Origin of the sequence: Sphingopyxis terrae subsp. terrae NBRC 15098, assembly GCF_001598815.1 — a bacterium.
Lineage (GTDB): Bacteria > Pseudomonadota > Alphaproteobacteria > Sphingomonadales > Sphingomonadaceae > Sphingopyxis > Sphingopyxis terrae.
Genome location: NZ_BCZQ01000003.1, coordinates 504,812 through 560,100 on the forward strand (window position 1 = coordinate 504,812; position 55,289 = coordinate 560,100).

57 protein-coding genes and 3 pseudogenes (2 of these 60 running past the window's edge) are annotated in these 55,289 nt (G+C 64.2%); 28 read left to right on the forward strand and 32 right to left on the reverse strand.

All coding sequences use genetic code 11. The features are described 5' to 3' along the window. Positions 1-897: the 5' portion of an aromatic ring-hydroxylating oxygenase subunit alpha gene (locus tag STE01S_RS02470; RefSeq protein ID WP_062764442.1), read on the reverse strand. It extends 270 nt beyond the left edge of the window; the window shows 897 of its 1,167 coding nt (coding positions 1-897); its start codon is at positions 895-897; the stop codon falls past the left edge of the window. A gap of 21 nt (positions 898-918) precedes the next feature. Between STE01S_RS02470 and STE01S_RS02475 the strand changes: the two genes are divergently transcribed. Continuing rightward, the gene (locus STE01S_RS02475) at positions 919-1,545 is read left to right on the forward strand and encodes a TetR/AcrR family transcriptional regulator (protein WP_062764444.1); all 627 of its coding nucleotides are present in this window, start codon (positions 919-921) and stop codon (positions 1,543-1,545) included. A 4-nt stretch (positions 1,546-1,549) separates the two neighbouring features. Here the strand turns inward: STE01S_RS02475 and STE01S_RS02480 are convergent, their stop codons facing one another. The 4 genes from STE01S_RS02480 to STE01S_RS02495 form a co-directional block, all read right to left on the reverse strand. Then, a complete protein-coding gene (locus STE01S_RS02480; RefSeq protein WP_062764446.1) occupies positions 1,550-2,923 on the reverse strand; it encodes a M20/M25/M40 family metallo-hydrolase in 1,374 nt (457 codons plus the stop codon). A gap of 74 nt (positions 2,924-2,997) precedes the next feature. Beyond that, a complete protein-coding gene (locus tag STE01S_RS02485) occupies positions 2,998-3,189 on the reverse strand; it encodes a hypervirulence associated TUDOR domain-containing protein (protein ID WP_062764448.1) in 192 nt (63 codons plus the stop codon). Between the two features lie 26 nt (positions 3,190-3,215). Then, positions 3,216-3,680, reverse strand: coding sequence for a bactofilin family protein (locus STE01S_RS02490; RefSeq protein WP_062764450.1), 465 nt, complete (start codon positions 3,678-3,680; stop codon positions 3,216-3,218). Continuing rightward, positions 3,613-4,818, reverse strand: a complete 1,206-nt coding sequence (locus tag STE01S_RS02495) for a M23 family metallopeptidase (RefSeq protein WP_062764452.1) — start codon at positions 4,816-4,818, stop codon at positions 3,613-3,615. The genes STE01S_RS02490 and STE01S_RS02495 overlap by 68 nt, the downstream gene beginning before the upstream one ends. 242 nt (positions 4,819-5,060) lie before the next feature. Here STE01S_RS02495 and STE01S_RS02500 point away from each other — a divergent pair, with 242 nt between their 5' ends. Then, on the forward strand, positions 5,061-6,473 hold the full coding sequence (locus STE01S_RS02500; protein ID WP_255265857.1) for a methyltransferase family protein: 1,413 nt from the start codon (positions 5,061-5,063) through the stop codon (positions 6,471-6,473). 19 nt (positions 6,474-6,492) lie between these two features. Here the strand turns inward: STE01S_RS02500 and nth are convergent, their stop codons facing one another. The 3 genes from nth to dapB form a co-directional block, all read right to left on the reverse strand. Next, positions 6,493-7,149, reverse strand: coding sequence for an endonuclease III (gene nth / locus STE01S_RS02505; RefSeq protein WP_062764454.1), 657 nt, complete (start codon positions 7,147-7,149; stop codon positions 6,493-6,495). After that, a complete protein-coding gene (locus STE01S_RS02510) occupies positions 7,146-8,306 on the reverse strand; it encodes a M48 family metalloprotease (RefSeq protein ID WP_062764456.1) in 1,161 nt (386 codons plus the stop codon). The genes nth and STE01S_RS02510 overlap by 4 nt, the downstream gene beginning before the upstream one ends. Before the next feature lie 79 nt (positions 8,307-8,385). Beyond that, positions 8,386-9,111: a 4-hydroxy-tetrahydrodipicolinate reductase gene (gene dapB / locus STE01S_RS02515; RefSeq protein ID WP_062764458.1), complete on the reverse strand. Its 726-nt coding sequence runs from the start codon at positions 9,109-9,111 to the stop codon at positions 8,386-8,388. Positions 9,112-9,238: 127 nt separating this feature from the next. Here dapB and STE01S_RS02520 point away from each other — a divergent pair, with 127 nt between their 5' ends. Next, positions 9,239-9,943, forward strand: a complete 705-nt coding sequence (locus STE01S_RS02520; protein WP_062764460.1) for an NAD-dependent deacylase — start codon at positions 9,239-9,241, stop codon at positions 9,941-9,943. A gap of 3 nt (positions 9,944-9,946) precedes the next feature. On the opposite strand, the gene tadA is transcribed toward STE01S_RS02520, so the two are convergent. Beyond that, positions 9,947-10,405 carry a tRNA adenosine(34) deaminase TadA gene (gene tadA, locus STE01S_RS02525; protein ID WP_040590678.1) on the reverse strand — a complete coding sequence of 153 codons (459 nt, stop codon included), beginning with the start codon at positions 10,403-10,405 and terminating at the stop codon, positions 9,947-9,949. Between the two features lie 252 nt (positions 10,406-10,657). Here tadA and rpmB point away from each other — a divergent pair, with 252 nt between their 5' ends. Continuing rightward, positions 10,658-10,951: a 50S ribosomal protein L28 gene (rpmB, locus tag STE01S_RS02530; protein ID WP_003050690.1), complete on the forward strand. Its 294-nt coding sequence runs from the start codon at positions 10,658-10,660 to the stop codon at positions 10,949-10,951. Between the two features lie 39 nt (positions 10,952-10,990). Here rpmB and STE01S_RS02535 read toward each other — a convergent pair whose 3' ends face one another. Beyond that, the gene (locus tag STE01S_RS02535) at positions 10,991-11,977 is read right to left on the reverse strand and encodes an esterase-like activity of phytase family protein (RefSeq protein WP_058811053.1); all 987 of its coding nucleotides are present in this window, start codon (positions 11,975-11,977) and stop codon (positions 10,991-10,993) included. 174 nt (positions 11,978-12,151) lie between these two features. Between STE01S_RS02535 and STE01S_RS02540 the strand changes: the two genes are divergently transcribed. From STE01S_RS02540 to STE01S_RS02565, 6 genes are all read left to right on the forward strand, one after another. Further along, positions 12,152-12,553 (forward strand): glycine zipper 2TM domain-containing protein, encoded by a 402-nt coding sequence (locus tag STE01S_RS02540; protein ID WP_003050684.1) that lies wholly within the window; start codon positions 12,152-12,154, stop codon positions 12,551-12,553. A gap of 175 nt (positions 12,554-12,728) precedes the next feature. Then, positions 12,729-13,820, forward strand: coding sequence for a Ppx/GppA phosphatase family protein (locus tag STE01S_RS02545; RefSeq protein ID WP_081611226.1), 1,092 nt, complete (start codon positions 12,729-12,731; stop codon positions 13,818-13,820). Beyond that, a complete protein-coding gene (locus tag STE01S_RS02550; RefSeq protein ID WP_062764462.1) occupies positions 13,817-14,539 on the forward strand; it encodes an RlmE family RNA methyltransferase in 723 nt (240 codons plus the stop codon). The genes STE01S_RS02545 and STE01S_RS02550 overlap by 4 nt, the downstream gene beginning before the upstream one ends. Before the next feature lie 4 nt (positions 14,540-14,543). Continuing rightward, complete coding sequence (locus STE01S_RS02555) at positions 14,544-16,004, forward strand: S41 family peptidase (protein ID WP_062764464.1); 1,461 nt, start codon at positions 14,544-14,546, stop codon at positions 16,002-16,004. Between the two features lie 25 nt (positions 16,005-16,029). Continuing rightward, the gene (locus STE01S_RS02560; RefSeq protein WP_062764466.1) at positions 16,030-17,187 is read left to right on the forward strand and encodes an iron-containing alcohol dehydrogenase; all 1,158 of its coding nucleotides are present in this window, start codon (positions 16,030-16,032) and stop codon (positions 17,185-17,187) included. 261 nt (positions 17,188-17,448) lie between these two features. Continuing rightward, positions 17,449-18,714: a tyrosine-type recombinase/integrase gene (locus tag STE01S_RS02565; RefSeq protein ID WP_062764468.1), complete on the forward strand. Its 1,266-nt coding sequence runs from the start codon at positions 17,449-17,451 to the stop codon at positions 18,712-18,714. A 31-nt stretch (positions 18,715-18,745) separates the two neighbouring features. Here STE01S_RS02565 and STE01S_RS02570 read toward each other — a convergent pair. Beyond that, positions 18,746-19,189, reverse strand: a pseudogene (locus STE01S_RS02570) (aquaporin family protein); the annotation flags it as partial. Positions 19,190-19,634: 445 nt separating this feature from the next. Here STE01S_RS02570 and STE01S_RS19495 point away from each other — a divergent pair. Beyond that, positions 19,635-19,847 (forward strand): annotated as a pseudogene (locus tag STE01S_RS19495) (tryptophan synthase subunit beta); the annotation flags it as partial. Positions 19,848-19,927: 80 nt separating this feature from the next. Next, positions 19,928-20,275: a response regulator gene (locus STE01S_RS02580; RefSeq protein WP_062764472.1), complete on the forward strand. Its 348-nt coding sequence runs from the start codon at positions 19,928-19,930 to the stop codon at positions 20,273-20,275. Positions 20,276-20,288: 13 nt separating this feature from the next. Here STE01S_RS02580 and STE01S_RS02585 read toward each other — a convergent pair whose 3' ends face one another. Continuing rightward, positions 20,289-20,678 carry a DUF1993 family protein gene (locus STE01S_RS02585; protein WP_082813197.1) on the reverse strand — a complete coding sequence of 130 codons (390 nt, stop codon included), beginning with the start codon at positions 20,676-20,678 and terminating at the stop codon, positions 20,289-20,291. Here STE01S_RS02585 and STE01S_RS02590 point away from each other — a divergent pair. Next, positions 20,571-20,897 (forward strand): annotated as a pseudogene (locus STE01S_RS02590) (ATP-binding protein); the annotation flags it as partial. The gene STE01S_RS02585 and the pseudogene STE01S_RS02590 sit on opposite strands and share 108 nt — an antisense overlap. Positions 20,898-21,104: 207 nt before the next feature. Beyond that, positions 21,105-21,320 carry a hypothetical protein gene (locus STE01S_RS20955; RefSeq protein WP_062764474.1) on the forward strand — a complete coding sequence of 72 codons (216 nt, stop codon included), beginning with the start codon at positions 21,105-21,107 and terminating at the stop codon, positions 21,318-21,320. Between the two features lie 107 nt (positions 21,321-21,427). Here the strand turns inward: STE01S_RS20955 and STE01S_RS02600 are convergent, their stop codons facing one another. Then, the gene (locus tag STE01S_RS02600) at positions 21,428-22,294 is read right to left on the reverse strand and encodes a LysR substrate-binding domain-containing protein (RefSeq protein ID WP_062764476.1); all 867 of its coding nucleotides are present in this window, start codon (positions 22,292-22,294) and stop codon (positions 21,428-21,430) included. 105 nt (positions 22,295-22,399) lie between these two features. On the opposite strand from STE01S_RS02600, the gene STE01S_RS02605 reads away from it, so the two are divergent. From STE01S_RS02605 to STE01S_RS02615, 3 genes are read left to right on the forward strand one after another with little or no spacing between them, the layout of a single operon-like run. Further along, positions 22,400-23,785, forward strand: a complete 1,386-nt coding sequence (locus STE01S_RS02605; protein WP_082813186.1) for a proton-conducting transporter transmembrane domain-containing protein — start codon at positions 22,400-22,402, stop codon at positions 23,783-23,785. Beyond that, a complete protein-coding gene (locus STE01S_RS02610; RefSeq protein ID WP_162928178.1) occupies positions 23,782-26,307 on the forward strand; it encodes a DUF2309 domain-containing protein in 2,526 nt (841 codons plus the stop codon). Before STE01S_RS02605 ends, STE01S_RS02610 begins: the two co-directional genes overlap by 4 nt. Before the next feature lie 16 nt (positions 26,308-26,323). Continuing rightward, the gene (locus STE01S_RS02615; RefSeq protein WP_162928179.1) at positions 26,324-26,692 is read left to right on the forward strand and encodes a P-II family nitrogen regulator; all 369 of its coding nucleotides are present in this window, start codon (positions 26,324-26,326) and stop codon (positions 26,690-26,692) included. A 539-nt stretch (positions 26,693-27,231) separates the two neighbouring features. On the opposite strand, the gene STE01S_RS02620 is transcribed toward STE01S_RS02615, so the two are convergent. The 7 genes from STE01S_RS02620 to STE01S_RS20735 form a co-directional block, all read right to left on the reverse strand. Continuing rightward, positions 27,232-28,830, reverse strand: coding sequence for an FMN-binding glutamate synthase family protein (locus STE01S_RS02620; protein ID WP_062764637.1), 1,599 nt, complete (start codon positions 28,828-28,830; stop codon positions 27,232-27,234). Positions 28,831-28,894: 64 nt separating this feature from the next. Further along, complete coding sequence (locus STE01S_RS02625; protein ID WP_162928180.1) at positions 28,895-29,272, reverse strand: hypothetical protein; 378 nt, start codon at positions 29,270-29,272, stop codon at positions 28,895-28,897. Beyond that, positions 29,269-29,514, reverse strand: a complete 246-nt coding sequence (locus STE01S_RS02630) for a hypothetical protein (protein ID WP_062764486.1) — start codon at positions 29,512-29,514, stop codon at positions 29,269-29,271. The genes STE01S_RS02625 and STE01S_RS02630 overlap by 4 nt, the downstream gene beginning before the upstream one ends. Further along, positions 29,511-29,651: a hypothetical protein gene (locus STE01S_RS20235; protein ID WP_162928181.1), complete on the reverse strand. Its 141-nt coding sequence runs from the start codon at positions 29,649-29,651 to the stop codon at positions 29,511-29,513. Before STE01S_RS20235 ends, STE01S_RS02630 begins: the two co-directional genes overlap by 4 nt. Continuing rightward, a complete protein-coding gene (locus tag STE01S_RS02635) occupies positions 29,648-30,250 on the reverse strand; it encodes a hypothetical protein (RefSeq protein ID WP_162928182.1) in 603 nt (200 codons plus the stop codon). The genes STE01S_RS20235 and STE01S_RS02635 overlap by 4 nt, the downstream gene beginning before the upstream one ends. A 375-nt stretch (positions 30,251-30,625) precedes the next feature. Continuing rightward, a complete protein-coding gene (locus STE01S_RS02640) occupies positions 30,626-31,054 on the reverse strand; it encodes an Lrp/AsnC family transcriptional regulator (RefSeq protein WP_218016965.1) in 429 nt (142 codons plus the stop codon). Between the two features lie 48 nt (positions 31,055-31,102). Then, complete coding sequence (locus tag STE01S_RS20735; protein WP_255265865.1) at positions 31,103-31,309, reverse strand: hypothetical protein; 207 nt, start codon at positions 31,307-31,309, stop codon at positions 31,103-31,105. Here STE01S_RS20735 and alr point away from each other — a divergent pair. From alr to STE01S_RS02655, 3 genes are read left to right on the forward strand one after another with little or no spacing between them, the layout of a single operon-like run. After that, on the forward strand, positions 31,248-32,333 hold the full coding sequence (gene alr / locus STE01S_RS02645; RefSeq protein ID WP_255265864.1) for an alanine racemase: 1,086 nt from the start codon (positions 31,248-31,250) through the stop codon (positions 32,331-32,333). The two genes, STE01S_RS20735 and alr, sit on opposite strands and share 62 nt — an antisense overlap. Next, a complete protein-coding gene (locus STE01S_RS02650; protein WP_062764494.1) occupies positions 32,330-33,586 on the forward strand; it encodes a D-amino acid dehydrogenase in 1,257 nt (418 codons plus the stop codon). Before alr ends, STE01S_RS02650 begins: the two co-directional genes overlap by 4 nt. A gap of 21 nt (positions 33,587-33,607) precedes the next feature. After that, complete coding sequence (locus tag STE01S_RS02655) at positions 33,608-33,955, forward strand: RidA family protein (RefSeq protein ID WP_062764496.1); 348 nt, start codon at positions 33,608-33,610, stop codon at positions 33,953-33,955. A gap of 418 nt (positions 33,956-34,373) precedes the next feature. Here STE01S_RS02655 and STE01S_RS02660 read toward each other — a convergent pair whose 3' ends face one another. From STE01S_RS02660 to STE01S_RS02670, 4 genes are all read right to left on the reverse strand, one after another. Then, positions 34,374-34,949 carry a DUF488 domain-containing protein gene (locus tag STE01S_RS02660; protein ID WP_062764498.1) on the reverse strand — a complete coding sequence of 192 codons (576 nt, stop codon included), beginning with the start codon at positions 34,947-34,949 and terminating at the stop codon, positions 34,374-34,376. Beyond that, complete coding sequence (locus tag STE01S_RS19500) at positions 34,942-35,532, reverse strand: uracil-DNA glycosylase family protein (protein WP_082813189.1); 591 nt, start codon at positions 35,530-35,532, stop codon at positions 34,942-34,944. The genes STE01S_RS02660 and STE01S_RS19500 overlap by 8 nt, the downstream gene beginning before the upstream one ends. A gap of 138 nt (positions 35,533-35,670) precedes the next feature. Continuing rightward, entirely contained in the window at positions 35,671-36,300 is a 630-nt protein-coding gene (fixJ, locus tag STE01S_RS02665; RefSeq protein WP_062764500.1) for a response regulator FixJ, read from the reverse strand. Beyond that, positions 36,290-37,771, reverse strand: coding sequence for a sensor histidine kinase (locus STE01S_RS02670; protein ID WP_255265858.1), 1,482 nt, complete (start codon positions 37,769-37,771; stop codon positions 36,290-36,292). The genes fixJ and STE01S_RS02670 overlap by 11 nt, the downstream gene beginning before the upstream one ends. A 143-nt stretch (positions 37,772-37,914) precedes the next feature. Here STE01S_RS02670 and STE01S_RS02675 point away from each other — a divergent pair, with 143 nt between their 5' ends. Genes STE01S_RS02675 through STE01S_RS02695 form a run of 5 tightly spaced genes read left to right on the forward strand, consistent with a single transcriptional unit; the run spans position 37,915 to position 40,144 of the window. After that, positions 37,915-38,604 carry an alternative oxidase gene (locus STE01S_RS02675; protein ID WP_062764503.1) on the forward strand — a complete coding sequence of 230 codons (690 nt, stop codon included), beginning with the start codon at positions 37,915-37,917 and terminating at the stop codon, positions 38,602-38,604. Continuing rightward, positions 38,586-38,978, forward strand: a complete 393-nt coding sequence (locus STE01S_RS02680; protein ID WP_255265859.1) for a response regulator transcription factor — start codon at positions 38,586-38,588, stop codon at positions 38,976-38,978. The genes STE01S_RS02675 and STE01S_RS02680 overlap by 19 nt, the downstream gene beginning before the upstream one ends. Before the next feature lie 35 nt (positions 38,979-39,013). Further along, positions 39,014-39,463, forward strand: coding sequence for a globin domain-containing protein (locus tag STE01S_RS02685; protein WP_003046961.1), 450 nt, complete (start codon positions 39,014-39,016; stop codon positions 39,461-39,463). 13 nt (positions 39,464-39,476) lie between these two features. Further along, positions 39,477-39,860, forward strand: a complete 384-nt coding sequence (locus tag STE01S_RS02690) for a group III truncated hemoglobin (RefSeq protein WP_003046958.1) — start codon at positions 39,477-39,479, stop codon at positions 39,858-39,860. Then, positions 39,857-40,144: a DUF1971 domain-containing protein gene (locus STE01S_RS02695; RefSeq protein WP_003046956.1), complete on the forward strand. Its 288-nt coding sequence runs from the start codon at positions 39,857-39,859 to the stop codon at positions 40,142-40,144. The genes STE01S_RS02690 and STE01S_RS02695 overlap by 4 nt, the downstream gene beginning before the upstream one ends. An 83-nt stretch (positions 40,145-40,227) precedes the next feature. On the opposite strand, the gene STE01S_RS02700 is transcribed toward STE01S_RS02695, so the two are convergent. After that, positions 40,228-40,632 carry a MarR family winged helix-turn-helix transcriptional regulator gene (locus tag STE01S_RS02700; RefSeq protein ID WP_003046953.1) on the reverse strand — a complete coding sequence of 135 codons (405 nt, stop codon included), beginning with the start codon at positions 40,630-40,632 and terminating at the stop codon, positions 40,228-40,230. Positions 40,633-40,704: 72 nt separating this feature from the next. On the opposite strand from STE01S_RS02700, the gene STE01S_RS02705 reads away from it, so the two are divergent. The 3 genes from STE01S_RS02705 to STE01S_RS02715 all read left to right on the forward strand — a co-directional run bounded on the left by STE01S_RS02705 (position 40,705) and on the right by STE01S_RS02715 (position 43,132). Next, positions 40,705-42,492 carry a chloride channel protein gene (locus STE01S_RS02705; RefSeq protein WP_409371967.1) on the forward strand — a complete coding sequence of 596 codons (1,788 nt, stop codon included), beginning with the start codon at positions 40,705-40,707 and terminating at the stop codon, positions 42,490-42,492. An 89-nt stretch (positions 42,493-42,581) separates the two neighbouring features. Continuing rightward, a complete protein-coding gene (locus STE01S_RS02710; RefSeq protein ID WP_062764507.1) occupies positions 42,582-42,893 on the forward strand; it encodes a hypothetical protein in 312 nt (103 codons plus the stop codon). Positions 42,894-42,895: 2 nt separating this feature from the next. Then, positions 42,896-43,132, forward strand: a complete 237-nt coding sequence (locus STE01S_RS02715) for a hypothetical protein (protein WP_062764509.1) — start codon at positions 42,896-42,898, stop codon at positions 43,130-43,132. 183 nt (positions 43,133-43,315) lie between these two features. Here the strand turns inward: STE01S_RS02715 and STE01S_RS02720 are convergent, their stop codons facing one another. The 7 genes from STE01S_RS02720 to STE01S_RS02750 all read right to left on the reverse strand — a co-directional run. Continuing rightward, positions 43,316-44,260 carry a DMT family transporter gene (locus STE01S_RS02720; protein WP_082813190.1) on the reverse strand — a complete coding sequence of 315 codons (945 nt, stop codon included), beginning with the start codon at positions 44,258-44,260 and terminating at the stop codon, positions 43,316-43,318. Between the two features lie 120 nt (positions 44,261-44,380). Then, positions 44,381-45,661, reverse strand: a complete 1,281-nt coding sequence (locus tag STE01S_RS02725) for a sugar MFS transporter (protein WP_062764513.1) — start codon at positions 45,659-45,661, stop codon at positions 44,381-44,383. Between the two features lie 82 nt (positions 45,662-45,743). Further along, entirely contained in the window at positions 45,744-47,786 is a 2,043-nt protein-coding gene (locus tag STE01S_RS02730; protein WP_062764515.1) for a glycoside hydrolase family 97 protein, read from the reverse strand. Further along, complete coding sequence (locus tag STE01S_RS02735) at positions 47,786-49,426, reverse strand: alpha-amylase family glycosyl hydrolase (RefSeq protein ID WP_003047089.1); 1,641 nt, start codon at positions 49,424-49,426, stop codon at positions 47,786-47,788. Before STE01S_RS02735 ends, STE01S_RS02730 begins: the two co-directional genes overlap by 1 nt. Positions 49,427-49,441: 15 nt before the next feature. Then, positions 49,442-51,250, reverse strand: coding sequence for an alpha-amylase family glycosyl hydrolase (locus STE01S_RS02740; protein WP_174531818.1), 1,809 nt, complete (start codon positions 51,248-51,250; stop codon positions 49,442-49,444). Further along, on the reverse strand, positions 51,247-52,752 hold the full coding sequence (locus tag STE01S_RS02745) for a tryptophan halogenase family protein (RefSeq protein WP_062764518.1): 1,506 nt from the start codon (positions 52,750-52,752) through the stop codon (positions 51,247-51,249). Before STE01S_RS02745 ends, STE01S_RS02740 begins: the two co-directional genes overlap by 4 nt. Before the next feature lie 74 nt (positions 52,753-52,826). Continuing rightward, positions 52,827-55,289, reverse strand: partial view of a TonB-dependent receptor gene (locus STE01S_RS02750; RefSeq protein ID WP_003047082.1) — the 3' portion only. The gene runs 363 nt beyond the window's last position; 2,463 of the gene's 2,826 nt are visible here — the last part of the coding sequence; its start codon lies beyond the right edge, outside the window; the stop codon is at positions 52,827-52,829.

A 55,289-nucleotide genomic window follows, 5' to 3' on the forward strand; every position in this document is an offset into this window, starting at 1 on the left:
GCAGCTCGTCGGGCCGGTCGGCAGCCACTGCATGAAATCGACCTGATCGGGGTAGATGTCGAAGGCGACATTGGGCCACAGCTTGAAATAGAGCCAATGGCGCTGGTTCGCTTGCGGCAGATGCGGCACCGGCGGCAGCAGCCGCTGATAGAGCCGCTCGGACCAGTTCGCCGACGGTCGGTCGACGAGATCACCCCACATGCGATCGACGCGATCTTCGGCTTCGACGCCATAGCTTTTGCCGAACAGCCGCGTCAGACCGGGGTGGGCAACGGGGATGTGCAGGCCGTCCGAATAATTGTCGCCGACATTCTTCCAGTTCACATCGCGCGGGCGCAACGTGACGCGCCCCAATGCACCGAGTTCTTCGAAACGATAGGGTTCGACCATCGCTTCATAGGGCGCCATCATCGCGGCGACCGACGGGCCGCCGTCGTCCTCCAGCCGCACGAACCAGAAGCCGCGCCATTGTTCGAGGCCGACGGGAACAAGCCCCGCCTTCCCCTTGTCGAGCGTGGGATAGCTCGCCGAATCGGGAACGCCCGAGAGTCGCCCGTCGAGTTCGTAGGTCCAGGCGTGATAGGGGCAAACGAGCTTCTTCGCGCAGCCCGCCGCGCCGTCGACCAGCCGCGACCCGCGGTGGCGGCAGACATTGGTGAAGGCGCGCACGACCCGGTCGGCGCCGCGCACGACGATCACGCTTTCGCCGCAATAATCGATGCTGTGCCAGTCGCCCGCTGCCGGAATGTCGCTGTCATGACAGACGACCTGCCAGCTCGGTCGGAAGATGCGCGCCATTTCGGCGGCGTAGAAATCGGGGTCGCTATAGGTCCAGGCCGGGAGCGACCAGCCGTCGAGCGGATCGGGATGCGAATCGCGAAGGGGTGCAGTTGCCATGGCTCGTTCCTTGTTATACACATGTATAACAACATGACCGCCGCTCGCCAAGCCTTTACGCGCGAAAGCGCCGACGCCCGCCGGGCCGACCTGATCGACGCGACCGCGGCATGCCTTGCCGAGCTTGGGCTGGCGGGAACGAGTGTCCGCGCGATCTGCGCAAAGGCGGGGGTATCGCCGGGGTTGCTGCGTCATTATTTCGGCGGCATCGACGATCTGATCGCCGCGGCCTATCAGGCGACGAGCGACCGGATGGATGCGGTCTTCGCCGCCGCCGCCGATGCGGCGGGCCCCGATCCGCACACGCGGCTGACCGCCTATCTGACCGCCAGTTTCCGCCCGCCGGTGACTGACCCGCAATTGCTCGGCGCGTGGACCGCCTTCTGGGCGCTCGCGCGCAGCGACGCGCGCATGGCGGCGATCCACGCTGATAGCTATGCCGGCTATCGCGCCCGGCTGCGCGACCTGCTCGCGCCGTGCGGCGCGCGCGACCCCGACCAGCTCGCGATCCTGCTTACCGCCATGGTCGACGGGCTGTGGCTCGAACTGTCGCTCGACGCGAGCAGCTTCGGCGCCGATTCAGCGGCGGCGATGGTCGAGCGCGCGGTGACGGCGCTGCTTTCGCCCTCCCCCGCTCCCCCTGAATAATTGCCTATTTCGCCAGGTCGCGCAGCAGGCTGTCCCAATGTGCCAGCGCGCCGGGAATGGCATCGACCGGTACCCGCTCGTTGAGCCCGTGCGCGTAGCTGTCGCTCGCCTTCGAAAAAAGGCCCGCTACGCCATAGCTCGGGACGCCCAGCATGCGGAAATGATAGCTGTCGGTCGCCCCTGCGCTCATCGACGGGATGATCGGCAGGCCCGGGAAGCGCGCATGGACCGCCTTCGTCACCGCCGCCATCACATCGGGACGCAGCGGCGAAGCGTCGCTGGCGCTGGCGTCGGGATCGGTTTTCACTGCGACCGCGGGGTCGGCGATCACCCGTTCGAGTTCGGCGCGCACCGCCTCGACTGGCACGCCGGGAAAGATGCGGCAGTTGATATTGGCGGTCGCGCGCTGCGGCAGGGCGTTTTCGGCGTGACCGCCGTTGACCAGCGTCGGGACGCAGGTGGTGCCGATCTGGCCGACATATTCGGGATCAGCGGTAATCGTCGCGATCGCCGCCGTGTCGGCGGGGTTTGCGGCAAAGGTCTTGAGCGCTGCGCCGATCGCACCGCCGACCTGATCGGCGACAATCGGCATACCGACCTTGGTCAACTCGTTCTGCTGCGGCTTGAAATGATAGGCGCCCACCTTGGCGAGCGCGTTCGACAATTGGACGATGGCGTTGGTCGGCGACGGGCGCGAGCTGTGACCGCCGGGGTTCGTGACCTCCAGCGTGAAGTCGGCATAGGTTTTTTCGCCCGCCTGCAGCCCGTAATATTGCGCCTTGCCGTCCTCGCCGATCAGGCCGCCGCCGCCATCGCCGTTGAGCGCGAGTTCGGCGTCCTTATATTTGGCGGCGAGCGCACGCGTCGTCATCATCGACGTTTCCTCATCCCCTGACAGCAGCAGGATGATCGAGCGCTTGGGCTTGAAGCCGTCCTTCTTGAGCTGCGCCATGGTGGCGACCATCATCGCGACGTCGAATTTATTGTCCTCTGACCCGCGCCCGAAAATATAGCCATTCTCCTCGACCGGCACGAACGGATCGCGCGTCCAGTCCTTCGCGTCGGCCTCGACGACATCCATATGGCCGAGCAGCAGGATCGGCTTGTCCTTCGTCGTTCCCTGCAGCGTCGCCGCGAAGGTCGCGGTTTCGCCCATCGGGGTGATGACGATATCGCCGTCGGCATAGCCCGCCGCCTTCAGCACCTCGGCATAATAGGCCGCAAGTTCGGGCACCTTGCCGCGTCCCGCAACGGTCGGGATCGCGACGCTGTCGATCAGGATCTTCTTCGCGGCACCCGCGTCGGCGGGCTTGGCGTGGACGGGCGCGGCGGCCAGCAAGGCGGCGGCGAGGGCGAGCGGAGCGGTAAGGGTGCGCATGGCTCGCGACTATGGCGCCTGCGCGCCGGCGCGCAAGACCCGAAGTTGAGCCGATACCCCGCGGGCGATACCGGTCAAGCCGGTGCGAGTTCGCTCGCAAGCTTGAGCACGCAGCGCCCGTCGAGCATTTCGATCAGATAGGCGGGATTGGCCGCGCTCCCGTTGCGCACGATCCGGCTGCCCTTGATCGTGCGTTCGACGCGGCGGTCGAAGCGCTTGGCAATCAAGCCGCGACCTTCGCCGCGGCCCCATTGCCAGCAGACCATCGTGCCGACCGGAAAATCGCGGTCGGTCAGGCGCCGAACGAGGCCGGCTTTTCGCCGACGACTTCGAGCGCCGGGGGCGCCTTGGCCGCACCCGCACGGCGATGCGACAGCTTGCCGTCGACCTTGCCGCCATTTTCGATCGTGATCGTTTCGTAGGTCACGTCGCCGGTGATCCGCGCGCTGGCGTGGATGATCAGCGTCTTCGCTTCGATCGACCCGTCGACCAGCCCCGCAAGCTTGGCGGTTTCGGCGACGACACCGCCCTTGATCTCGCTCGCCTCACCCTGGACGAGGTTGGCGCATTTCAGGTCGCCCTCGATCTTGCCGTCGACGTGCAGGTCGACGGTGGCCGACACATTGCCGGTGATGACCACATCCGACCCGATGATCGAGAAAGTGGTATGACGCGCGCCGGTCGCCATCTTAGCGGGCACCGGCGGAAGCGAGGGCGCCGACCCGCTGTCGGGCGTCGTCTTTGACTTCGAGAACATCGGCTTTGGCCTCCAGAAAACGCCGCGGATTGACCGCGACCCCGTTCAAACGGACTTCGAAATGCAAATGGCTGCCGGTCGAGCGGCCGGTGCTGCCCATGCGGGCGATCTGCTGCCCCGCGGTGACGCGGTCGCCCACTTTGGCGTTGAAACCCGACAAATGGGCGTAGCGGGTCAGGATGCCCTGGCCATGATCGACCTCGACGACATTGCCATAGCCCGACTTCTGGCCGACGAAGCTGACGCGCCCGGGTGCGGCAGCGAGGATCGGCGTGCCGATCGGCCCCGGGAAATCGAGCCCCGCGTGCATCGCACCGGCGCCGGTGAAGGGATCGCTGCGATAGCCATAGCTCGAGGAGAGCATCAGCACATGCGCGGGCTGACCCGAAGGGATTGCGACGAGCGTGCGTTCGAACACTTCCATACGGAACAGCGCGCCTTCGAGCGCGGCGAAGCTGGTGCCGAGCGCGCCCGCATTGCCGCCGCGGCGCTGGAAGGGGATGAGCGGACCACCGCGGCCCGACGAGGCGTCGCGAACGAGCGCGCGCGGATCGAGGCCGAGCTTTGCGACTGCGCTTTCGGCCTTGGCGGCGCGGGCGTTGACCGCGGCTAGCAGGCGCGACGAAAAAGCCTCCTGCCGCGCCTCTATGCGGGCGAGCGCCTGCGCTTCGGGGGGCAGGCGCGGATCGATGGCGCTGGTCTTGAGCGGCGTTGCGGCGGTGTCGTCGGCTTTGGCACCCTCGGCCGCTTTCGCCGGCGCGGGCAGCGCTTCGTTGCCAAAATAATCCTGCTGCCACTGTTCGAGCTGCTTTTGCCGTTCGTCGAGATCGGCGGCGATTTCGCCGACGCGGTCGCGATAGCGCGCGATGCGCTGCTCGGCAGCCGCGGCAGCCGCCTGCTTCTGCGCGACTTCGGCGCGCTCGTCGGCGGTGAGCAGCTGGTTGACGAACACGGCGAGCGTAATCGCAGCCCAAGCGAGCAGCACCGCGCCGGCGATCAGCGCAACGCGCTTTTGCCAAACGGCGCTGATACGCAGAAACCGGACATGGCCGTGCGTGCGAATGAAGATTTCATGGTCCTGGAACAGCGCATTGAAACGCTGGCGCCAATGGCGCAGACCCGTCGATTGCGAAGACAAGCTACGACCCCGTCTTGTTGTTCTGATGGAGCCCTCCGCCCCGACTTGGTGGGGCCTTTACCAGCGCCGGCGGAGCATCGCGACTCTTCAGCGGCCGAGTCGGGTTGAATCGAACCTGACTCGCGGTGAACGGTGTCAAACCGTCGCAACTGTGATCGATCGGGCGGCATTTTCGCCGCGAATCGGGGATTATCGTTGACGGCTTGCTTACCATTTCGGCCTAGGACGAGGGGGTGACCCATATGCCCGATCTTGCCGTTCCGGCGGCCGCCGAGACGGCGGCTGACGCCATCGAAGCGCCCGCTTCGCGCCCCCGATCAGCGGTCAGCGCCGGGGTCGGGATCGTGGGTATCCTGGGCCTGTTTTCCTATCTGCTGATCGCGCGCTATGCGCCCGAAATTGCCGCCTATCTGGGCGTCGACTGGGGACAGCGCGGGCCGATGAACGGCCCCAATTCGGCGATCGCCAGCGTTCTTGCCTGCGGCGTGCCGATGGTGCTGTGGTCGCTGTTCGTCGACAAGGTGCATCGTAATCCGTCGACCGGCATCGACTGGTCGCTGCGCCGCCCGTGGCGCGAGACGGTCGACATCAGCCTGACCAAGATCGCCGGTCTGTGGACGACCTGGGCGCTGATCGCCGGATTCTATGCCGTGATGCGCTATTATTGGGAGGGCAATTACGCTTTCTCGATGGACCTGCTCGAACGGGTGGTGCCGTGGCTGCTGCTCGTATCGGTGCCCTATATGCTGTGGCTCGACCGCCGCATGGTCGAACCGCGCGACGGCTGTTACCAGTTCGGACGCTGGCTGATCGCGCCGCGGCAGGCGGGACGCGTCCAGCCGGTCGATGGACGCGCGATCGCGCATCATCTGCGCGCCTGGGCGGTGAAGGGGTTTTTCACCGCCTTCATGCTGTCGATCGTGCCGGGCAATTTCTCGTCACTGGCCAGCGTGCCGATGCGCGACGTCCTCGCCAATCCCTATATGACCGGCATCTGGACGATCAACCTGCTCTATCTGGTCGATGTCCATGTCGCGACCGTCGGCTATATCCTGACCCTCAAGCCGCTCGATGCGCATATCCGCACCGCCAATCCCTATGGCATGGCGTGGGTTGCGGCGCTCGTCTGCTATCCGCCCTTCATCCTGATGAACGGCGGACCGCTCGACTATACGGTGAACGGGTCCGACTGGGGTTATTGGCTTCAAGGGCACGACACGCTGATGACATTGTGGGGTGTGGCGCTGGTCGTTCTGGTCGGCATCTACGCCTGGGCGACGATGGCGTTCGGCATCCGCTTTTCGAACCTGACCCACCGCGGCGTCATCACCCACGGTCCCTATGCCTTCACACGGCACCCCGCCTATGTGTCGAAGAATCTGAGCTGGTGGATCGGCTCGCTGCCCTTCCTCGTCACGTCGGGCAGCGCCGCCGACGCGGTGCGCAACACCATCCTGCTCGCGGCGGTCAGCGGCGTCTATTACTGGCGCGCCAAGACCGAGGAAAAGCATCTGCTCGGCGATCCCGTCTATCAGGCCTATTGGGCCTGGGCGCAGCGCCACGCGTTTGTCCCGCGCCTGTTCGCGAAGCTGAGCGGCCGCACTTTACCGCGGATACGGCTCGATCCCGATCCGCGCGTCGGGCCGGTCGCCTGACCGCCCGGCGGACGCGCTGTCAGGGAGCCTGCCAGCCCTTCGGCGCGGGCGTCTTGGGCTTGTAACGGCACAGATCGGCAACCGGGCAGCGCCAGCATTCGGGGGTGCGCGCCTTACAGATATAGCGGCCGTGCAGGATCAGCCAGTGGTGCGCGCCGACGCGAAAGGGCTGCGGCGTTTCCTTGTCGAGCTTTTTTTCGACCGCGAGAGGCGTCTTGCCGGGCGCAAGGCCGGTGCGGTTACCGACGCGAAAAATATGCGTGTCGACCGCAAAGGTTTCCGCCCCGAAGGCGCAGTTCATCACGACATTGGCGGTCTTGCGTCCCACGCCGGGCAATTCGACCAGCGTATCGCGGTCGGCAGGCACTTCGCCGCCATGGTCGCGGACGAGAATTTCGCTGAGCGCGATGACATTCTTCGCCTTCGCGTTGAACAGCCCGATCGTCTTGATGTGCTGCTTGAGGCCGTCTTCGCCAAGGTCGACCATCTGCTGCGGGGTCTTCACGTCCTGAAACAGCTTCCGCGTCGCCTTGTTCACCCCGACATCGGTCGCCTGCGCCGACAGCACCACCGCGACGAGCAGCTGGTACGTGTTGCCAAATTCCAGTTCGGTTTCCGGACTCGGGTTGAGTTCGGCAAGGCGGCGATAGAATTCGAAGATGTCGGCCTTCTTCATTCGGCCGCGGGCGGGTGCGCCGCCTTCCAGTCCATCGCGACGCGCACGCGCCGTTCGACCGAGGGGTGATCGTAAAAGATCGTCTCCTCGACAGCACCGGGGCGCGGGTTGCGATATTCGGCGGTCTTGACGAGCGCGGTCGCGAGCGCGTCCGGGCGGTTTTCGGTCCTGAGCGAATAGAGGTCGGCCTCGCTCTCGTCGATGCGGATCAGCGTGTTGGTGATCGGCAGGGTGACGAGGCTGAACAGCGACAGGAAGAAAAGCAGGACGGGGAAGCCGCGCGGATCGCCGATCTCGGCATCGCTGCCGAACAGCCGCGCGAGGCGCGGGAAGAACCGGTCGGCCACGAAGAAGAGCAGCGCCGCGAGCGCCGCGAAGACGAAGACCATGCGCCAGATATGGCCGAGCACATAATGGCCGATCTCATGCCCCGTCACCGCGCGCACCTCGTCAAGCGAAGCCTTGCCGATCGCGACGTCCGAGATCGCGATGCGCGCCGAATGACCGATGCCCGAGACATTGGCGGTGAAATTGTTCGATTGGCGCGATCCGTCGAACATATAGATGCGGTCCGCCGGTATGTCGGCCTTTGCCGCCATCTCGACGAGCGCATCGCGCACCGGCCCTTCGGGAACCGGCGTATATTTGTTGAACAGGGGCTCGATCGCGATCGGCGCGACGAGCAGAAACGCCGAAATGGCGATCGCCGCCAGCCCGCCCGACCAGATCCACCAGCGCTTGCCCGTGCGCCGGATCAGCGCATAGACGCCGAGGAAGAAGAGCCCGCCGAGCAGCGCGGTGATGACGGTCGAAATCGCCGCCTGACCGAGCCAGTCGCCGAGCGGCTGGCTGGTGCGATCATAAGCGGTCTCGCGAATCCAGCCGGTGTAAATGTCCCACGGCAGCGTGACGAGCGCCGACAGCAGGAAGAAAGCCGCGCACAGCACCCAGGTCCGCAGCGCCCAGCCGCGCCGCGCCAGACGCGTATCGATGCGATCGAGAACCCGCAGCCGCACGAAAAGCAGGGTCACGGCCGCCGCGACGAGCAAGCCCCACAAGAGCAGCCAGTGATTACCGTGCGTATAGGCGGCGGCCTTCGCCAGCGCCTGCGGCCCCAGGCTGTCGATGTAGCGCGCGGTTTCGGCGGCTGGGTTCATCGCGATATCTCCCCTCAACGTTGGCAGCGATGCCGTATTAGGAGAGCAATACGCCGAAATCGGCGCGCCGCAAGCCCGTTCAGAGGCCGAGCACCTGCGGCATCGTGTAGCGACCCGCCGGCTGGTGGATCAGCCACAGCGCCGCCCGCACCGCGCCGCGCGCGAAGATCATGCGGTTTTCGGCGCGATGCGACAGGGTGATCATTTCCTCCGGCCCGGCGAAGATGACATCATGGTCGCCCGCGATGGTCCCGCCGCGCAGCGATGCGAAGCCGATCTTGCCATGGCCACGCGCCCCGGTGACGCCATCGCGGCCCCGTTCGGAGCAGCGGTCGAGGCTGATGCCGCGCCCCTCGGCGGCTGCCTGACCAAGCAGCAGAGCGGTGCCGCTCGGCGCATCGACCTTCATCCGGTGATGCATTTCCAGCACCTCGATATCCCAATCGGCGTCGAGCCGCGCCGCCGCCTCGCGCACCAGATGCGCAAGCAGCGTGACGCCAAGCGAAGTATTGCCCGTCTGGAGTACCGCGATATCCTTCGCGGCATCGTCGATCAGATAATGGTGGCGCTCCTCAAGCCCCGTCGTGCCGATGACGATGGGCTTCCTTGCGGCAAGGCAGGCGTCGAGCGTCGCCTCCAGCGCGCCGGGCGACGAGAAATCGACGAGCACGTCGGCGGCGGCAACGAGCCGCGCGACATCGCCACCCTTGTCGACGCCGCAACTGCGCTGCCCCGCCTCCGAAATCGCGGCGGCGAGCGCGACGCCCATCCGTCCCTGACTGCCGATGATGCCGATGCTCGTCATGACGCGTCCCCTTACCCCATCCCCCTTAGCGCTTCGGATCGCGCAAAGTCGAGGCGCGGCTCGCCCGGCACGGGCCGGATTGATGAAAAAGGATGAAGCCGCCGGTGCGTCCCGATAGAGAGGCCGCATGAGCGGCATCCATAACATCGTGATCCTGACCGGCGCGGGCGTGTCGGCCGAAAGCGGTATCGACACCTTCCGCGACAGCGGCGGGCTTTGGGAACAGCACCGGGTCGAGGATGTGGCGACGCCCGAAGCCTTCGTCCTCGATCCCGATCTGGTCCACCGCTTTTACGATGCGCGCCGCGCCGCGATCCAGACCAAACAGCCCAACGCCGCCCATGCCGCGCTGGCACGGCTCGACGCGCATTGGCCCGGCGAGTTGCTGATCGTCACGCAAAATGTCGACGATCTGCACGAGCGCGCGGGCGCGAAGCGGTTGATCCACATGCACGGCGAACATCTGAACGCGTGGTGCACCGCGTGCGACCGCCGCAGTCCGTGGACCGGCACGCTGATCGACCGGCCCGCCTGCCCGGCGTGCGGCATGGTTGGCTATCTGCGCCCCGACGTCGTGTGGTTCGGCGAGATGCCCTATCGGATGGACGACATATATCGCGCCATCAACCGCGCCGACCTGTTCGTTTCCATCGGCACCTCCGGCGCGGTCTATCCCGCCGCGGGTTTCGTGCGCGAAGCGCGGCAGGCGGGCGCACGCACGCTCGAGCTCAACATGGAGCCGAGCCAGGGCAGCTACTGGTTCGACGAGGCGCGGCAGGGACCGGCGACACAGCTGGTGCCGCAATGGGTCGATCAATTGCTGGGATTTTGACCGTCAGCGCCGCGCCGCGAAGAAATCGCGGAGCAGCGTCGCCGCTTCGCCGGCACCGATCCCGTCGTAGATTTCGGGGCGATGATGGATCGTCGGCTGCGCGAAGACGCGCGGACCATGCGCGACCGCCCCGCCCTTCGGATCGTCGGCGCCATAATAGAGGCGCGCGATTCGGGCATGGGCGATGGCGCCCGCGCACATCGCGCAGGGTTCCAGCGTGACATAGAGGTCGCAGCCGTCGAGCCGCTCGTTGCCAAGCTTCGCCGCGGCCGCCCGAATCGCCACAATCTCCGCATGCGCGGTGGGATCGTGCGATTCGCGCGGGCGGTTATGGCCTTCGGCCACGATCGCCCCGTCCTTGACGACGACCGCACCGACCGGCACTTCGCCCCAATCGGCGGCGATCCGGGCAAGGTCGAGCGCGCGGCGCATGGGTTCGGGAAGCGGGAAACGGGTTGGCATCATCTTTTCCTGCTGCGCAGGAAAGCCCGGCACCGGCCCGCTCCTCCACCCGGCCTCCCCCAGCTTGCTATCGTCGGGGAGGCCGGGTGGGGGAGCGCGCCGGTGCCGCCTTCCACGTCAGTGGAATCTGCCCTAATGACTTGACGAATCTCCGGCAAGCCGATAAGCGCGCGCCTTTCCCGGCCCACCCGGTCCCTTCGGCGCCTTTCGCGCCAACCGGCACGCCGCCCAGATTTTGTGAGGAAGAAGACGATGTCGCGCATTTGCGAACTGACCGGCAAGGGCCGCCAGGTTGGCCACAATGTCAGCCACGCCAACAACAAGACCAAGCGTACCTTCCTGCCCAACCTGCAGAATGTGACGCTGCTGTCGGACGCGCTCGGCAAGGGCGTGAAGCTGCGCGTGTCGACCCACGGCCTGCGTTCGGTCGAACATAATGGCGGCCTCGACAACTGGCTGATGAAGACCGGCGACAATCTGCTTTCGGACAACGCCCGCAAGATCAAGAAGGAAGTCGCGAAGAAGCTGGCCGAAAAGGCCGCCTGATTCGTCCTTCGACGTACTGCGACAAAAAGGCCGCCGGTTTTACCGCGCGGCCTTTTTGCTGTCCGGCAGGTCGACGAGTTCGAATTCGACGAGCAGGCTGCGCTGCCAGGCGTTGAAATTATTGTCCGCGACGAGCCACACGAACGTGTGGCCATCCCGCCGCATAACGGCCGCCCCTTCATAATTGTCGGCGAGCGGCGCCGGAACCTGACCGATCGCCACCGACCGGACGACGGCGTCCTTCGCGATATCGGCGGGGTCGACGATCGCGAGGGTCGTCGTGAAGATCGGGGAAAGACCCAGCCGCCGGTGAACCAGCAGAACGCGGCCGTCGGGTAGCGGCGCGGCGTCGCTGACCAGCCCCTTTCCTTCAGCATCATAGAAGAAGCGCAGCGGCGCCGGCCCCGGTGCGGCCGGGTCGCCCGTGTAGAGCAGCGCCTCTCGTCCCCGCGGATCGCTATGCGCGTCTTCGGAAAAGATCAGGGTCCGGCCGTCGGCCAGCCGGGCCATCGCCTCCGGCCCGCTGTTCGACGGCCAGGCCGGTTCGGGCAAGGCGCGGCGCGATTCGATATGCGTCAGCGTCGGGTCGAGCCGCCAGACCTGGTTGAGGCCTTCGAGCGCCAGCCAGGTTCGTCCGCTTTGCCGATCGACCAGCATCGATTCGACATCGCTCTGCGATTTGTAGCGCCCACCACCGGTCGGTGACGCTATCGTGCCGATATGCGCCGCGCGCGGTTGCCCCTCGTCGGTCAGGGTCATGCGGACCAGGACGCCGTTATCGCCGGCAATCTGAAACCGGTCGGGTCCGGTCAGCGCCAGCGCCGAAAAGCCGCCGAACATGGCATTGGGGCTGACGAGGCGCCAGCCGCGCACGAAGCGCAGCATCCCGGTCTGGCCCGCCGGATAGACCAGGGGCCGCGCCTCGATCCGCTGAGAGGTGCGGTCCATGACACGCAACCGCTGCTCGGTTCCGGGCAGCGGGCCGAGTATGAGGAAGATAGCGGCGGCGGAGAGAAGGCGGCGCATCGCCGCGGCGATAGGCCCGAACCTTCCTTGCAGGCAAGCCCGGCGTCCGGGCGCGCGAAGCTGAACGAATGCCAACAATGATGTTCAGGCTTCCCTCAAGCCGAATCGGGCAAAACCCCTTCATCGACCCACCGCCCGCACCGGGCAGACACAAGAGATTGAAGGAGAAAGACGATGAAAAAGATGATGACGCTCTCCCTCGCCGCCCTGATGTCGACCGCGACGCTGGGCGTGGCGACGCCGGCCGCCGCCCAGCAGGGCTATTACGACGGCAGCTACGGCACCTATTACAGCGGCTATGGTCGCGACGACCGTCGCCACGACCGTTACGACCGCCGCTATGACCGCCGCGACTATCGGGCCGACCGCCGCTACGATCGTCGCTACGACCGCCGCAATTATCGCCAGTGCGACAATGGCACGGGCGGCACCATCATCGGCGCGATCGCGGGCGGCCTCGCCGGCCATGAAATCGCCGGCCGCGGCGACCGCACCGTCGGCACGATCATCGGCGGCGCCGTCGGCGCCATCGCCGGCCGCGCCATCGACAAGGGCAATGACGGCTGCCGTCGCTAAGGCAGGCCCGAGCCCCAACAAAAGACAGTCTCCCTTGCCCCGTCCGGCCCCGCGCCGGGCGGGGTTTTGCTGCGCCATGCACCTTGCCATCGCGCCGGGGCGCGCCTAGGTTCGGTCTCAAGTGCACGCCCGCGGCTGATCGCGGGTGGGTGAGTTGAGACAGGTCATTTAAATCATGCGGCAAATGGCAGCGCCATCGGGCCGACCGCCGCGGTCAGGACAGGCGGCAAAGGGACGAAACAAGACGGCACCGCCCCCGCGGCCCGTGCCGGTCGTACGGCCGCGCAGCTATGCCGCCATCGACCTTGGCACCAATAATTGCCGTTTGCTGATCGCGCGCCCGCAGGAAGGCGAACTGGTCGTCATCGACGCTTTTTCGCGCATCGTGCGCCTCGGCGAAGGGCTACACAGCACCGGCCGGATCAGCGAAGCCGCGATGGACCGCACCGTCGCCGCGCTCGCCATCTGTGCCGACAAGCTGCGCCGCCGCCATGTCACCCTGTCGCGCGCGGTGGCGACCGAGGCGTGCCGCCGCGCCGCCAACGGGGTCGAACTGGCCGACCGGGTGCGCCGCGAAACCGGTATCGTGCTCGACATCATCTCGGCCGCCGAGGAAGCGCGACTCGCCGCGCTGGGTTGCCACAATCTGATGGAACCCGGCGACGGTCCGGCGCTGATCTTCGACATCGGCGGCGGTTCGACCGAGCTGATGCACGTCGATATATCCGACCATGATGTTGCGATCCGCGACTGGATCAGCGTGCCGTGGGGCGTCGTCTCGCTGACCGAACATGCGCCGCCGAGCGAGGATAATCTCTCGGCCCGGCAGGCGAGCTATGCGCATATGCGCGCGGTGACGCGCGAGGCCTTCGCCGGTTTCGCCGAACGGGTGAAGTGCTACGAAGGCCAGCCGCTGCGCCTGCTCGGCACGAGCGGCACGGTGACAACCCTGGCGAGCGTCTTCCTCGATCTGCCGCGATATGATCGGCGCGCGGTCGACGGGCTGGTCGTTCCCACCGACGCGATGCGCGACATCAGCCGCCGGCTGGCCGAGGCGAGCCTCGACGACCGCGCCGAAATCGCCTGCATCGGCCGCGAACGCGCCGACCTCGTCGTCGCGGGCTGCGCGATCCTTGAAAGCATCATCGATCTGTGGCCCGCGCTGCGCGTCGGCGTTGCCGATCGCGGCATCCGCGAAGGGATATTGCGCACGCTGGCGATGCAGGGGCGCGACATTCCGGTCACCCGGCGCGAGTATCGCAAATGAGCGGGCGCAAGGGCGGAGGCGGAAGCGCCAGCGGGCGCGGCGGACTGCACGAGCGCGTCAAGACCGCGCGCCGCCGCACCGCATCGTCGACGCGCTGGCTGCAGCGTCAGCTCAACGACCCCTATGTCCGGCGCGCGCAGGCCGAAGGCTATCGCTCGCGCGCCGCGTACAAGCTGATCGAGCTCGACGACAAATTCGGCTTCCTCAAGAAGGCGCGCGCGGTCGTCGATCTGGGCATCACCCCCGGCGGCTGGTCGCAGGTGGTGCGCAAGGCCAACCCGCGCGCGCGCGTTGCCGGTATCGACCTGCTCGCCTGCGAACCGATCGAAGGCGTCGCGATCCTCGAGATGGATTTCATGGACGACGCCGCCCCCGACGCGCTGATCGAGGCGCTCGGCAGCGCACCCGACCTCGTCATCTCCGACATGGCAGCCAACACCGTCGGCCACCCGCAGACCGACCATCTGCGTACTATCGCTCTCGCCGAGACGGCCGCCGATTTTGCGGTCCAGACGCTGCTGCCCGGCGGCGCTTTCGTCGCCAAGGTGTTCGCCGGCGGCGCCGACCGCGAATTGCTGATGCTGCTCAAACAGAATTTCACGAGCGTGAAACATGCAAAGCCCCCGGCAAGCCGCAAGGGGTCGCCCGAGCTATATGTGATCGCGCAAGGGTTCAAAGGACGCGGCGATACCGCGCCGGAGCATGACGAAGGGGAGTAGGGACATGGCGAAACCGAGGGTGTCGCTGACCGCATTGACGATGGCGGCGCTGATGCTTGCCTCGTGCGGCGGCGGAGGTGGCAGCACGGCGGGGAGCGGGCCGGTAACGGTCACCCCGACACCCAGCCCGACCCCCACGCCGACCGCAAGCTGCGGCCTGTCGGCACAGCAGGCCTTTGCCAAGTCGGTGATCGACGAATGGTATCTCTTCCCGAACGACGTCGCGACGAACGTCAATCCGGCCAGCTATTCGACGGTGCAGGATTATATCGACGCGCTGGTGGCGCCTGCGCGGGCGCAGAGCAAGGATCGCTATTTCACCTACGTCACCTCGATCGCCGAAGAAGAGGCCTATTATAGCAGCGGGTCGAGCGCCGGTTTCGGCGTTCGTCTGACCTACGATCCATCGACCCAGCGCGTGATTATCGCCGAAGCCTATGAAGGCGCCCCCGCCCTCGCCGCCGGGATCGATCGCGGCACGCAGATATTGGCGATCGGGACCAGCGCCGCCAATCTGCGCAGCGTCGCCGACATCGTCGCGAGCGAAGGGACCGCTGGCATCACCAATGCCTTGGGGCCGAGCGACCCCGGCGTTACGCGCCTGCTGCGGATCAGCGATGCGGGCGGTACCCGCGATGTCAGCGTCACCAAGGCCGACTATAATATCGACCCCGTGTCCGACCGCTATGGCGCCAAGGTGATCACCGAAGGCGGCCAGAGCTATGGCTATATCAACCTGCGGACCTTCATCAGTTCGGCCGATGATCAACTGAAGGACGCTTTCCTGAATTTCCACAACCAGGGGATCACCAATGTCGTGGTCGATCTGCGCTACAATGGCGGGGGCCTTGTCGCGACCGCCGAGTTGTTCGGGGACCTGCTCGGCCGCAACCGCGCGGCAAGCGATGTCTTTTCGCGGACCAGCTTTCGCGCGTCGAAATCCGCGAACGACAAGACCCACAATTTCACGCCGACCGCGCAGTCGATCGCACCGACGCGCATCGCCTTCATCGGCACCGGATCGACTGCGTCGGCCAGCGAACTCGTCATCAACGGCATGCTGCCCTGGCTCGGCACCAATATGACGCTCGTCGGCAGCAATACCTATGGCAAGCCCGTCGGCCAGATCGCGCTCGACAAGAGCGAATGCGACGAGCGGATGCGCGTGATCGCCTTTTCGACGGGCAATGCGAGCGGGCCGAGCGACTATTTTACCGGTTTGGCGCCCAAGATAGCGAACAGCTGCGCCGCCGCGGACGATCTCGATTATCCGCTCGGCGACGTGCGCGAGGCATCGGTGCGCGCCGCAATCGATTTCCTGTCGGGACAAAGCTGCACGGCGCGGATCGCAAGCGCATCCGCCGGCATCGCCGCGCGCAGCTTCGCCGCCGCACCGGCCGCGCCGGAGATGCTGATGCCGGCCGATCCCCGCGCCGCGCAGCGCGAACTGCCGGGCCTGTTCTGACGGAGCAGCGCGAAGGAGCATAGCCATGGCCTCGATCTTCCTGCCGCGGTCGATCCGCATCGGCGGCGGCACGATCGCCGAGCTTCCGGCGGCGCTCGCCCAGTTCGGCCTTGCCGCCCCGGCGATCCTGACCGACCCTTTCCTTGCGCAGAACGGCACGCTCGACCGGCTGCTGACAATCCTCGCCGATGCGGGGATTGCGGCGCGCGCCTATTGCGACGTCATCTCCGACCCCACTGTCGCATCGGTCGAGGCGGCGCGCAGCTTTGTCGCCGAAGCGGCGCATGACTGCGTGATCGCGCTCGGCGGCGGCAGCCCCATCGATACGGCGAAGGCGGTCGCCGTGCTCGCCGTACGCGGCGGCACAATGCGCGCGCGCAAGGTGCCGCATCAGGAAGATGCCCCAGCCCTGCCCATCGTCGCGATCCCGACCACCGCCGGCACCGGATCCGAAGCGACCCGCGTGACGGTCATCACCGATGAGGCCAATGACGAAAAGATGCTGTGCGCGGGCCTCGCCTATCTGCCGACCATCGCGATCGTCGACTATGAGCTGACGCTGACCAAGCCGCTGCGCTTGACCGCCGACACCGGGATCGACGCGCTGACCCATGCTATCGAGGCTTATGTGTCGCGGCTCGCCAATCCTTTCTCGGACGGCATGGCGCTCGCCGCGATGCGCGCGATCTGGCCCAATTTGCGCACCGCCTGCGCCGAACCCGGCAATCGCGCGGCGCGCGAGGCGATGATGGCGGGGTCGCTGCAGGCCGGAATCGCCTTCTCCAACGCCTCGGTCGCCCTCGTCCACGGCATGAGCCGCCCGATCGGCGCGCATTTCCATGTCGCGCACGGCCTGTCGAACGCGATGTTGCTCCCCACCGTGACCGCCTGGTCGGCGCCGGCGGCGCTGCCGCGCTATGCCGACTGCGCACGCGCGATGGGGTTGGCGGCAGACGGCGAAGGCGACCAGGCGGCGGTGGCGCGGCTGGTCGAAGCGCTGCGCGACGTCAACCGCGACCTCGCGGTCCCGACCCCCAAAAGCTATGGTATCGACGAAGCGCGCTGGACCGAATTGCTGCCGCTGATGGCCGAACAGGCGCTCGCATCGGGATCCCCGGGCCACAATCCCCGCATCCCCGACACGGCAACGATCGAGGCGCTGTACCGCGAAGCCTGGGCCTGACCGGCCCGTCTTGGCTATTTCCGATGTCGGGAAAAACTGGAGCGGGCGAAGGGATTCGAACCCTCGACCCCAACCTTGGCAACTTGATCGTGACACTTTTCGATTTCTTCCTTTTCTACGCCACTGCCCCATAATTGCTTATTTTCTTGAGATTATCTCTACGACGCCCTATCCTCGACTAGCCGCTGGAGTGCCGTTCAGCGCTGACAATTTGCTGACAATTGCGTGATCTGAGATTTTGTCAGCAAGAGGAGTGGCAACATGCCGACGAGCAAGCTGACAAAGCGTACGATCGACGCGGTGGTATCGCCCGCCTCGAAACAACTCATCTATTGGGACACCGAGATTAAGGGATTCGGACTTCGCGTTCTCCCATCGGGCCTGAAGACCTTCATCGTTCAATACCGCAATGCCGAGGGCATTCAGCGGCGCATGAACCTGGGCCGCTTTGGCGTGCTCACCGTCGAGCAAGCGCGTGATCTCGCGCGGCTGAAGTTGGCGGAGGTCATCGTCGGCGGAGATCCAGCGGACAAGGTCCGGCAGTCGCGCAACGGCATGACGGTGGCCGAGATGTGCGATTGGTATCTCACTGAAGCACGGGCCGGGAACATCCTCGGACGAAAAAGCCTTCCGATAAAGTCATCATCGCTCGACATGGACGAGAGTCGCATAAAGACGCACATCGTCCCGCTGCTCGGAAAACGTGTCGTGAAGCATCTGAAAATTGCCGATGTCGAACAGATGCAGACCGACGTGAAGAACGGAAAGACTGCCAAGCCGCGCACCGGAGGCCGCGGTGGCAGGGCGACCGGCGGTCCCGGCGTCGCGGGTCGCTGCGTCGGAACGCTCCAGGCAATCATTGGTCATGCGAAGCACAAAGGCCTGCTCGAGGTCCATCCGACGCTGGGAGCAAAGAAGCTCGCGGGAAAGAAAAGGACTCGTCGTTTGAGCGTGGCCGAGATCATGATGATGGGAAAGGCGATCGCCTACGCTGAAGCCAATGGGGAGAACCCGATCGCCCTCGGTGTGTTGCGAGGACTATTGCTCACCGGCTATCGGCGGCAAGAAGCGCAAGCAATGCAGCGAGCCTGGCTCCATGCCGATCGCGGATACGTTGTCTTTCCGGATACCAAGGGCGGAGCGCAAGTAAGAGCGATCGGACCGGCCGCCATCCGCATTCTGGAAGCTCAGGTGGAGATAGTCGGCAATTCCCACTTCTTTCCGTCCGCAGCGGGCGATGGCCCATTCACGGCTGTTAGCGACTGCCTGAAACGGGTTTGCGGCTTGGCGGGTATCACGGGAGTTACACCGCATACGCTTCGCCATACCTTCGGAAGCGTTGCCGGAGATTTGGGATTCTCCGAGCTTACGATCCGGGCAATGCTGGGTCATGCCTCGCAGAATGTAACTCAAGACTATGTCCACATCGACGAGGCGCTAAAGCTTGCCGTGCAGCGAACGTCCGACGAGATTGCACGATTGCTTGACATCGGCACTGACGCAAAAATGGAAATGGCGCGACAGTGAGTGCTCAAACGCGGCTGGCCGGCTGCGCCAGTCAGCTTTCGGGCGCGGATGGAGAAATAGCCGATGGCCCAAAAGGCTCGCCGAACAGGGTGCTTGCGATTGCGGTTGCCGCGATCGCCCCGGCGAATTGCGCAACAACAAACATTGGAACGTCATGCGGCGCGATACCCGCAAATGTGTTCGACAGGCCGCGCACCACGGTGATCGCCGGATTTGCAAAGCTCGTCAATGACGTGAACCAGTAAGCAGCGGTGATATAGAGCCCGACCGACGCCGCCACGGCCTGTGGCTTGTATCTCGCGGTACCGAGGATCGTCAGTACGAGGCCGAAGGTCGCAACGAACTCGGCGGTCCACTGCCCCAATCCGGTTCTCGCCTTTGTCGAAAACTGTAAGATCGGAAGGTCGAACATCAGATGCCCGGCCCACGCGCCGAAAATGCCGAAGGCAAGCTGAGCAACGACATATGCACCGGCGTCGAGCTAATGCGTGCAAGTCCTCACGGTCGGACGCAGCGACCTCATGAAGCTGTGGTGCGCCGGGGAGGAATGACGAGGACGCGAAATCCATATTGGATTCGATTGCTTGATTGAGCGTTTCCCGAAATGCGACACCGGTTGTGCGCTTCTGGAGCGAGATAAATGCGTTCACCTCGGCTTCGACTTTTTCAATCGACAGTTTCAGGCTTTGGAGATCGCGGAACAGGGTGGATGCAGGCGAAAGCGTGTCTGCACTCGGGGCGGGCGATTCGGTTATTTTGGTCATGTCATCCAGTTGGCGGCGGGCCTGGACAATGACCAGAAGCTGAGATCGTCCGACATGGTCCGAGATTCTACTTTCTGTCGCGAAGCGTCTCAAAGGTGCTGGCCCGCGGTGCGCGCAGCTTCTCGCGCCGGAAGGGACGTATGCGGCCTATCTGTCTATACCTCCGCGACCGACGCCGAAGCGCTCGAGGCATTTCAGCTTCTTTGCAGAACAGAGGGTATCATCCCGGCGCTTGAGCCCAGTCACGCTATCGCCGCCGTTGCCAGAATCGCGCCCACGATGCCGAAAGACAGCATCATCATCGTCAATATGTGCGGACGCGGGGACAAGGACATATTCTCCGTGGCCGAACATCTCGGCGTGGAACTTTTGAGCGCTACGAAAGGTAGGGGCACGGGACGTGTGATCGAAGACACTGGCGCTGCAGATTTCGGATCCATGAGGGACGGATGACGTTAAGGGTGTTTCTTGTAGAAGACGATCCGCTGGTGGCGATGATGCTCGAGGGGTATCTCGACGTCCTTGGAAACGAGATCGTGGCAACCGCAGCGACCGTTGCGGAGGCGCTGGATCTCGTCGCAAAGCGAGATTTCGACCTCGCAATATTGGATGTTCACCTTGCCGATGGCAAAACGAGCGAGGCGGTCGCTGCCGCGTTGAGCGATGCCGGGAAGGCTTTCATAGCGACGAGCGGAGATGCGACGATCATGGCGGCTGAATTTGATGGCCGGCCAGTTCTTCGCAAACCTCTCAGAATTGCCGAGCTCGAACGGGCAATCGACGCAATAATAGTATAACCCCCCGCGCCCCTTATTCGGCCGCCACCTTGTGCCGGGCCATGTGCGGCATGAAATCCATCTTGCCGATGGCGAGCCCAGCATTGCGAAGCAATGCGTAGACCATTGTCACATGGAAGTAGAGATTCGGCATGATCCAGTCGCGGATATCCTCCTCAGACGACATCAGGAAGCGGACGCCATTCGGCAGTTTCAGGTCGACCCGCGAGTCCGCGTCGGCCCATTCCGTGGGGGCAGCAGCCTCAAGATGCGATCGGACCGCAGCAATTCGCTGACGGATTTCGGCGAGCGATCGATACGCCTGGTGACACGCCTCGAAGAGGAGACCCGGATCGGCAAAGGCGGGACCCTGGCGGCGCAGCTGTCGCGGCTCGACCTGATCGTGCTCGACGAGCTCGGTTATCTCCCGTTCGCCCGCTCGGGAGGGCAGTTGCTGTTCCACCTCATCAGCAAGCTTTATGAGCGGACCAGCGTCATCATCACCACGAACCTCGCCTTCGGCGAATGGCCGACCGTGTTCGGCGATCCCAAGATGACCACGGCGCTGCTCGACCGCGTCACCCACCACTGCGATATCGTCGAGACGGGCAACGACAGCTGGCGCTTCAAAAACCGCAGCTGACAGCCACCTTCGGCGCCTTCAAAAATCTATCTTGCGCTGCGCGCGCCTCCGGTCGGGCTACGCCCGCCCTCCGCCGCACGCAGCGCAAGGCCATCTTCAACAAACCAGCATCATATTATCCGAAAAGGGTGTCCCTCTTCGACGCCGATCGGGGGTCCCTTTTGAACGCCGTTTGACAGCGGTAAAGGCGGCCGCTACCGCAACGCCATGCTGCCCGAAGGCCTGCTCCTGCTGCAACGCGAATGGTGGCGCGCCGGGCAGCAACAGGGCAAGCGCAAAATGGCTTTCCCCATAGTTCAGACCATGGCGACCGCAGTCGGGCACCGAACACTTTCTGACGCCTATCGGCGTCTGAAACTCTCACAGGTAGAGGTCAGTCGCGTTTTAGGGGCCGATCGCAAAAGCCGGTCGAACACCACTTAGGCAGATGGACCATCCGACAAGTCGCTAGCTGCCGCCAAACGAATTCATCGGATTGCCTCTTGGCTCCACCGACCCGCATTTTTTGCGCCGACTCGAACTATCTGATCCTAGCTACCGCGTTCAAGCGCGGCGACAACATGTTGAGCAAGGCGGTGCGCCGTGTCGGACAGGCCCGCCGCCTCGATCAGCGCGATTTCGCTGTCGTAAAGCTGCGGAAGCTCGGCTTCACCGGCAATCGGCGTCAGGTGCGGCGGCACCATTTCGCGAGGGAGAACTGCAATGCCGAGGCCTTCGCTAACCGCCGAAAGACTGCCCGCGAGGCTCGTCGAAGTATAGGCGACACGCCAGTCGCAACCGATCGCCTCGAGCGCATCGACCGCGCGCTTGCGATAGACGCACGGCTCGGGCGAGACAACGAGCGGAATGCTCGCAAGGCCCGTAGCCGCCAGTTGATCGCGCGCCACCCAGACCAACGGCTCGCGCCACACCCGCACGCCCTCAAGCGGTGCCGACGGCTCGCGCTTGACGAGCACGAAATCGAATGCGCCGGCATGAAATTTGTCGAGAAGGTTGAGCGTGAGATCGCAGGTCACCTCGAGCTCGACGAGAGGATGCGCTTTTGTAAAGGCTGACAATACAGCAGGCAGATGTGCGGTGGCAAAATCTTCAGGCACCCCGAGCCTGACGCGTCCCGCCATATCGGGTTCGAACAGCTCGGCAATTGCCGCGTCATTGAGGCGCAGCAGCTGCCGGGCCGGACCAAGCAAGCGCTTGCCGTCATCGGTGAGGCTGAGCGATCGGGGCGTACGCGCGAAGAGCGTCCGGCCCAGCTGCTCCTCGAGCCGCTTCACTTGCAGACTGATCGTCGATTGTGTCCGGCCGAGCCGGTCGCCAGCCCGGGTAAAGCTCCCCACTTCGGAAATCGTCACGAAGCAGCGGAGGAGATCGAGGTCGAGGTTGGGCGCGCTGACCATGGCGGCAATGTGCAACAATCATTTCAATTGTCAATGAATGGCATTTCAAAAAATCGTTTTATCAATTTTTGACGATGAGGCATCGGCGATGCGAAAGGAATTCGCATGACCGCTGCCATCGCACGAAACGCCGCCGCTTCGACGCTGACGAGCACGCACCCGTCCATCTGGATTGCACCTGTCGGAATTGCCGGTCTCGCTTTTCTGGCCGGCGAAGGACCAAGGCCGCTCTCTGCTCTTCAGCTCGTCATTGCCGGGATGATCCTCTTCGTGGGTACGATTGTCGCGGCCTTCTCACGCAGATTCATGCGAAGCGATCCGCGGCGCCCGTCCTATTTTGCGCGGATCGCCCTGCTGATCGGATCGGTGCTGCTTTTCGTCCTGACGAACGATTTGCTGGCTTTCGCCGCCGCCTGGGTGGCGAGCGGCATTTTGCTGGCCAGCCTCATCGGGCACGCCAATGCGCTTCCCGAGGCTCGCGAAGCCGCCACGCGCGCGCGGCGGACCTTCCTGATCGGCGATCTAGCGCTTCTCGCCGCACTCGCGATTGTCGGGGGACATGGCGGAACAACCGATATAAGTGCCGCGCTTTCGCGAAGCGGCAGCCTCTCGCCTCTCGCCGGGCACCTCGCGGCGCTGCTTCTCGTGATCGCAGCGGCCGCGCGATGCGCGCTGCCGCCTTTCTCGGCCTGGCTGCTTTCGTCGATGACAGCACCAACGCCGGTGTCGGCGCTAATGCACGCGGGGCTTGTCAATGCCGGCGGCTTCTTGCTGCTGCGTCTCGCGCCAATTCTCGAGGCAGCGCCTGCGGCGCGCTATGCCGCGGTCGGCCTGGGTCTTTTTGCAGCCCTCTGGGGCCTCGGCATCATGGCGGTCCGCCCCGACGCCAAGCGCGCGCTGGCCGGTTCGACGGTCTCGCAAATGGGGTTCATGATCATGAGCTGCGGCCTTGGCGCCTATGCCGCCGCGCTCTGGCACATCGTAGCCCACGGATTGTTCAAAGCCTGGCTCTTTCTCGGGTCAGGTTCGCTCATCGGAATGCGCCAACGCGAGGGGGTTCCGATTTCGCGCGCCGCCGTCCGCATGGCTGCCCTCGTCGCGCTGCTTGCAGGCGTCTATCTCGCCTTTACCGCCGAAGTGGGCGGAGAGCTGGTGGCGCTGACCCTCGCCGTCGCCGCAGCCGCCGCTACGCTGATTGCGGGATATGGCGCTCCCGCCCCGCGCCGCGCGCGCGCCCGGCTGGTCGGTCTGGTCACGGCCCTGATCGCGGCGAACGCCGCGGGTCTTTTGCTGATCGCCAGCCTTTATGAAGCGCACGCCGAACCCTTGCTTCCATCACCCTTGCTGATTGCGCTCGCCGCCCTCTTCCTTGTCGCATGGCTCTTACAAGCCGCGCGGATGGCGCGCGGCGCAGCGCTCCCGCCGGCGCTCTACGTCCGCCTTCTCAACGCCGGCGCCCTTCGCGCCACCCGTACCGGAGACCTCGCATGACCATGATTGCTCCCATCGAACGCACCGATGACCGGCTCGCCCGGACCCAAGTCGCCGGGCTCGTTGCGCTCGCCGCGCGTACGGTCGCGCCGCTATGGCCGCTCGAAAGCGCGATTGCCGTCAACCCGCTGGCGGGTTTCGAGGAGCTGCCCTTCGCGCAGGCCGTAGCGGAGGCGTCAAAGCTTTTCGGCGCCCACCGCACCCTGCCGCTCGCGCTGTGGCGGCGGCTCCTCGATAATGGCCGCATCGACGAAGCCGCCTTGCGCGATGCGGCCATCGGACATCTGGGCGGCATCTATCGCGCCGCGGCTCCCATTGCGCCGGGCGTAACGATGCTCGACGCGCTGATGGCGCGCCTGCTGGTGATCGGACGCGGCGATCGGCCCGAGCGGAGAGCAGGACTCGGCTCCGATGCTGCATTTATCGCAAAATGGTGCGGCGCCTTTTTCGACCATGGCATGACGGCGATGCCATTACCCAACCGCGACCTCGGACTTTATCGCGCCGTGCTGGCTATGGCAGCCTATGACCCGGATTACCGGACGCTCACCGGCGCTCGGGGCGCTGCGTTGCTGCTAAGCGTTCCGCGCGACCCGCTCGAGGCAATTTCCGAAAGTCTGGCGAGCCTGGAAGCGGAGGTTGACCCGCTCGCTTATCTGTCCGGCCTGGTTGCACGTCTCCCCGGATGGGCAGGCCATATCCGCTGGCGCAGCGAACATGCCGACCCTGACCGCGTGGCCGATGCTCCGGCAACGATGGCAGATCTCGTCGCGCTCTGGATCTTGCTGGCGCGCGCCGACGCATTGTCTGCGCCGCTCGGCGCGCCGTCCGCCGGCAAAGATAGGCGCGCCGCGCTGTTGGCGCACTTCGGTTTGACCGCCAAGGCGCTCGGCCCGCGCAATGCCCAAAGGCTCGATATCGTGGCGCGAGTCGATGACGACAGGCTTGGCGCCTTGTTCATGACGGCGGCCGAGCGGAGCTATGCAAACGGCCTCATACCGGCGCTGCAAAAGGCCGCTCGAACCAGCAATCCGCCAGCTCGGCCCGATGCCCAGCTGGTCTTCTGCATCGACGTGCGCTCGGAGCCCTTCCGGCGAGCTCTGGAAGCAGAAGGCAATTATGAAACCTTCGGCTATGCCGGATTTTTCGGTCTACCCATCGCGCTGCATCCCTTCGCTGGTGCCCATCGCGCCCGCTTGCTGCCGGTGCTTCTCTCGCCCCGTCACGACATTTCGGAGCGTCCGGTTCCCGGCCGGGAAAGCGAGGCTGAGGCAATCGCTGACAGGGCGCGTGGCGATGCCTGCACTACCGATCTGTTCGCGGCTGCGAAAGCTGGGCCTGCGACGGCCTTTGCCGCGGCAGAGGCGACCGGACCGCTTGCCGCTGCCTTGATGCTGGCACGGACCTTTGCGCCGCACGCTACGGGCCGCGCAGCCGCTGCGCTTCGGACGCGCCGGCAGCGCGCTCTCGCCCCCACGGGCGATGCCCGTGAGGATCATGCCAGCTTCTCGCTCGCCGACAAGATTGGCTATGCCTCGGCCTTGTTCCGACTGACCGGGTTGCAGCCCGATACCGCAAGGCTTGTGGTGCTCACAGGCCATGGCGCAAGTGCGGTCAACAATCCCTATGCGGCCGCGCTCGATTGCGGCGCCTGCGGCGGCCATGCCGGCGGCGCGAACGCGCGACTGCTTGCAGCGATGCTGAACGATGAAGATGTCCGTTCGGGCCTGGCCAAGGAGGGTATTGCGATGCCGGGATCAACCTATTTCGTGGCTGCCGAGCATAATACGACCACGGATGAGGTCGTGATCTTCGATGTTGATCGGATCCCCCCCACCCACGCTGCCGACCTCGCGGCGCTTTCGGCCAGTCTCGCCCGCGCCGCCGAGGCCAATCGTGCCCGCCGCGCACTGTTGCTGGGCAGAGCGCCGGCTGACCTGCTGACAGGTGCCGTGCATTGGGGCGAAGTCAGGCCCGAGTGGGGCCTGGCCGGAAACGCCGCCTTCATTGTTGGCCCGCGCGACCTCACCCGCATGATCGACCTTCAAGGACGCGCTTTCCTCCATAGCTATGATTGGCGAACCGACACGGATGGTAGTGCGCTGGCAACCATATTGACGGCGCCCATGGTCGTGGCGCAGTGGATCAACTGCCAATATCTCTTTTCGACGATCGACAATCAGAATTACGGTTCGGGCGACAAGGTCACCCAGAATGTCATCGGCGGCATCGGCGTCGTCCAGGGCAATGGCGGCGATCTCAAGATCGGCCTGCCTCGCCAGTCGCTCTTTTGCGACGACGGTCTTCCTCACCATATCCCCCAGCGTCTGCTGACCGTCGTTCACGCGCCATTCGATCGCGTGGCCGCGCTGGTGGAGTCTAGCGACATCCTCCGGCGACTGTTCGGCAAGGGCTGGGTGCAACTCATCGTGATCGATCCCGAGACGGCCCGCGCGCGGCGCTGGCGCGAAGATGGCGCCGACTGCAGCGAAGGCCGGAGCCTTCTCGCTATCGATTGTTAAAGCAGGAGATTTGATCATGACCATCAAGGACGACACACTTCCGTTGCACCGGCGCCGCAAGATCGAGATCGTGATGCGGGCCGAAGATCGAGCATTGATCGAAGATTTGTTGCGCGCGGCCGGCGTCAGCGGCTGGACCATGATCCGCGACGTCGCCGGCATGGGCCATCATGGCTTTCATCAGGGCAGGACCATCTTCAACGACGAAAGCGGCCTCGTGATGTTCGTGGGCGTCGGCGACGAGGCGATCATCGCCGATGTCGCCAGCGGCCTGTCGCGCCTCTTCGAACGGCGCCCGGGCGTAACATTCCTGTCGGATGTCGAGGTGATGCGCTCGGACTATTTCGCTCCGTCGATCGGAACAGCCGGTGATCCATCCTTTTGACATGCAGGGCAAGACTGCCGTCGTTGCGACGATGCACGGCAAGGAGCGCGTCATCATTCCCACCCTGGCGCCGCTGGGCCTCGCGTTTCTGCCGCGTCCGCCGATCGACACCGATCGCTTCGGAACCTTTACGCGCGATATCCGCCGGGCGGGGAGCCAAAAGGAGGCACTGGCTGCAAAGGCCCGCGCCGGGCTCGCCGCCGCGCCGGAAGCCGATTATGCGGTCGCGAGCGAGGGCGCTTTAGCACGCCCCGCCAAGTCACATCCGCAGCACCGGTTCCGGCGCCCGCAGTCCTCATGCTCCGGATTCCTATATTGCCCCGGCACTGATCGCGATCGAAGGTGCCGGTATCAACGCTGGCTCACCCAAATGTTGCATTTCGCCGCCCTTTCCATAAGGGACGCGGAGATGTCCGGCGGCGCGACGCATTGGCACCGAATGATCGCCCGCGGTTCCCGAAAAGAACAGCCCCACCTGCGATCGGTCCGGCGCCGCCCCGGGGCTACGGGCGACGTGGACGATGCGCTCGCCCCCGGTGCTATATTGCAATCTGGAAGCTATCGGCGCGTGCGAGTCGCCAAGCGGCGCTGTAAAAATCGCGATCCGACGCGCCGCTCAGCAATTCTCCATCTTCCAGAAAAATGTGCAGCTGGGAGAATAACCGGATTTCCGTGAGGCTGACCCGGCGAACAAGATGATGCGGGCCAAGCCGGCCGGGGTGATCGAGACCCGCGGCGGCGATCATCTCGGACAGTGCCAACAGCGTATTGCGATGGAAGCTATAAACACGGGCGGCCTTGTCGCTCACGACAAGCGCGCGCTGGCGCATCGGGTCCTGCGTCGCCACCCCCGTCGGGCACAGATTTGTGTGGCAGGACAGCGACTGAATACAGCCGATCGCGAACATGAAGCCCCGTCCGGCATTGGTCCAGTCGGCACCGAGCGCCATCACCGTGGCGATGTCGAAAGCGCTGACGATCTTCCCGGCGGCGCCGATCTTGATCTTCTGCCGCAGACCCGCTCCAACCAGCGTGTTGTGGACGAATAGCAGGCTTTCGCGCAGCGGCATGCCGAGATGGTCGGTGAATTCGAGCGGCGCCGCACCGGTGCCACCCTCCGCGCCGTCGACGACGATATAGTCAGGAAGAATGCCCGTCTTGAGCATGGCTTTCACGATCGCCATGAACTCCCACGGCTGCCCGACACAGAGCTTGAAGCCCACCGGCTTGCCTTGCGACAGGTCGCGCAGACGCGCGATGAATTGGAGGAGCTCGATCGGGGTGCTGAACGCCGAGTGGCCCGGCGGGGAAATGCAGTCGCGCCCCATCGGAACGCCCCGCGTCGCGGCAATTTCGGGGGTCACCTTTTCGGCGGGCAGGATGCCCCCCTTGCCGGGCTTCGCTCCCTGGCTGATCTTGAGCTCGATCATTCGTACCTGCGGATCCGCCGCCTGCTCTGCAAAGCGTTCCGGATCGAAGGCGCCCTGTTCGTCGCGACAGCCAAAATAGCCGCTGCCGATCTCCCAGATGAGATCGCCGCCATGTTCGCGGTGATAGGGACTGATCGAACCTTCGCCCGTGTCATGCGCAAAGCCGCCGAGCTTCGCCCCTTTGTTGAGTGCGCGGATCGCGTTCGCACTGAGCGCGCCGAAACTCATCGCAGAAATATTGAAGATCGACGCCGAATATGGCCGGCGACAGGCTTCGCCGCCGATCGGAATACGAAAAGCGGCCGGATCGGCGACAGGAACGGGGCGCGTCGAGTGCGCGATGAACTCGTAGCCATTTTCGTAAACGTCAACGAGGGTGCCGAATGCTCGCTCACTGACCTCATTCTTGGCCCGCGCATAGACGAGCGAGCGCTGGCTCCGCGAAAAGGGCGTTTCCTCATGATCGTCCTCGAAGAGATATTGCCGTAGGCCCGGACGAATCTCCTCGAAGAACCATCGCAGTCGGCCGACGATCGGATAGTTGCGGCGTACCGAATGCAGCGGCTGTCGCAGATCGTAGAGCCCGACGCATGAGAATGTGATGCCTGCGGCGAGCATCGCCCATGCCCAGGGCGCCGGAAGACTGGGAAGGGAAATGAGCGCCGCGGCTATGCTCGTGGCGAGCGGGATGAAACGAACGAAGGGCAAGGGAAGCTCCGCGACCTGCATCAGGCCAGATGTGAGAGTGGGGCGTTGACCGGCTGCCGCGCGGTCAGCTGAGCAACGGATGCAAGCCGGCGACCGCGAGCGCCGCGGGCAACAGGAGGGAAATCGCGAACCCTGTTAATGGGGCCTCGAGGTCGGGTTCGTGATCGCCATAAAATTGCGCCAATTTTCCTGAAAGCCGGACGTCGCCGATGATCACGGCCTGCTCGGCGAGCGACAGGGTCCGAAACTGCCGCATCAGCGCGGCTTGCTCCTGCCTTCCAAGGTCGGGATAGCGGTCGAGCCATTTCCCCGCAGCCTTCAATGCGGGCGACCGCGGCCGCCATATCTCCGTTTGTGCCTTGTATTTGCTCATTTTTCGTGTCTTTCGGGTGCCGCTAGAGAGCGCGCAGCATGCCGGATCCTCAAAAAAGCCGCGTCTCATCGCCGGACTTCGGCGATCTGGGCGGTGGCGAGACGGGATTGGGCGGGACTCGTTGAAATAAACGCGGCCATGATCGAGAAGTACACACAGGCGGTGACCAACCATCCGCGTCCCGGCCTTTGCGTTATGGCAAGCATCGGGCTGTGCAGGCCGATGACCACCGCGACGAGAAGCAGGCCGAATATGTCTCCGACAGTGTAATTCCAATGGAAGCTTGCTTCCGACCATTCGCGCATCATCATTCAACTCCGACAATTATCGTGCCGACGCCCCAGCAGACGGTGACAAACAGGGTGACGAACATGACCAGCGTCAGCATCCGCATTCGGCAACTCAACCGAGAAGCCTCGCCTGGCGAGCCAAATAATGGGCTGTTCATGGCGCGCGCTCCTCGTCGGCCAACGCCACGCAGCGTGCTTGCAGCGCGCTCACCAAGGCGAGCATTTCGCGGCGGACGGACGCCGGCGCTGCTATTCGCGGGTCGCACCAAAGATCGGCATATAGGTCGGCATAAGCGCGCAATTTGACCGAGACCTCGGCCCTGACACCCTTCAGGCGGCGTTCGATGTCGGCCGCACACTGCGCCGCGCGTTCAATCGGCAGACCGCGTCCGGCGACATCGCCCCAGGCTGCACGGCGCTGCGCCTCCACGGCAAGCCAGCCCGGGGGGGTCGTGAAGTGGCGCCGCAGCGCGGCGACCATGGCTCTGGGCCGCGCCGCGCCGGGATACAAACGCAGCGCCGCCGCCAGCAATTGGTCTTCCGCGAGGGGTGACTGTTCCAATTGGTCGATCGGGGTAAGACCGTGGCCGGAAACGGCACGCAGGCGCGCAGCTTCGTGCGGAAGCGCGAGCATCGAACTCGCGCGGCGCGCCGCTTTGTCTACTATTCGGCGGAACAGCAGCTGCTGTTCCCGGGAGGCAGTCACGTAAATCTCCATGGCCGCCAACCGGAGGCTGGCGGCGCGCTGTTGCAGCAATTCGAGGACAAGGTCTCTGAGCGGGACAATCTGCGCGCCGGTGCAGGATCCAAGGATCCCCCGCGTCGGATAGTGAAGCGTCGATCATCGCTTTCGATCGGGCTCGAAGCGCTGTCTGCGGTCGAGGAACACCCCGGGTCCGCCACGCGCGGAGCCGGGGCGGCTAGCGTTCGAGCAGCCGGCCCACATAGTGCGCAAAGCGCGAGGGAGATGAAGCGTTATCGCTCATGACGTCCTCAAGATGGCGCTCCGGCCGCGGAAGTCAAGCTTGGCCTTCCGCGGCGGCATACGCCGGCGGCCCGGTGAGCCGCTGCATTCGGGCAAAGATCGATTATCATGCCGGCTGCTGAGGTTGCCGGCATTCGGGTACCGCAGCTACATCCTGCGATGGCTGCGCATCGCAAAGCTCGACGTAATCCGCGCCACCCCGGGCAGCCGGGACAGAACGTCGCGGTGGAACGCGCCATAATCGTCGATTCCTCCAATCTGAACGTGTAGAATATAGTCGCCATCGCCCGTCATAAGAAACCATTCCTGAACTTCCGGGTGCCGGCGGAGCGCTGCCTCGAAACGCAGCAAATATTCCTCCGACTGGCGTTCGAGTTCCACCTGCACGATCGCGATCGTCCCTTCGTCCGGCGACCCACCCGCCACGATCGTCGTATAACCTCTGATCACACCCGACTGTTCGAGGAGCCGCACACGGCGCAAACAGGCCGAGGGGGAGAGTCCGACCTCGGCGGCGAGATCGCTGTTCGTGATCCGGGCATTCAGTCGCAGACTATTCAGGATGCGGCGATCCATATCACTCAGACTCGGCACGAAGATTCCTCCATCTGTTCGAAGATTCTTTCAAGAAATGCGGAAATCAGCACTGCTATTGGTCAATTCGGCGAAAAATTGCGCATAGTGCGCGCTACTCTCAGCGGCGAGGGAGAGGAAGTTGGAATCGAAGTCGCCGCCCCATTCGAGCCGCCTCATCGTCGACAATGATGCGATCACTGCGAATTTTCGGGATCTTGCGAGGCGTGTTGCGCCCGCGATGTGCGGAGCCGTCATCAAGGCTGACGGCTATGGTCTAGGCGCCGCAAATGTCGCACCTGCGCTTCTCCACGCCGGCTGCTGCAGCTTTTTTGTCGCGCGGCTAAGCGAGGCGGAGGAGCTCCAGGGGCGCGTGGGCCGCGACTGCGCGATCCTGATCCTGAACGGTCTCGACCCCGGCAGCGAAGCGGCCTGCTGCGATGCAGGCTTTGTTCCCGTGCTGAATTCCCCCGCTCAGCTCGCCGCCTGGCGCGCCCATGCCCGATCAGCCGCGCGGCCGCTACCAGCCGCGCTGCAGGTCGACACGGGCATGTCGCGGCTCGGCCTCACGCCCGAAACCGCGGTGACCGCCGCGCGAGAGCCGGGATTGCCGGAGGAGATCGACCTCAAGCTGTTGATGACGCACCTTGCCTGCGGAGACGAGCCGCTACGCGAGTCAAATATCGACCAACTCCGCCGCTTCGAGGCGGTCGCGGCGTATTTTCCTGGCGTTCCGAAGTCGATCGCGAACAGCGCCGGCGCGTTTCTTGGAACGGATTTCCACTGCGATCTGGTGCGCGCCGGGATCGCATTGTTCGGCGTCGCCCCGGTCACGAAAGCAGAGACCCTGCGTCCGGCGGTGCGTCTGGAGGCACGTGTCCTGCAGATTCGTACCGTCACGGCTGGCACGGGGGTCGGCTATGGCCTCGACCATGTCGCGGCGGCGGCGCAACGGCTTGCAACAATCGCCACGGGCTATGCCGACGGCTGGCCGCGAAGTCTCGGCGACAAGGGCGCCGTCTGGCACCGGGGCGTGCGGCTTCCGATCGTCGGGCGCATTTCGATGGACAGCCTGACGGTCGACATCGGCGGCCTTGCCGAAGCGGATATTTCGGAGGGAGACTTTGTGGAGCTGCTGGGCCCTTCGCAATCCATTGCCGATGTCGCGCGGGATGCCGGAACCATCGGGTACGAAATCATGACCGGTCTCGGAAGGCGGCACACCCGCTTCGTCATCGAAAATGGACGGGTGCGCAATGCGCCTGATGGAAAAGCGGCATGAGAGTGGTCGTGCTGGGTGCCGGCGTCGTCGGCGTGACGTCTGCCTATTATCTGGCCGAAGCGGGTCATGAGGTCATACTCATCGACCGACAACCCGGGCCAGCGCTCGAGACAAGCTTCGCCAATGCCGGCGAAATATCGCCGGGTTATGCGTCGCCCTGGGCAGCGCCAGGCATCCCGCTGAAAGCCATGCGCTGGCTGTTCATGAAACATGCCCCGCTGATCCTAAAGCCGCGCATCGACATGGCGATGCTGCGATGGATCGTCGCGATGCTGCGAAACTGCACATCGGCGCGTTATGCGCTCAACAAGAGCCGCATGATACGGCTTGCCGAATTTAGCCGCGACGAACTGATCGCGCTGCGCGGGCAACTGCCGCTCGATTATGAACAGCGCTCGCAAGGGACCCTCCAGCTGTTTCGGACCCAGAAGCAGTTCGACGACAGCGCGGGCGATATCGCGGTGCTCGAACATTACGGCGTCGCCTATGAATTGCTTGGCCGGGACGCTTGCGTCGCTGCCGAGCCCGGATTGTCGGCGGCGCGGGACCGTTTCGTCGGCGGTCTGCGTCTGCCCGGCGACGAGACCGGCGACTGTCACCTGTTCACGTGCCAGCTTGCCGCCCACCTGCCTGCAATGGGCGTCGAGCTCCGCTACAGCTCGCATATCTTCGGCCTGGAGATAGGCGAAGGCCGCGTCGACAGCGTGCGTACCGACACGGGACTGATCCGAGGCGACGCCTATGTGGTCGCGCTCGGCAGCCATTCACCCTTGATCCTGCGCCCCGCCGGACTGTCCTTGCCGGTCTATCCGGTCAAGGGCTATTCGATCACCCTGCCCGTCGCCGATGCAGACCGAGCGCCGGTATCGACGCTGCTCGACGAGAGCTACAAGATCGCGATCACGCGGCTTGGCGACCGGATCAGGGTCGGGGGTATGGCCGAACTCTCCGGCTTCAACGGGACGCTGCCGTCACAGCGTGAAGCGACGTTGCGCCATTCGCTGGACGATTTGTTCCCGGGCGCCGCCGACGCGGACGCACCGTCGCATTTCTGGAGCGGGTTGCGTCCGATGACGCCCGATAGCACGCCGGTAATTGGCGCGACCCCGGTGCCGAACCTTTTTCTCAACACCGGACACGGCACCTTGGGCTGGACGATGGCTTGCGGATCGGGGCGGCTTGTCGCGTCGCTGGTCGGCGGCGAGCGTCCGCCGATCGATCCCGCCGGTCTCGGAATAGATCGCTACATCTGAAACAGACGGAAAGGAAAATTGATGACTATCGAACGCCTCCATTCGGGCCCGCGCATGAGCCAGGCCGTGATCCATAATGGCCTTGTCTATCTCGCGAGCCAGATCGGCGCACCCGGCGAGGACACGGCCGCGCAGACCCGTGCGGTGCTCGACAAGATCGATGCGCTCCTCGCCGAGGCGGGAACCGACAAATCGCATGTGCTCACCGCCACGATCTGGCTTGCAGACATGAGCGATTTCGGCGCGATGAACGAGATATGGGATCAGTGGGTTGGCGGCGCCAATGCCCCCGCGCGGGCAACCGGAGAGGTGAAGCTCGCGACGCCCGACTATCGCGTCGAAATCATCATAACAGCCGCGCTTCCCTGATCAGGACAGGTACGCCCTCGCGGAGCGTTGCGGCGGCCCGGAACCGAAAAGGCCGACGCCGTTACCCATATCGAGTGGGCGCGGCGCCGCTTTTCGATTTTCCGCATGCGACGGCGCCTGTCGTTCTGCGCGATGATAGGTTTTTTTGCCGTCTTCGCAGTTGAATCGAAAACTGCCGATCGGCCAAGGGCGGCGGAATGCGCCCGGTTCGGGACCGCTTCACCTACCGGGTGAGCGCGCCAAATATTCGGTGGGTTCAAGCAGGCGATCGACCGCCAACTGCAGGATGAGCGGCTCGACGCTGACACCCTGATGCAGGAGGCGGACTGGATGAAATTTCCGGATCTCGTCGTCGGGGCCAAACCCAAGCCGGGGCGCCGTCAAAGGCCGCCATGGGGCCGCGCAGTTCGCTTCCGAATTATGTCGTTCTCCGAGCGCCAAGACTGGGGGCCGGCTCGTCGGGATATATCAGGTAGCTTTCGACCGGTGTGGCGGCCGGGGTCATTTTTGCCGGCTCTACCCGGCCTGCCCCCATAAGGTGGTACACGGCGCATCCCTTATTCAACAGATAGTCGGCCACAATCCGCCGGTGGCAGCGCCACCAGACAGCCTCGGAGCACATTATGGCACTGGACTTCTGGCCGCCCCGTTCAAGTAGTTCGGCGAGTGCGACCTGGAACGGCTTGGTCGTGGCATAGTCCGCATAGTTGTGAAAACTCTGGTTCTTCCAGAAACCGTTCGTGGCCGGATCGACCGACAGCTGCCGCGGCCTCCGCCCGCCAAGGTCCTTCAGATACACATGGCCAATTTGATATTGCTCAAGCGTGCGCGGAAGTGTGTCGAGATTATATTGAGGGTTGGTTCGCGAGCGCGGATGAGACCGTATATCGACGATTTGCGTTACCCCGACGGCACGCAGAATATCGACGAAGACTTCGATCGTCCGTGTCGAATGGCCGATTGTGTAAATCGACAGGGCGGCGGCCTCAATCATCGTCCGTCCCTTTTCCCAACGCCTGTCTCATGGCGGATTTGAGAGCGGGAAGAACATCGAATTCGAACCAGCGATTTCGCTCGATCCAAATTTGTGATCGCCAGGATGGATGAGGTAACGGAAAATAATCCGGTAGATAGTCTCGGTAATGGCGGACACGCTCTTCCACCTTGCCGGGCCCCAAGGCGGCCGCCTGCGCGTAGGATCCCACGAGCAAGGTAAGACGAATGTGGGGCATGTGGGCGAGAAGGCGTGATCGCCAAAGCGGCGCGCACTCCCGGCGAGGAGGGGCGTCGCCGCCCGCGCTGCGCCCGGGATAGCAAAACCCCATAGGAAGAATCGCAATTGACTGCGCATCGCAAAAGATGTCGTCCGACAGGCCGGTCCACGCGCGCAGCCGATCGCCCGATGGATCGGCGAACGGAACGCCCGACGCGTGGACTTTAGATCCTGGAGCCTGGCTCGCGATTAGCAGTCGCGCTTCGCGCGAGGCCTGCAGAACGGGGCGGGTTCCATGCGGGAGATGCAGAGCGCATGTCTGACATTGCCGCACCTCCTCGATCAGACTTTCAATAGAATTCATGTTGAAACCTGCAACTGCATCTGCGTGGCTTCAACCAGGAACGCCGGTGGTCGGCGGCGGTTGCGGGCGCTTTCCCTGCGGATCCGGCGTTCGGGCAGACGTTGCGCCGAGCGGACGATTCAGCGGACTGGCGAAAGATCAATCCTGCGTCCGCTGCCCGTCGAGCTGGATGATCGTCGCCATTCGAACGAGGTCCGACAGCGTTTTCGCCTGCATCTTCATCATGGCATTCGCCCGATAGACCTCGACCGTCCGTGCGCTGATCGAGAGATCAAAGGCTATGGCCTTGTTCGCCTTGCCGGCGACAAGACCATCGACAACCTCGCGCTCGCGCGCCGAAAGCGCGGCCATGCGGTCCATGATCGCCTGTCGTTCCGCCCGCGCGGTTTCGCTACCGGTCTGCTGTGTCAGCGCCCGCCGGATTGCACCCAGCATGATGTCATCGTCGAAAGGCTTCTCGATGAAATCGGCGACACCGGCCTTCATGGCCTGAATGGCGAGCGGGACATCGGCATGACCGGTAATCATAATGACCGGGATAGACGCGCCCCGAGCCTTCAATGTCTCCACCAACTCCATCCCGCTGGTCCCTGGCATCCGTACGTCGGTCACGACGCAAGCGCCATCGAGTGGCGGTGATGCCTTTAGAAAGGCGTCGGCAGACGCAAAGCCCCGGACACGGATGCCGGTGCAATCAAGCAGAAATTCGAGCGAACCGCGCGCGCCGTCATCGTCGTCGACCACATAGACGATCGGATCATTCGCCATCAATTAACTCCTCGTGGCCAATTCTCGGCAAGGTGAAGCTGAACCGCGCGCCGCCGCCGGGCACCGGATCGACCCGGATCTTCCCGCCATGTGCCTCGACGATAGTGCGCGAGATCGACAAGCCCACGCCCATACCGGTGCGCTTCGTGGTTATGAAGGGCTGAAACAATTGCGCCGCCACGGCGGGATCGATGCCGGGGCCATTGTCGGTCACGGTGGCCCGGGCCATGTCGCCATCGGACTCGATCCCGATCGTCATTTCGCGGTTTCCCGCGGCCGTATCGGCAAAAGCGTCGACCGCATTGCGGACGAGATTGAGCACCACCTGCTGAATCTGCACCTTGTCGACGAGCACCAGATCGACGGCTGGATCGAAGGCGAAGCGAATGCGGATATCATGTTCGCGCGCACCTACCAGCGCAAGCGCGCTCGCCTCCTCGACGAGCTTGGGCAGGCTTTCGACCGTTCGCTCGGTTTCGCCGCGTGCGACGAAATCGCGCAGCCGCCGGATGATGTCGCCCGCGCGCAGAGCTTCTGCCGCCGCCCGTTCAACGGCGTCGGTCAGCCGATCCATCGCAACCTCCTCGCGCGCCAGAAGGATCCGGCTGCCTTTAAGATAATTGGCGATCGCCGACAGCGGCTGGTTGATCTCGTGCGCCAGCGCCGACGCCATCTCGCCCAGACTGGTAAGACGGGAAACGTGGACGAGTTCGTTCTGCAGTTCCTGTAAACGCGCCTCGGCCTTCTGGTTCTCGGTGAGGTCACGAATGAAACCGGTGAAAAAGCGTTCGCCGCCGGCCCGCATCTCGCCGACCGACAATTCGATCGGAAAGGTCGAGCCGTCGCGCCGCTCTCCTACGACCACGCGCCCCTTCCCGATGATCCGCCGTTCGCCGGTGCGGTAGTAGCGATCGAGATAATCGTCATGCGCGCCGCGGTAGGGTTCAGGCATCAGCAGGCGCACGTTGCGGCCCACTATCTCCTTTGCCGGCCAGCCAAACATGCGTGTCGCTGCTGGACTGAAGTCACGGATATCGCCAGCTTCGTCAATGACTACCATCGCGTCGGGCACCGTCTCCAGAACCGAACGGAGATGCGCTTCGCGCGCGGCGAGGCTGGCGGCAGCCCTCTCGGTTTCGACCCGCGCGTGCTGGAACCATTCGCCGCCGATGGCAATCGCCAGCGAAATTAGCAGGAATGACGCAGCCGCTATCCAGCTCCCGCCGGCAAGAGGGCCCGACAGGCTGTCGCACCACAAGCCCGCCGCCGCGCCCGCCAGGGCCGCCAGGAGGCCGGCGCGCCATCCCGAAAGAGCGCCCGCCAGGACCACGCCGGGCACGAAGAAGATGAAGGTTGCGCGCTGGCCCAGCTCGTCGGCGAAAGCGAGGCGGACGCCGGCGCCCGAGGCGATGGCAACCAATGCGAGCGCCAGCGCCTGCGCCACCGGAAGCCGGGGCAGAAAGCGGCTCACAAAGCTGGCACGCTGGACCTCCGGTAAATCCCTTAGGGGAGGTACGGTAGGGACATCATCCAAATTTCCGCGCTCCTCTCTCCGGCCTACTTCATCCCCATCGACGGCATCTCTACCCCTGCCGCCGGAACGGAGATGTTCCCATGACTGCCCCTTTCATCGATCTCAGCGTCCATCACAACCCCAAGGGTCTGTCCGATCGTGTCGCTTATGGCTTCACCAAGGCCCTGCGCTGGTGCGCCGACACTTTTTTCGCCGAGCGCTACGGTCATCGCGCCGTGGTTCTGGAAACGGTCGCCGCTGTGCCGGGCATGGTCGGTGCCACGATCAACCATCTCACGTGCCTGCGCCGCATGTGCGACGACAGGGGCTGGATAAAGACGCTCATGGACGAGGCCGAGAATGAGCGCATGCACCTCATGACCTTCATCGAGATCTCCAAGCCGACGCTCTTCGAGCGGGCGGTGATCATCGGCGTGCAATGGGTGTTCTATGTCTGCTTCTTCGCGCTCTATCTCATCAGTTCCAAGACAGCGCACCGCGTCGTGGGCTATTTCGAGGAAGAGGCGGTCATCAGCTACACACATTATCTTGCCGAGATCGACGAGGGCCGCAGCGCGAACGTCCCGGCCCCCCAGATCGCCAAACATTATTGGGGCCTGCCCGCCGATGCGACGTTGCGTGACGTCGTCCTGGTCGTTCGCGCCGACGAGGCGCACCACCGCGATGTCAACCACGGCTTCGCCAACGAGCTCGCCGGTCTGCCCGTCGGCGCGGTGGCCGAGTGTCCGCCGCATGTGACGCTGGAACCCAATTGGAAGAAGGCGGCTTGAGCGCAGGCCCAAGGCAAGGAGAGAAGGGCATGGATCGGCCGGTTACACTTCTGGCGAGCGATCTCGCCCTTCGCTCCGCGCTCGGTTTTTTGCTGACGCTCGAGGGGTTTGACATTCGCGGCGACGCCGACCGCGCCACCGGTTCCGTGTGCTTGGTCGTCGACCAGGGCTTTCGCGGCGACGGACTGGCATGGCTTGCCGGCCTTCGCGCCGCCGGGAACTCGTCGCCAGCCATCGTGCTCACGACGCATCCTGACCGCGTCGTTCGCGCCTCGGCCGTGGCGCTCGGCGCGCGGCTGATAGAAAAGCCGCTGACGGGCGACGAATTGACCGATGCCCTGACCGAAATCCTGACCCATCGCCCCGCCGATTGACCGCCGCGACACCTATCGAAACAAAGGAATATACTATGCGCACCGCCTCTCCCCAAGCCATGGCCATCGTCAAATCGACCGCTCCGGCGCTCGAGAAGCACGGCGTCGAGATCACCACCGCCATGTACACGCGGCTCTTTTGCGACCCTGCCATTGAGGCGCTGTTCGACAAGGCGGCCCAGCGCAGCGGCGAGCAGCCGCGACGCCTTGCGGGCGCCATCCTTGCCTACGCGCGCAATATCGACAAGCTTGCGAACCTCGGCACGGCGGTCTCGCGCATGGTCGCGCGCCATGTCGAGACCGGCGTCAAGGCCGAACACTATCCCTATGTCGCCGAAGCCCGGCTTCCTGCGATCCGCGACGTGCTCGGGGCCGACGTCGCTACCGACGAGGTGCTGGCGGCTTGGGGAGAGGCTTATTGGATGCTCGCCGACATTCTCATCGCAGCCGAGGCGCAAGCCTATGAAGACGCCTTAGCAGCCTGACCGGGTAGACCGAATGCAACCGCAATTATCCGAGCAGGACCTCGCGAAGCTCATTCCCGAATTTTACGCGCGGGTCAGGGCCGATCCGGTTCTTGGTCCGGTCTTCAACCGCGCAATCGCGGACTGGGACGAGCATCTTGAAAAGCTGCAAGCATTCTGGTCGTCGATCATGCTGACGAGCGGGCGTTACAAGGGCCAGCCGATGGTCGCCCATCTGCGTCACGAAGGTGCCATGACCAAGGCGAATTTCGACCGCTGGCTGGCGTTGTGGCGAAGAACCACCGGAGATCTTCTCGATCCGGGTATTGCGGCCGCACTTCAGGCGAAGGCAGCGCGGATCGCCGAAAGCCTGCAGCTTAGCGTCCAGTTCCAGCGTGAACGATTGGCGAGATCATGACGACCACCCTGCCCGCCGGTGTTCGATCCTACAAACGAACCGCCACATTTACTGAAGCGACGACGCCCGCTGCCTTGATGAGCGACCATGCGACGAAAGAGGGCGTCTGGGGTCTGATTCACGTCGAAGAGGGCAGATTGCGCTACCTTGTGACCGACGAACGACGGCTCGCTTCCGAAATAATCATCACGCCGGAGAGCGAACCGGGCATTGTCGAACCTACGATCGCGCACAGAGTCGAAGCGGTTGGGCGAGTGCGGTTCTTCGTTGAATTCCTGCGCTGAACCTCGAGCGCGCAGCCCGCGCGCGGCGGCTCGCCGATTCCGGGGGAGTATCTCAGGGACGCGGCCGTTCCCGGCGCCTTCGGCTAGCCGAGCTTCGACAGATGCTTGACGAGCAGGGGCTGGAGTTGTCGCAGCTCTTCGCGATGTGCCGCAGACAGAATTGACAGGATATCAAGTGCCTGTGGTGTCAGTCTGAGCAAAGCCCGCCGGCGATCGGATTGCGTCAGCTCGCGGCGAACAAGACCCAATGTCTCGAGCCGGTCTATCAACTCGGACGCGGAGTGAGGTTTCACGATCAGGCGCCGTGCAACATATCCGACCGTCGCTTCGTCGGGCGGCGCCCCGCGGATCGCCAACAGCGCCTGGTGCTGTTGCGGCTTCAACCCCGCTTCCGCTGCCTTGGTCTCGCTGAAAACCTGGAAGCGCCGCAGCGCGTACCGGAATTCGGCCAGTGCGGCATAATCGATGTCCGTCGAATTCGCAGCCATGAACGCCCCTGATTGAATTATATCGCATTACGATATAATTGCGCCGCCTCCGTCATTCGAAAGAGGCATATGGTGAGCTTTCCTTCTGCACGAACGATTTCCGGCCATCAACTTGCCGACCATAGCGCCGACGCCAGAATGATATTTCTTTCGCTTCTGGCGCCGGTGGTCGGCACAGGCGGGGCGTTCGGCGCGTGGGTCCTGATCAAATCGATCGCCCTCGCCACCAACGCCTTCTGGTTTGGACGGATTTCGGCCGAAGCGGCGGAAATCTCGGATGCCGCCGTGGGTTTGGCCGTGGTTGCCGTCCCCGTGATCGGCAGCCTGATCATCGGTCTGATGGCGCGGTTCGGTTCGGAGAAGATCCGCGGCCACGGTATTCCCGAAGCGATCGAGACGATCCTGTTCGGTGAAAGCCGCTTGTCGCTGAAAGTCGCAATTCTCAAGCCGATATCTGCCGCCATTTCGATCGGAAGTGGGGGGCCATTCGGAGCCGAAGGACCGATCATCATGACAGGTGGCGCCGTCGGCTCGCTCTTTGCCCAGTGTTTTCACCTTAGCGCGGCGGAACGAAAGACCTTGCTCGTGGCCGGCGCTGCCGCGGGCATGACCGCCATTTTCGGAACGCCGATGGCCGCGATCCTGCTCGCGGTCGAAATTCTCCTGTTCGAATGGAAGCCGAGAAGCTTTGTTCCGGTCGTCATCAGTGTTCTGGTCGCCGCTGCATGGCGCCCCGGACTGATCGGAGATGGCGCGATGTTCCCCGGTATCTGGCCCTCGCCGGACGTCGGCTGGATCGTCGCCGCCTCGGCCGGCATCGGGATAGTTGCAGGCCTGCAGGCCGCGCTGCTTTCCACCTTCCTCTACCGGGTCGAAGACCTGTTCCACCGTCTGCCGGTCCACTGGATGTGGTGGCCGGCGATCGGGGCCACAGTCGTAGGCGTTGGCGGTTTGATCGATGCGCGCGTTCTTGGCGCCGGCTATTCGAATATCCAGTCGCTGATCGATGGCTCGATGGCGTTGCGCGCAGCCATCGTCCTGCTGATTGCAAAAGCCATTGTCTGGCTCGTGGCTCTCGGGTCGGGGACGTCCGGCGGGGTGCTCGCACCCCTTCTCATTCTGGGGGGAGCAACGGGCTACATCCTCGGTCTCTGGCTACCCGGTTCGCAGGGCTTCTGGGCGATGATCGGGATGGCGGGCATCCTGAGTGGCGCGATGCGGGCGCCGCTTACCGGCATCATATTTGCCGCAGAATTGACGGGCCGTTTCGATGCGCTTCCGGCCCTTATCGCCGGATCCGGCTTCGCCTATGCAATCAGCGTTCTGTGTATGCGGCGCTCGATTCTCACCGAGAAAATCGCTCGCCGCGGACGGCACATCCTGCAGGAATATATCGTCGATCCGCTCGACATGCAGCAGGCTGGCCAGCTCATGACGCCCGCGCCTGACACGCTGCCGGCCGAAATGACGATCGGCCCGGCTCTGCGATTTTTCACCGACGAGGCGATTCATCGTAGTTATCCTGTCGTCGATGCCGAGGGATGCCTCGTCGGGCTCGCATCGCGATCGGACGCGCTGCGATGGAAGATAGGTGCTTTCGATGAGGCCGCGACGCTCGGCGAAACGCTTTCGGACGCATCGCAAGCAGTGGCTCATCCCGAAACGCCCTGCGGCATTGTCGCAGACCTCATGGTCGAGACAGGCGTTGCGCGCGTGCCGATCGTCGAACGCGAGACGGGCAAAGTGGTGGGGATACTATCCCGCCAGGACTTGCTCAAGGCGCGACGAGCGCAGCAGAGCGCCGAGACGAAGCGAAGACGTTTTGTCCGGCGGGATCTGGCCGGTTCGACACCCGATTGATTTTTATATCGTAATGCGATATAATTATGCGCGTCGCCGATCTTCGCGACAATTGGTCGATCGGCGCCAGCAGGCGAACGATAGTGTAGATGCTCAGCGACCTGATGGAAGCCCTCGGGCTGGTTCTGGGGAGCTTCGCGGTGGCGGCCGCATCGGTCATCACGGTGTGGAGCGCCTTCGGACGATCGCATCACCCCGAATGGAGCGCTCCCGCGCTCCTGATTGCTCTGTCTCTCGCGATCGCCATGCGTCTGGTCCGCGGCGAGCTATTGTCGATGGCCGCGATATTGCTGACGATCGCCGCCCCATTTATGTGGATGGAAGGACGAAGGCGCAAACACGGATCGAAAGCGCCAGCGGGCCCCGGCACGCGGCGTGGGCCGTTCAATGGAAGGACATGAGCATGCAGCCAAAACCGTTCCTGTCGCGCTACCCCGTCATCGTTTCCTCGATCAACGGCCGGCGCCGGCCAGGGAAAGCAGAAATCCGCACGGTGGCGGTCCGGATATTTCACGAAATTCATGGGATCGGCCCAAACCGGACCCGCCGGCTCCGGCAAGCGCTGCTGATCGCGCGCGGCGCCTTGGGTTTGGCGCCTTCAAGCGAAGGCGCTTCCGCGATGCGTGGCCCGGGGGCGTGATGTGTCAGGTCCCATCGCGAGCGTGAAAGTTGGCGCCTTTCCATGTCCGGAAGCGCAAGCGTCACTCGATTGCAACGGTTTCGATCGACCGCCACCCCGGTCTTTCGTGCTGATGCGGCGCTCGGACGCGAATATTCGGCATGAACGCCCGCTGGTGGGCGCCGCCAAAATGACAAACCATGCTCAGCGGTCGGCAGGAATGGACTGTTCGACTGATTGACGAGCAATGCGGGAGGCGCTGAAAATCCCTGCGCCGATCAGGCTCATGCCGACAAGATGGAACCATCTGAACGGTTCGGAGAGGATAAATACGGCGAGCATGGCGCCGATAACTGGCATGATGTTGAGATAAAGCCCGGTTGCTGCCGAACCGAGCAACTCGACCCCGCGATTGAAAAAGAGATAGGCGATAAGCGAGGGAAACAGGCAGACGTAGCCAATCGCCATCCAGCTTTCAGAACTGCTTTCTATCAATCGGCCGTCAATGATCTCGGCCAGATAGAAGGGCGCGATCACGACAATGCCGATCACGAAGGTTGCCGCCAGAAAGCTCAGTGGATGAACGGCCGGACGTTTGCGCAACAGAACGGAATAGAAGGACCAGACGACAACCGCGACGCAGATCACGAGATCTCCCGAATTGAATTCCAGTTCGAGAAGCGAGGACAGATCACCGCCCAGAATGATCATCAGCGCCCCGGTGATCGAGAGACATATGCCGATGACCTGCGGCAACCGGACATACTCCCCGAAAACGAGAGCACCGAGCATGAGAATCAGCGCAGGCTGCATCGACTGGAGCAGCAGGCCGTTGACTGCCGTGGTCGTTTGAAGGCCGGTGTAGAGGAGGGTGTTGAAGGTTCCGATCCCCAGAGCCCCCAGCAACAGCAGCCAGCGCCAGTGCGTTTTGAGGGTAGCGAAGTCTCGTCGCAGATGGGGCCATGCAAACGGCAACAACAACAGAAAGGCCAAGGCCCATCGCCACCAGGCTAGCGCGACCGGCGGCATCACATCGCGCGCCGCGCGACCGACAATCGAATTGCCAGCCCAGAACAGTGCGGTAAATGTCAGCAGGAGATAGGGGCGCGACCAGACCCAGCCGGTCATTCGCTCCAGAAGTGCGGGCATGCCAAGCTCCGGCTTATGGGGCGAAAGTTGCGAGCGCCGCGCTGGCGCATTGCTCGTTGCTTGCCGATCCACCCGAGCCTGCGACCACAGGCAGCTTTTGCCCCGGCAAATGCGATGCCGTCATGCCGGCCGCCGAGCATAGTGGCCGAAGGCAGCGATGACGGCATAGCAAGCGGCGGGAAGGAGGAGCGCGAGCCCAAGATGCCCGGTGAGGTCCGCGATTGCACCGGTCGCGAGCGGGACCACGGCACCTCCAAAGATCGCGATATTGATGATCCCTGACCCGTCGGCGGCGCGGGGACCGAGCTTTTCGGAGGCGAGGCTGAAGATCGTCGGGAACATGATCGCGTTCATCAGGCCTATGGCGAGCAGGCTGTAGCCCGACAGAGCGCCGGTCGTGCTGGTGGAGACAAGGATCAGCGCGATCGCGCCGACCGCGACCCAGGCGAGCAGCTTGCCCGGACTGATGACGCGCATCACTGCCGATCCGATGAAACGCCCAACCATCGCGCCGCCCCAATAGAGTCCGATGAGCTTGCCCGCTGCCTGTTCCTGAAGGGCCAGGACGTGCCCCTGCATCAGGTAGCTGACGATCAGCGACCCGATCGACACTTCGGCGCCAACATAGAGGAAGATGCAGAGAGCGCCGAAGCCGAAACGCGGACGCCTCAGCAGGTCAAAACCCGCAAGCGCGGCACTCGCCTCATGCCGCTCGCCCTTCAGGCGATCGCGGAACATCCAAACGGTCGCCGCCACGACCGCAAGCGCGACCGAAATGCCGAGATAGCCATGCACAATCGCGAGGCTTTCGGAAGTGCGATAGGCGTCGAGCTCGGCGCCCGATAGCTGATCGGCGCTCACCTTTGCCAGACCGCCGAGGATAAGCGTCGACCCTGCGACCGGGAACAGCGTGGTACCCAGCGAGTTGAACGCCTGTGCGAAGGTCAGGCGGCTGTGCGCTGTCTCAGGCTTACCAAGCAGCGAGATCAGCGGATTGGCAACGACCTGCACGATAACCACCCCGCTCGCGAGGACAAACAGCGCAAGCAGGAACAGGCCATAGGTCGCATTCTGCGATGCTGGAATGAACAGGAGACAGCCTACCATCATCGTAAGCAGGCCCGCGACCGCACCGCGCATATAGCCGATCTTCTTGACAAGCTTCGCCCCCGGTATCCCGTTGAGCAAATAGGCGGTGAAGAAGCAGAACTGTACGAGCATTGCCTGCGTGTAGTTGAGAGTGAATAGCTCCTTCAGCTTCGGAATAATCACGTCGTTCAGAGACGTGATCCCCCCGAAGATGAAGAACAGCCCCATGACGAACAGCCGCAGCTCCGGTGCGTCGACATAAGCTTCCGTTCTTGCATCCCCGGCGCTGGTTGGGGCGGGCGTATGGGCCATCCTGCTTCTCCAAAATAGTCCTATCGACGATAGGTGATGTCGTTATCGCGATCCGTAGGGTCGGCCATAATCAGGACGCGTATCATTTACCCGCGGCAAGGCGCATGGCGGCGCCGCCGCCGGGCGCGAGCCACAGGGTATAGCTATCACCCTTTTTCACCTTGATACTGTCGTATGCGATGCTGTGCCGCGCTTCGGTCAGATAAGTGGCGCCGTCGCCGTCCTCATAAATCGTCGCGACGTAGGTTCTGCCCGGTTCCAGAAAGTCGAAGCGCAGCGTCAACGTCCGCGCCGTCGCATCGTTGACGCCGCCAACATACCAGTCAGCACTGTTGCGGTCCTTGCGCGCGAAAATAGCATAATCCCCGACCTCGCCCGCGATCAGGTGGCTTTCCGACCAGTCGGTCGGCACTTTCGAGATGAAATCGAGCTCGCGCGGAAACTTCTCCAGCGTTTCGGGGAAATCGGCCGCCATCTGGATCGGCGAATAGATGGCGAGATAGAGGCCGAGCTGCTTCGCCAGCGTCGAAGCCAGCGCCGCATGGTTCGCACCCTCGAGACTGAGGACCCCTGGCGTGAAGTCCATCGGCCCCGACAGCATCCGCGTATAGACGAGCGTCGGTTCGTGATCGGGGCCGTTTGCGAAGGCGCTCCAGGCATTATATTCCATGCCCCGGGCGCCTTCGCGTGCGACCCAGTTGGGATAGGTACGGCGAAGGCCGGTGTCCTTCACCGGCTCGTGCGGATCGACCGCCACATGATATTTGGCGGCGGTCTGGACGACCTTCAGATGATGCTGCACCTGGCGCTGGCCGTCGTGCCACTCCATCGCAACGCTGTCGGCGGTGTCGCCCGGCGCGATTATGCCGCCCGCATCGGCGACATAGCCGGTCTTGACCGTCCCGACGCCGAGCCGGCCGTACAGCTTCATCGCATCGTCGAGCTGCGCCTCGTAAACCTTAATATTCCCGCCGGTTTCATGGTGTCCGATCAGCTGGACATGCTTGGCGCGAGCATAGTCGGTAACCGCCTTCAGGTCGAAATCAGGGGTCGCCTCGGTAAAGCTGAACTCGTCGCCGTGGCCGAACCAGTTGCCGTTCCAGCCTTTGTTCCAGCCCTCGACCAGGACGCCGCCGAAGCCGTGCTTCGCCGCGAAATCGATCGTCGCCTTCGTGCGCTCGGTTGTCGCGCCATGCTTCGGCCCCTCGGCCCAAGTCCAATCGCCGCGGATCATGCCCCACCAGATGCCGACATATTTCATCGGCTTGAACCAGCTGACATCGCCCAGCTTGTTCGGTTCGTTGAGATTGAGCTCGAGGTCGCTTTCGACCAGCCCCGCCGCGCTGCCCGCAATGCGGATCGTGCGCCATGGCGTCGCGAACGGCAGGTCGCGCACGACGCGCGGCCCCTTCGACGAGGGTGCCAGCGTGGCGCGGAATTTCTGCCCTTCGGCGCGCTTCAACCACATCCCCGAATAGTCGACGAGCGCTGCCTCGTGGAACGACAGATGCGTCCCGTCGTCGAGCCGCACGGTCATCGGCGTGTGCGCGGTGGCGACGGCATCGACCGGCGTCTTTTGATAGATCTGCTCGTACCGGTTCCACTCGCCGGCCGCGATCCACCACGCCGTGCCCTTGGGCACCAGGTCGAATTCGGTGATTTCGTCAGCAATCTTCGCGGTCTTGAGCCCCGCCTGTTCGGGGAGTTCGTAGCGGAAGCCGATGCCGTCGTCGAACAGGCGGAAGCGGACGTTCATCGCGTGGCCGCCCCAGCTTTCGTTTTGGCGCAGGCGAACGAGCAGTTCGTTGTGGTGGTCGCGCACGAAGCGGCGTTCGCCCCAAGGCTGCTCCCAGCGGCCGTCAGCGCTCGCGCGCTCGATGCCCTCGATCGCGAAGCCGCGCTGGAGGCCGATCCCGTCGGTGAGCAGGAAGCCGAGCTTCGACGGCGCGAACAGCAATTGCCCCTTGCGCGACAGCGACCAGGTCGGCCGCTGATCGTTGTCGGTCGCGACGGTCAGCACCAGGCTACCGTCGGGCGAGGTTGCGGTGACCGACGCTGGCGCCTCCTGCGCGAAAGCGGGCGACGCGGCGAGAAGCGCGAGCGGGGCAAGGCGAAGCATGGACATCAATGTTCGATCCGGATCCAGAGGGCACCGCAAGGCGGCAGGGTGTCGGCGTCGGCGCCATTGAGCGCCACGATCGGCATTCCGCCGCGATGCTGCGCGGCAATGTCGATCGCCTCTCCGCCGAGGTTGAAGAGGCAGCGGATCGTTTCGCCTTCGGTCACGCGGTCGAAGACCAGCAGGTCGCCCTCGGCCACCCAGCCGCCGTCGCGGCCGTGACGGAGCGCGGGATGCGCTGCCCGCAGCGCGACGAGCCGCCGCGTCAGGTTGAGCAGCGACGCGGGGTCGCTATCCTGCCGGTCCACCGCGAGGCCGGCGTGCGCGTCGCCCAGCGGCAGCCACGGACTGGCGGACGAAAATCCGGCATGCGCCGCATCCCCCGCCCACGGCAACGGCGTCCGCGCGCCGTCGCGCGACAAGGTCAGCGGCCAGTTCTTCAGCGCTTCGGGATCCTTGACCATCTCGAACGGGATATCGACCTGATCGAGCCCCAGTTCCTCGCCATTATAGATGATGATGTTGCCGCGCAGCGCACACAGCAGCGCCATCTTCATGCGCGAATAGGCGGCGGCATCGACGCCGGCGGGCGTCCAGCGCGACACCGCGCGCGGCGCGTCGTGGTTTTCGAAGGCCCAGCTCGGCCAGCCGATACCCGGCGCGTCGGGCCATTGCTCGGCAGCTTCGCGAACGAGCTTCGGCGTCAGCCGGTCGGCGTAGAGGAAGTCGAAACCATAGGCGCTGTTCAGGCGCCGGTCGCCCGCGGTGAACAGCTTCATCTCGCGCACCGCATCGTCGCCGCCAACCTCGGCGACGGTGAAGCTGCCGCCATATTCGTCGGTTAGCGCGCGAATGCGTTCGAGGAACAGCGGAATGTCGGGATGCGACTGGTTGTGGATTTTCAGCTGAAAATCGAACGGCCGGGTGCGGACCTTGTTCGACGGCGGCGCCGGAGGATTGTCGCGCAATTCGGGATCGTGCATCGCAAAATTGATCGCGTCGATGCGGAACCCGTCGACGCCGCGGTCGAGCCAGAAGCGGACCACGTCCAGCAACGCATCCTGCACCGCGCGATTGTGGACGTTGAGCTGCGGCTGGGTCCCGAGGAAATTGTGCATATAATATTGGCCGCGCCGCGCGTCCCACGTCCATGCCGGACCGCCGAACACCGACTGCCAATTAGTCGGCGGCGAGCCGTCGGGCTTCGCATCGGCCCAGACATACCAGTCGGCCATCGCATTATCCCTGCTCGCGCGACTGGTCGCGAACCAGTCGTGCCGGTCCGACGTGTGTGCAAAGACAAGGTCGGTCGTCACCTTCAGACCCAGCGCGTGCGCGCGCGCGACGAGCGCGTCGAAATCGTCGAGCGTCCCGAAGATCGGATCGACGCCGTAATAATCGGCAATGTCGTATCCGAAATCGTCCATTGGCGAGGGATAGAAGGGCGACAGCCAGATTGCATCGACACCCAGCGAGGCGACATAATCGAGCCGCGCGGTGATGCCGGCCAGATCGCCGATCCCGTCGCCGTTTGAATCGGCAAAGCTGCGCGGATAAATCTGGTAGATCGCCGCGCCCTTCCACCACGGCAGGTCGGCGTCGGCGACGGCGTGCGGTTGTTTGGCAAGGCTATGGTTCGTCGTCACGCGTCGTTTTTCCGCTTATTCGTTGGCCTGGCATATGGCGGTGCCGAAGGCGGGGAGAGTGAGGGACAGGCTGCCCGGTGCGGCGGCGTGCGCCGGGCAGTCGCCAAGGAGCGACGTAAAGGCCGCGCTTTTCATGTCGATGGCAATATTGGCCGAGACGGGCGTTGCAGACGTATTGAACGCCAGTAGCACTTCGCGGCCGGAGTCCGGATCGAACCGCGAGACCGCGAGCAAGCCGGGCTTTTCCGAAATGGCGCGAAGCTTCGTCGTCCCGTGCAGCAGCGCGGGCGTCTTGCGGCGGATCGCCGAAAGCGCCGCGATCTCGCGGTAGAGCGGATGCGCCGGGTCGAAATTGGCCGACGCGGTGGTCGCATCGGTGCCGATCAGGTCGTTGTCGTTATAGACGTCGACCATCGAGGCGAACATGTCCTCGCGCGCGAGCTGGTCACCCCCGTCGGACACGAAGCCCTGCTCGTCGCCATAATAGATCGTCGGGACACCGCGCAGCGTCAGCAGCATGGCATGGCCCAGCATCACGCGCTTCAGCAGGTCGTCGGCGCTCGCACCGGGGTTTGCCTGCTTCACGAACATCGCGAAGCGGCCCATGTCGTGGTTGCCGAGGAAGGTCGGGAGCTGCAGCGCCGCGGCCGGCCCGCCCTTGTACAGCACATCGCCATCGAACAGCCGTTCGAACACGGCGGTTCCGGTTGTTCCGCCGACCGCATCGATCACCGCGCGCGCAAAGCTGAAGTCGAGCACCGCTGGCAATCCGGCGACGCGCGTGTGGCGCGCCAGCGATCCGGGGTCGACCGCGTCGTTATAGACTTCCCCGAAGATGTGGAAATTCGGAATCCCCCGCGCTTTCGCCCGCGCCAGCATCGCCGGCACGAAGGCCTGCCAGAATTCTGGGTTCACATGCTTCGCGGTGTCGATGCGGAATCCGTCGATCCCGAACGCGTCGATCCAGCGGCCATAGATGTCGATGAAGCCCTGCACGACCTTCGGATTCTCGGTCGCGAGATCGTCTAGCCCTGCAAAATCGCCATAGAGCGCAGACTCGCCGACCCAGTCGCTGTTTCCGCGATTATGATAATAGATCGGGTCGTTCAGCCACGCCGGCACCTTGGCCTTTTCCTCACCCTTCGGCACGACGGGCGTATAGGCGAACGATGGATCGGTCAGCTTCGCCCAGTTTTCGGGCGAGCGATCACCGTCGCCGGCGAAACCCCGATTGATCGCCGCGCCGCCGGCACCGCCGCGCCGTGAAAAGGGATAATCGGCAAGGCTGCGATAGCGGTACCCCGTCCCGTCGCCTTCGGTGTAGCGAATGACGTCGGCGGTGTGATTGGTGATGATGTCCATATAGACCTTCATCCCGCGCGCGTGCGCCGCGTCGACGAAAGCCCGGAATTCGTCATTGGTCCCGAAGTGCGGATCGACACGCGTGAAATCGGTCACCCAATAGCCGTGATAACCAGCGCTCTCGTCGCCCTTGGGTCCTTGCACCGGCTTGTTCTTGAAAATAGGGGCGAACCAGATCGCGGTGGCGCCCATCCCCTGGATATAATCGAGCCGCTTGGTCAGCCCGGCAAGATCGCCGCCGTGATAGAAGCCCTTGGCCGACGGATCGTAACCGGTTGCGAGCCGGTCGCCCGTCAGCCCGCCGCGATCGTTGCGCGGGTCGCCATTCTCGAACCGGTCGGGCAGCACGAAATAAATCACTTCGTCGGTCGCGGGACGCGCGCGGACGTCGGCGAGGCCGGCCTGCGCCAGCACCGGAAGCGGCGCCAGCATCAACGCAAGCGTTGCGAGCCCGCGGATCATGCCGCCACCGCCGCGCGCGAGGTTGCCGCAAGGAAATCGTCATAGCTCGCCATTTGCGCGACCTCCGCTTCGACCATCGCCGCAACGCCGGCCATATAGCGCGCAAGGTCGTCGGCGCCGATCCCCTCGGCGAGCGGATGCCACGCGCGCGGCGCAACCCCCTGCCCCACCAGCACTTGCAGCCAGCCCGATTCGGTGAACAGCTCCTCATGCTCGCGAAAGATGAGCCCCTGGGCGCGGAACAGTTCGATCTTCGCCGCGAGCGTGTCGGGAACCGGCATCTCTGCCCGATCGCGCCAATAGGCGGTGTCGCGGCGTTCGGTTGCCTTGAAATGCAGGATGATGAAGTCGCGGATACGCTCCCACTCGAAGTCGCTCTGCCGGTTGAACTCGGCGGCGACGGCGGGGTCGGTAGCACCCGATGGCAACATCTTGAGCAGCCGCGATATGCCGGCCTGCACCAGATGGATGCTCGTCGATTCGAGCGGCTCCATGAAGCCGCTAGCCAGGCCAAGCGCGACGACATTGCGGTTCCACATCCGGCGCCGCTTGCCGCTGACGAAGCGCAGCCGGTTCGGTTCCGCCTGCGCGGGTCCGTCGAGATTGGCAAGCAGGGTCGCGACGGCCTCGTCGTCCGATACATGGTCCGAACAATAGACATAACCGTTGCCGATCCGGTGCTGCAGCGGGATACGCCACTGCCAACCCGCGTCGCGCGTCGTCGCGCCGGTCCACGGCAGCTGCGGCGTGGCGCCGTGCGCGCACGGCACCGCCACCGCGCGATTGTTGAGAAGCCAGTGCGACCAGTCCTCATATCCGGTTTCGAGCGCGCCCTCGATCAGCAGGCCCCGAAAGCCCGAACAGTCGATGAAGAAGTCGCCCTCGACAGACCGCCCGTCATCGAGTGCGACGCCGGTGACATCGCCGGTCTCGCCATTCAGACGGACATCGACAACTTTTCCCTCGATCCGCTCGACACCGCTCGCTTCAGCGCGGCGGCGTAGAAAGGCAGCGTAGAGCGCGGCGTCGAAATGGAATGCATAGGGCATCTCGAGCAGATGCGGCGACGTGCGAGGCGCGTCGCGCTGCATCCGCCGCGCGTACGCGGCCCGCTCGTTGAGCGAATAATGGTCGAGCGTTTCGGCTACCCCGGCCGCCCGCGCGCGCAACCAGTATTGATGGAACTCAAGCAGGCCGAGCCCGCGCCCGACCGCGCCGAAGGCGTGCATGTAGCGATGACCGGGCCGCGTCCAGCCGTTGAATTCGATGCCGAGCTTGATCGTGCCCTGCGTCGCGGCAAGAAACTCATCCTCGTCGATTCCGAGCGCGTCGTTGAACAGACGGATCTGCGGGATCGTCGCTTCGCCGACGCCAACGGTGCCGATCTCGTCCGATTCGACGAGCGACACCGACCAGCCCGCCGGCAAAAAGCGGCGCAAGCAGGCGGCCGCCATCCAGCCTGCCGTGCCTCCGCCGATGATAACTAGCCGCATGGGGGACATAAGATCAGCCTCTGCCCTGTAGCGCAACAAGAGGACGGGGGCGGCGCGACCCGGCCGCCCCCGTCAGGGAGGGTTCAGAATTTGAACGAAGCGCCCGCTAGGTAGCGGCTGCCATAGACCTGATAGTCGATCACCGCCCGGCTATCGCGCGGATCGTCGGTGACGAAGGGCTCGTTCGTCAGATTCTGACCCTGAATGAAGAGCGACAGCCCCTCGAGCGCGCTGCCCGGCTGGAAGTCATAGCCGATTTGGGCATCGACGATCGTCTCGGCGCGGGCGCGGCGACGGACACGATTGCCGCCGAAGCCCGACAGCTCGCCGATGAAGCTCGACCGGTAGCGCGCGCTGACGCGAGCGTTGAAGCCCCATTTCTCGAAATAGGCGGTGCCGTTGGCGACCCATTTCGAATAGCCGGGAATATCCTGGGCCGGCGCACCCGGTGTCGGCTGGATCTTGGTCTTCGTATAGGACGCACCGCCCGTCACGCCGAAACCGTCGAGCGCCGATACCAGCTCACCAAGGGGCAAGGTACCCGCCAGTTCGACGCCGTAAAGCTTGCCGCCCTTGCCGTTGATCGGGACGTTCGCGGTGCCCAGATAGTTCACGATGATCGGATTGCCGTTCACGTCGAGGCCCGGATCCTGGATCGGATAGCCGGTGAAATCGAAAGCGACGTCCTGATTGTAGATATAGCTCTTCAGATCCTTGTAGAAGAGCTGCACGGCCAGATAACCCTTCGACCCGAAATATTTCTCGAACGTCAGGTCGGCGGCATTGGCGCGCCACGGACGCAGGTCCGGGTTGCCCGCGTCGCCGCGGACGACGGCGCACTGGCGGCCGACGGGGCAGACGCCGCTGCCGACGTCGCCGATCGTCGTGCCATATTTCAGCGACGCGCGCATGTCGTCGAGGCGCGGGCGGATGATCTCGCGCGCCAGGCTGAAGCGGACCACGAAATCGCTGGCCGTACGCAGCGACAGGTTCAGGCTGGGCAGCACATCGACATAGTCGGTGCTCGCACGCTGCGGGATGCCCTGGATGTTCGGCGAACCATTCGCATTCTGGCCGATATAGGCGGCGCTCGCACCGTTCGAGTTCTGGTCGGTGAAAATCGCCTGCACGCCGACATTCCCGGTCAGCACCGACGAGCCCATTTCCTGGTCGATGTTGGCCTGGAGATAGGTGGTCATCAGCTTTTCGGACACGTCGTAGGATTTGACCACGACGTCGCCATAGGGATTGGCGACCAGCTGATAGATGCCGGCCGCGAGCAGGTCGCGCGGGTCGTAGCTGACGACGGGGCCCAGCCCGAGGTAGGACAGGTTGGTCGTGCCGAGGCGATATTGTTCGGGGATCGGCACGCTGGTCAGGCCGTCGGTGTTGGCGACGAGACCGACAAAGGCTTCGTCGGGAACCAGGCTCTTGCTGCGATCGGTATAGTTCACGCCGAACTGCACCGATTTCAGGAAGCCGTCGAGCTCGCGTTCGACTTCGACGCGATATTGCCAGAGCTCGTCCTTGATGATGCGGTTGTTGTAATAGCCGTCCTGGCCGCCGCGGATGCTCGTACCGTCGACACCGGTCTGGTCGCCGCCCCAGCCGAGCGGGCTGGTGAGCTGGATCAGATCATAGTCGCCATAGTTCAGGCCGGGGCTGAACACGGTGCCGTTGCGGTCGCTGCTGAAGCCGATCGTGTCGGTCGCGCCGACGCCCGCGCCGCGCCCGGTGCCGGCATTGCTTTCGAGGATCAGTTCGTTGCGGTCGGTATTCGACAGGCTGATATCAGCGGTGACGTTCCAGCCGTCGTCGCCTTCCCAGCGGTTGTTCCAGCCGAAGCTGTAGAGCTTTGCCTGCCGTTCGAAGACGTCGTTGCGCACGACCCCCTCGACATTGGTGAAGGTGCCCGACCGCGCGAAGACATATTGGCCGCTGCTGTCGACGTCGGTGACATTGACCCCGGCGCCGCCGAAGGCGAGGGGCAGCTCGATGCCGCGCTTGATCTGGTCGTCCTTGAAGTCCGAATAAAAGGCATCGATCGTCGAGGTGAAATTGGGGCTCGGCCGCCACTGCACCGTGCCCTGCAGGCCAAGCCGCGTCAGCTGGGTCGAGGTCGCGTAGCTTTTCGACCCGCCGATGACCACCGGGTTCGCCGCGGTACCGTCGCCGGCATAGCCCCACGCGTTGAATTCCTGGATCTGATAGGGTTCGTCGACATAGCTTGCCGACAATGCGATCCCCAGCGTGTCGTTCGCGAACTGGTCGACGTACACCCCGTTGACGCGGTAGCCATATTTCTTCGACCCGGCGTTCAGCTTGCCGATTTCGGCCCAGCTGCCCCGCCCGCCGACCGAGATGACGCGCTTGCCATAGTCGAGCGGACGGATCGTGCGCAGATCGACGGTACCCGAAAGCCCCTGCCCGACGATTGACGCCATCGGAGTCTTGTAGACGAGCACCTGGTTGATGACTTCGCTGGGATACTGGTCATATTCGACCGCACGGTTGTCGCCGGTCGAGGTCTGTTCGCGGCCGTTGAG

Coding starts and splice junctions, on each gene's coding strand:
- STE01S_RS02640 (WP_218016965.1), bottom strand. CDS start 31,054: ATGGATCGCCGCATCCTGAATAGTCTGCGACTGAATGCCCGGATCACG.
- STE01S_RS02745 (WP_062764518.1), bottom strand. CDS start 52,752: ATGTCCCCCATGCGGCTAGTTATCATCGGCGGAGGCACGGCAGGCTGG.
- STE01S_RS02545 (WP_081611226.1), top strand. CDS start 12,729: ATGCGGCAAATGGCAGCGCCATCGGGCCGACCGCCGCGGTCAGGACAG.
- STE01S_RS02700 (WP_003046953.1), bottom strand. CDS start 40,632: ATGGCTGCGAATTCGACGGACATCGATTATGCCGCACTGGCCGAATTC.
- STE01S_RS02480 (WP_062764446.1), bottom strand. CDS start 2,923: ATGCGCACCCTTACCGCTCCGCTCGCCCTCGCCGCCGCCTTGCTGGCC.
- STE01S_RS02535 (WP_058811053.1), bottom strand. CDS start 11,977: ATGCGCCGCCTTCTCTCCGCCGCCGCTATCTTCCTCATACTCGGCCCG.
- STE01S_RS02565 (WP_062764468.1), top strand. CDS start 17,449: ATGCCGACGAGCAAGCTGACAAAGCGTACGATCGACGCGGTGGTATCG.
- STE01S_RS02730 (WP_062764515.1), bottom strand. CDS start 47,786: ATGTCCATGCTTCGCCTTGCCCCGCTCGCGCTTCTCGCCGCGTCGCCC.
- STE01S_RS20735 (WP_255265865.1), bottom strand. CDS start 31,309: ATGACGGCTCCGCACATCGCGGGCGCAACACGCCTCGCAAGATCCCGA.
- STE01S_RS02500 (WP_255265857.1), top strand. CDS start 5,061: ATGCCCGATCTTGCCGTTCCGGCGGCCGCCGAGACGGCGGCTGACGCC.
- STE01S_RS02490 (WP_062764450.1), bottom strand. CDS start 3,680: ATGTTCTCGAAGTCAAAGACGACGCCCGACAGCGGGTCGGCGCCCTCG.
- STE01S_RS02650 (WP_062764494.1), top strand. CDS start 32,330: ATGAGAGTGGTCGTGCTGGGTGCCGGCGTCGTCGGCGTGACGTCTGCC.
- STE01S_RS02695 (WP_003046956.1), top strand. CDS start 39,857: ATGACGACCACCCTGCCCGCCGGTGTTCGATCCTACAAACGAACCGCC.
- STE01S_RS19500 (WP_082813189.1), bottom strand. CDS start 35,532: ATGAATTCTATTGAAAGTCTGATCGAGGAGGTGCGGCAATGTCAGACA.
- STE01S_RS02710 (WP_062764507.1), top strand. CDS start 42,582: ATGCTCAGCGACCTGATGGAAGCCCTCGGGCTGGTTCTGGGGAGCTTC.
- STE01S_RS20235 (WP_162928181.1), bottom strand. CDS start 29,651: ATGAACAGCCCATTATTTGGCTCGCCAGGCGAGGCTTCTCGGTTGAGT.
- STE01S_RS02475 (WP_062764444.1), top strand. CDS start 919: ATGTATAACAACATGACCGCCGCTCGCCAAGCCTTTACGCGCGAAAGC.
- STE01S_RS02610 (WP_162928178.1), top strand. CDS start 23,782: ATGACCATGATTGCTCCCATCGAACGCACCGATGACCGGCTCGCCCGG.
- STE01S_RS02655 (WP_062764496.1), top strand. CDS start 33,608: ATGACTATCGAACGCCTCCATTCGGGCCCGCGCATGAGCCAGGCCGTG.
- STE01S_RS02715 (WP_062764509.1), top strand. CDS start 42,896: ATGCAGCCAAAACCGTTCCTGTCGCGCTACCCCGTCATCGTTTCCTCG.
- STE01S_RS02720 (WP_082813190.1), bottom strand. CDS start 44,260: ATGCCCGCACTTCTGGAGCGAATGACCGGCTGGGTCTGGTCGCGCCCC.
- STE01S_RS02520 (WP_062764460.1), top strand. CDS start 9,239: ATGAGCGGCATCCATAACATCGTGATCCTGACCGGCGCGGGCGTGTCG.
- STE01S_RS02580 (WP_062764472.1), top strand. CDS start 19,928: ATGACGTTAAGGGTGTTTCTTGTAGAAGACGATCCGCTGGTGGCGATG.
- fixJ (WP_062764500.1), bottom strand. CDS start 36,300: ATGGCGAATGATCCGATCGTCTATGTGGTCGACGACGATGACGGCGCG.
- STE01S_RS02615 (WP_162928179.1), top strand. CDS start 26,324: ATGACCATCAAGGACGACACACTTCCGTTGCACCGGCGCCGCAAGATC.
- STE01S_RS02740 (WP_174531818.1), bottom strand. CDS start 51,250: ATGATCCGCGGGCTCGCAACGCTTGCGTTGATGCTGGCGCCGCTTCCG.
- STE01S_RS02510 (WP_062764456.1), bottom strand. CDS start 8,306: ATGAACCCAGCCGCCGAAACCGCGCGCTACATCGACAGCCTGGGGCCG.
- STE01S_RS02550 (WP_062764462.1), top strand. CDS start 13,817: ATGAGCGGGCGCAAGGGCGGAGGCGGAAGCGCCAGCGGGCGCGGCGGA.
- STE01S_RS02560 (WP_062764466.1), top strand. CDS start 16,030: ATGGCCTCGATCTTCCTGCCGCGGTCGATCCGCATCGGCGGCGGCACG.
- STE01S_RS02540 (WP_003050684.1), top strand. CDS start 12,152: ATGAAAAAGATGATGACGCTCTCCCTCGCCGCCCTGATGTCGACCGCG.
- dapB (WP_062764458.1), bottom strand. CDS start 9,111: ATGACGAGCATCGGCATCATCGGCAGTCAGGGACGGATGGGCGTCGCG.
- STE01S_RS02630 (WP_062764486.1), bottom strand. CDS start 29,514: ATGATGATGCGCGAATGGTCGGAAGCAAGCTTCCATTGGAATTACACT.
- tadA (WP_040590678.1), bottom strand. CDS start 10,405: ATGCCAACCCGTTTCCCGCTTCCCGAACCCATGCGCCGCGCGCTCGAC.
- STE01S_RS20955 (WP_062764474.1), top strand. CDS start 21,105: ATGCTGCCCGAAGGCCTGCTCCTGCTGCAACGCGAATGGTGGCGCGCC.
- STE01S_RS02600 (WP_062764476.1), bottom strand. CDS start 22,294: ATGGTCAGCGCGCCCAACCTCGACCTCGATCTCCTCCGCTGCTTCGTG.
- STE01S_RS02485 (WP_062764448.1), bottom strand. CDS start 3,189: ATGGTCTGCTGGCAATGGGGCCGCGGCGAAGGTCGCGGCTTGATTGCC.
- STE01S_RS02675 (WP_062764503.1), top strand. CDS start 37,915: ATGACTGCCCCTTTCATCGATCTCAGCGTCCATCACAACCCCAAGGGT.
- STE01S_RS02685 (WP_003046961.1), top strand. CDS start 39,014: ATGCGCACCGCCTCTCCCCAAGCCATGGCCATCGTCAAATCGACCGCT.
- STE01S_RS02690 (WP_003046958.1), top strand. CDS start 39,477: ATGCAACCGCAATTATCCGAGCAGGACCTCGCGAAGCTCATTCCCGAA.
- STE01S_RS02555 (WP_062764464.1), top strand. CDS start 14,544: ATGGCGAAACCGAGGGTGTCGCTGACCGCATTGACGATGGCGGCGCTG.
- STE01S_RS02725 (WP_062764513.1), bottom strand. CDS start 45,661: ATGGCCCATACGCCCGCCCCAACCAGCGCCGGGGATGCAAGAACGGAA.
- rpmB (WP_003050690.1), top strand. CDS start 10,658: ATGTCGCGCATTTGCGAACTGACCGGCAAGGGCCGCCAGGTTGGCCAC.
- STE01S_RS02660 (WP_062764498.1), bottom strand. CDS start 34,949: ATGATTGAGGCCGCCGCCCTGTCGATTTACACAATCGGCCATTCGACA.
- STE01S_RS02605 (WP_082813186.1), top strand. CDS start 22,400: ATGACCGCTGCCATCGCACGAAACGCCGCCGCTTCGACGCTGACGAGC.
- nth (WP_062764454.1), bottom strand. CDS start 7,149: ATGAAGAAGGCCGACATCTTCGAATTCTATCGCCGCCTTGCCGAACTC.
- STE01S_RS02625 (WP_162928180.1), bottom strand. CDS start 29,272: ATGAGACGCGGCTTTTTTGAGGATCCGGCATGCTGCGCGCTCTCTAGC.